Annotated in this window: 33 protein-coding genes, 4 tRNA genes and 1 pseudogene; 3 read left to right on the top strand and 35 right to left on the bottom strand. The window is 28.2% G+C overall.

All coding sequences use genetic code 11. From position 1 onward, the window contains the following. Positions 1–164: 164 nt before the first annotated feature. The 4 genes from RI01_RS00685 to rpsD form a co-directional block, all read right to left on the bottom strand. The gene (locus RI01_RS00685; RefSeq protein WP_017192739.1) at positions 165–1,019 is read right to left on the bottom strand and encodes a DegV family protein; all 855 of its coding nucleotides are present in this window, start codon (positions 1,017–1,019) and stop codon (positions 165–167) included. Between the two features lie 41 nt (positions 1,020–1,060). Beyond that, positions 1,061–1,828, bottom strand: coding sequence for a diadenylate cyclase (locus RI01_RS00680; RefSeq protein ID WP_026052430.1), 768 nt, complete (start codon positions 1,826–1,828; stop codon positions 1,061–1,063). 34 nt (positions 1,829–1,862) lie between these two features. Continuing rightward, on the bottom strand, positions 1,863–4,529 hold the full coding sequence (gene mgtA / locus RI01_RS00675; RefSeq protein ID WP_017192737.1) for a magnesium-translocating P-type ATPase: 2,667 nt from the start codon (positions 4,527–4,529) through the stop codon (positions 1,863–1,865). Positions 4,530–4,703: 174 nt separating this feature from the next. Next, a complete protein-coding gene (gene rpsD, locus RI01_RS00670) occupies positions 4,704–5,309 on the bottom strand; it encodes a 30S ribosomal protein S4 (RefSeq protein WP_017192736.1) in 606 nt (201 codons plus the stop codon). Between the two features lie 1,325 nt (positions 5,310–6,634). Here rpsD and RI01_RS00660 point away from each other — a divergent pair. After that, complete coding sequence (locus tag RI01_RS00660) at positions 6,635–7,003, top strand: Panacea domain-containing protein (RefSeq protein ID WP_017192734.1); 369 nt, start codon at positions 6,635–6,637, stop codon at positions 7,001–7,003. A gap of 688 nt (positions 7,004–7,691) precedes the next feature. After that, positions 7,692–8,348, top strand: coding sequence for an adenylate kinase (locus RI01_RS00655; protein ID WP_017192733.1), 657 nt, complete (start codon positions 7,692–7,694; stop codon positions 8,346–8,348). Positions 8,349–8,562: 214 nt separating this feature from the next. Here RI01_RS00655 and RI01_RS00650 read toward each other — a convergent pair whose 3' ends face one another. The 7 genes from RI01_RS00650 to RI01_RS00620 form a co-directional block, all read right to left on the bottom strand. After that, a complete protein-coding gene (locus tag RI01_RS00650; protein WP_017192732.1) occupies positions 8,563–9,171 on the bottom strand; it encodes a hypothetical protein in 609 nt (202 codons plus the stop codon). Between the two features lie 13 nt (positions 9,172–9,184). Continuing rightward, complete coding sequence (gene obgE / locus RI01_RS00645; protein ID WP_017192731.1) at positions 9,185–10,444, bottom strand: GTPase ObgE; 1,260 nt, start codon at positions 10,442–10,444, stop codon at positions 9,185–9,187. Between the two features lie 31 nt (positions 10,445–10,475). Next, positions 10,476–10,772 carry a 50S ribosomal protein L27 gene (gene rpmA, locus RI01_RS00640; protein WP_222829938.1) on the bottom strand — a complete coding sequence of 99 codons (297 nt, stop codon included), beginning with the start codon at positions 10,770–10,772 and terminating at the stop codon, positions 10,476–10,478. Between the two features lie 13 nt (positions 10,773–10,785). Next, on the bottom strand, positions 10,786–11,097 hold the full coding sequence (locus RI01_RS00635) for a ribosomal-processing cysteine protease Prp (protein WP_017192729.1): 312 nt from the start codon (positions 11,095–11,097) through the stop codon (positions 10,786–10,788). A 4-nt stretch (positions 11,098–11,101) separates the two neighbouring features. Continuing rightward, complete coding sequence (gene rplU / locus RI01_RS00630; protein ID WP_017192108.1) at positions 11,102–11,410, bottom strand: 50S ribosomal protein L21; 309 nt, start codon at positions 11,408–11,410, stop codon at positions 11,102–11,104. Between the two features lie 260 nt (positions 11,411–11,670). Continuing rightward, positions 11,671–12,615 carry a rhodanese-related sulfurtransferase gene (locus RI01_RS00625; protein ID WP_017192728.1) on the bottom strand — a complete coding sequence of 315 codons (945 nt, stop codon included), beginning with the start codon at positions 12,613–12,615 and terminating at the stop codon, positions 11,671–11,673. A 260-nt stretch (positions 12,616–12,875) separates the two neighbouring features. Next, positions 12,876–13,559, bottom strand: coding sequence for a hypothetical protein (locus RI01_RS00620; RefSeq protein ID WP_017192727.1), 684 nt, complete (start codon positions 13,557–13,559; stop codon positions 12,876–12,878). A 368-nt stretch (positions 13,560–13,927) separates the two neighbouring features. On the opposite strand from RI01_RS00620, the pseudogene RI01_RS04035 reads away from it, so the two are divergent. After that, positions 13,928–14,230 (top strand): annotated as a pseudogene (locus RI01_RS04035) (N-6 DNA methylase); the annotation flags it as partial. 519 nt (positions 14,231–14,749) lie between these two features. On the opposite strand, the gene tuf reads toward RI01_RS04035, so the two are convergent. The 24 genes from tuf to RI01_RS04030 all read right to left on the bottom strand — a co-directional run bounded on the left by tuf (position 14,750) and on the right by RI01_RS04030 (position 40,070). Next, entirely contained in the window at positions 14,750–15,934 is a 1,185-nt protein-coding gene (tuf, locus tag RI01_RS00610; RefSeq protein ID WP_017192725.1) for an elongation factor Tu, read from the bottom strand. 53 nt (positions 15,935–15,987) lie between these two features. After that, positions 15,988–18,054 (bottom strand): elongation factor G, encoded by a 2,067-nt coding sequence (gene fusA, locus RI01_RS00605; protein ID WP_017192724.1) that lies wholly within the window; start codon positions 18,052–18,054, stop codon positions 15,988–15,990. Between the two features lie 27 nt (positions 18,055–18,081). Next, on the bottom strand, positions 18,082–18,552 hold the full coding sequence (rpsG, locus tag RI01_RS00600) for a 30S ribosomal protein S7 (protein ID WP_017192723.1): 471 nt from the start codon (positions 18,550–18,552) through the stop codon (positions 18,082–18,084). A gap of 62 nt (positions 18,553–18,614) precedes the next feature. After that, entirely contained in the window at positions 18,615–19,034 is a 420-nt protein-coding gene (gene rpsL, locus RI01_RS00595; RefSeq protein ID WP_017192539.1) for a 30S ribosomal protein S12, read from the bottom strand. Positions 19,035–19,161: 127 nt separating this feature from the next. Beyond that, positions 19,162–23,481: a DNA-directed RNA polymerase subunit beta' gene (rpoC, locus tag RI01_RS00590; protein ID WP_017192722.1), complete on the bottom strand. Its 4,320-nt coding sequence runs from the start codon at positions 23,479–23,481 to the stop codon at positions 19,162–19,164. Continuing rightward, entirely contained in the window at positions 23,462–27,205 is a 3,744-nt protein-coding gene (locus tag RI01_RS00585; RefSeq protein WP_026052429.1) for a DNA-directed RNA polymerase subunit beta, read from the bottom strand. Before RI01_RS00585 ends, rpoC begins: the two co-directional genes overlap by 20 nt. Positions 27,206–27,368: 163 nt before the next feature. Next, positions 27,369–27,746 (bottom strand): 50S ribosomal protein L7/L12, encoded by a 378-nt coding sequence (gene rplL / locus RI01_RS00580; protein ID WP_017192720.1) that lies wholly within the window; start codon positions 27,744–27,746, stop codon positions 27,369–27,371. A gap of 47 nt (positions 27,747–27,793) precedes the next feature. Further along, a complete protein-coding gene (rplJ, locus tag RI01_RS00575; protein ID WP_017192719.1) occupies positions 27,794–28,279 on the bottom strand; it encodes a 50S ribosomal protein L10 in 486 nt (161 codons plus the stop codon). 69 nt (positions 28,280–28,348) lie between these two features. After that, positions 28,349–29,038, bottom strand: a complete 690-nt coding sequence (gene rplA / locus RI01_RS00570) for a 50S ribosomal protein L1 (RefSeq protein ID WP_017192718.1) — start codon at positions 29,036–29,038, stop codon at positions 28,349–28,351. Between the two features lie 95 nt (positions 29,039–29,133). After that, a complete protein-coding gene (gene rplK / locus RI01_RS00565) occupies positions 29,134–29,559 on the bottom strand; it encodes a 50S ribosomal protein L11 (RefSeq protein WP_017192717.1) in 426 nt (141 codons plus the stop codon). Between the two features lie 137 nt (positions 29,560–29,696). Further along, positions 29,697–30,320, bottom strand: coding sequence for a transcription termination/antitermination protein NusG (gene nusG, locus RI01_RS00560; RefSeq protein WP_017192716.1), 624 nt, complete (start codon positions 30,318–30,320; stop codon positions 29,697–29,699). 51 nt (positions 30,321–30,371) lie between these two features. Next, entirely contained in the window at positions 30,372–30,761 is a 390-nt protein-coding gene (locus tag RI01_RS00555; protein WP_017192715.1) for a hypothetical protein, read from the bottom strand. 27 nt (positions 30,762–30,788) lie between these two features. Beyond that, positions 30,789–30,932 carry a 50S ribosomal protein L33 gene (gene rpmG / locus RI01_RS00550; RefSeq protein ID WP_017192256.1) on the bottom strand — a complete coding sequence of 48 codons (144 nt, stop codon included), beginning with the start codon at positions 30,930–30,932 and terminating at the stop codon, positions 30,789–30,791. Positions 30,933–31,039: 107 nt separating this feature from the next. Then, complete coding sequence (gene rlmB / locus RI01_RS00545) at positions 31,040–31,738, bottom strand: 23S rRNA (guanosine(2251)-2'-O)-methyltransferase RlmB (RefSeq protein WP_017192714.1); 699 nt, start codon at positions 31,736–31,738, stop codon at positions 31,040–31,042. A 37-nt stretch (positions 31,739–31,775) separates the two neighbouring features. After that, a complete protein-coding gene (locus tag RI01_RS00540) occupies positions 31,776–34,190 on the bottom strand; it encodes an HAD-IC family P-type ATPase (RefSeq protein ID WP_017192713.1) in 2,415 nt (804 codons plus the stop codon). Between the two features lie 60 nt (positions 34,191–34,250). After that, on the bottom strand, positions 34,251–35,567 hold the full coding sequence (gene cysS, locus RI01_RS00535; RefSeq protein WP_017192712.1) for a cysteine--tRNA ligase: 1,317 nt from the start codon (positions 35,565–35,567) through the stop codon (positions 34,251–34,253). Positions 35,568–35,647: 80 nt separating this feature from the next. Further along, a complete protein-coding gene (gltX, locus tag RI01_RS00530; RefSeq protein ID WP_017192711.1) occupies positions 35,648–36,991 on the bottom strand; it encodes a glutamate--tRNA ligase in 1,344 nt (447 codons plus the stop codon). Between the two features lie 122 nt (positions 36,992–37,113). Continuing rightward, positions 37,114–37,506, bottom strand: a complete 393-nt coding sequence (gene rpsI, locus RI01_RS00525) for a 30S ribosomal protein S9 (protein ID WP_026052428.1) — start codon at positions 37,504–37,506, stop codon at positions 37,114–37,116. 5 nt (positions 37,507–37,511) lie between these two features. Beyond that, a complete protein-coding gene (gene rplM, locus RI01_RS00520; protein WP_017192709.1) occupies positions 37,512–37,985 on the bottom strand; it encodes a 50S ribosomal protein L13 in 474 nt (157 codons plus the stop codon). 244 nt (positions 37,986–38,229) lie between these two features. Beyond that, positions 38,230–38,304: transfer RNA gene (locus RI01_RS00515), tRNA-Gly, on the bottom strand. 11 nt (positions 38,305–38,315) lie between these two features. Then, a tRNA-Pro gene (locus RI01_RS00510) sits at positions 38,316–38,392 on the bottom strand. 28 nt (positions 38,393–38,420) lie between these two features. Next, a tRNA-Arg gene (locus RI01_RS00505) sits at positions 38,421–38,497 on the bottom strand. A gap of 53 nt (positions 38,498–38,550) precedes the next feature. Continuing rightward, a tRNA-Glu gene (locus RI01_RS00500) sits at positions 38,551–38,626 on the bottom strand. Between the two features lie 931 nt (positions 38,627–39,557). After that, positions 39,558–40,070 carry a hypothetical protein gene (locus RI01_RS04030; RefSeq protein WP_017192708.1) on the bottom strand — a complete coding sequence of 171 codons (513 nt, stop codon included), beginning with the start codon at positions 40,068–40,070 and terminating at the stop codon, positions 39,558–39,560. Positions 40,071–40,778: the final 708 nt, after the last annotated feature.

The raw sequence follows: 40,778 nt of genomic DNA, 5'->3' as shown, positions 1-40,778 counted from the left end.
AAAATAATTTATTTTGAATGAAAAAAAATTATTTTTTTTAAAAAGATCCGATAAAAAGTTTTTGGATTGTTAAAAAATAAAAAAAGGTTTAAACTTCAAATAAGTATTAATCTGTCTTATCTGTCTTTTGAAAAAAAGGTCTTTTATATGTAATTTATATGTAATTATCCTTTATTTATGTAAATACCGAAACCTCTTGAACCAAGGTGAATAGAAACGATAGGAGATATTTGACCGTATACTGATAATTTAAAGTTAGGATTGTTCAAATTTTCTATTTCTTTGATTAATTCATTTACAATAACGTGATTTTCAACATAAAAAATTTGAATCTCTACTGCGCCTTCTTCTTGTAATTGAAGAGCATATTTTAATAAATATCTAAAACAACTTTTCCAAGTACGGACATTTTTTTCTAAAGAAATAAAACCTTGTTTCATTTTTAAAATGGTTTTAATCTTAAACAAACTACCTAAAAAAGATTTGAATTTACTAATTTTTTTATTGGCTGCTAGATATTTCAATTCATCTAAAGAAAAAAACATACTGCCTTTTTTTTGTTCTACAACTACTTTTTCAAATATTTCTTCATTAGTTAACTCATTTTCGTTTAAATAATGATGAATTCTGGAAAGAGTGAAATAGGTACCTGGTCCAATACTTTCTGTATCAATAACGGTAATGCGGTCATCGTCTAAAATTTGTTTAGCTTTAAGAGCGCTATTGTAGGTGCCACTGAATTGTTTTGATAAAGTAAGACAAAATATTTTCTCATATCCTAAATCAATTTGTTCTTGATAAGCTTTAACAAAAGCTTGTGGATTAGGTTGGCTGGTAGTTACTTTAATCCCTTGATGCAATAATTTCAATAATTTTTGGTTATCAAAGTCTTTATCACTAAAAACTTTATTATCGTGTATAATAGTCATATGAACGACACTAAGATCAGGGAAAAGACTTCTTCCAAAATCTCCCCCAATAGTGGATTCAACCACAATTCCTAATTTTCTTTTATTCATATTAATGTTTTCCTTATTTCTATTGAAAAATATAAATATGTTTAAAGCATAAACATAGATAAATATTCTTGAATTTTATTTTTATCATTGGTTTTTAACATGATACCTTCTAAAGCAATTGAAATATCGCCTGTTTCTTCAGAAACGACAATCGTCATACTATCGGTATTTTCGCTAATGCCTAAAGCTGCTCGGTGTCTTGAACCAGTAGTTTTTTCAAAATGTTGATTATCAGATAACATAAAATAAGTTCCAGCTGATAAAATTTTATTTCCTCTAATAATAACGGCTCCATCGTGCAAAGGCGTATTAACGTTAAAAATATTTAACAATAGTTCTTTAGTAACGTTTCCGTCGATTAAAATAGATTTTTGCGCAAATTGTTCTAAAGAGTGATGTTTTTCAATAGTAATCAAAGCGCCTGTTTTTCTTTTGGATAATTCTAAAACACTATCTAAAATATTTTTTTGAGTATTTTCACTCCCCATAACAACGTTTTTTCTGCTTTTCCAAGATTTAGAAAGAGCTTGCAGATAGTATCTTAAATAAGGGGCTTTAACGACTATAGGAGCGATAAAAACAAAAGTTAATAAAGGTGTATAAATATCAAATTCTAATTGTTTGTTTAAATCAATACCATTTGAATTAAATAATTTTTTAATAAAATAAACACAAGCGGTTCCTAAAAAAAAAGAATAAATTATTTTGGTTAATTCATATTTGCTGAAAAAAATTTGTAAAGAAAAAACAAAAAAAATGCAAAAAATAATAATATATAATAATATTGTTAAAACATACGCAATTGACATAAGCAAATACCTCTCAAACCAAATATTATTATTTTTATAATAATTCTTGGTTTTTTCTAATAAAAATTTTTTTAACGATTGATAAAGCAAAACCATAAAGCGTTAACGAAACTGCTAATAAAGCAATGTATTTAAGAGTGAAAGGGTTTTCAAAATTTAATGATTTGCTCAAAACAGGGATGAATGGTAATAAAAGGGATAAAGTTCCGCCAATAATAGAAAACCAAAACATCATGCGAGAATTTTTTAAACTTTGACAAAACTTATCATTTCTTAAACAATAAATAGTGAAATATTGAGTCCAAATAGAAAAGATAAACCATCTAGTTTGAAATAAACTAATTTTTTCTGACTCATAATCTTTTAATTTTGAATTTTCTATAAAATATAAACCAAAAGAAAATAAAACATCAAAAGAAAAAGCTAAAGTTCCAAAAAACATCATAAAACAGATAATATTTTTAAAATTCCATTGACGAGGTTTGTTTAAATTTTTCTCTTCTACATGATCAAAAGGCAAAGCTAAACAAGAAAAATCATAAATTAAATTTAAAAATAAAATTTGAATAGGTAATAAAGGGATAAAAGGTAAACAAAAAGAAGCCACTAAAATACTTAAAATATTACCAAAATTAGCCGCTAAAGTTAATTTAATGTATTTTATCATGTTTGCATAAGATCTACGACCTTCTAAAATACCATTTTCTAACACCTTTAAGTCTTTTTCTAAAAGAATAATATCAGCAGACTCTTTCGCTATATCTACGCCTGAATCGACCGATATCGCTAAATTAGCGTATTTCATAGCAGCAGCATCATTAATACCATCTCCCATATAACCCACAACATTGCCTTTTTGTTTAAAAACAGAAACAATTCGGGCTTTTTGTTCTGGATTTAATTTAGCGAAAATGTTAATCTTTTGGGCTTTTTGATACAAAGCCTCATCATCCATTTGATCTACATCAGTTCCTAATAAAAAATCTTGGTTAGCGATATTTATTTTGGAAGCGATTATTTTAGATAAAATTTCGTTATCACCAGTTAAAATTTTAACTTCTACATTATGTTTTTTCAAAGAAGCTATTGCTTCAATAGCACTTTTTTTCAGAGGGTCTAATAAAGTTAAAAAACCAATCATAATCATATCTGTTTCTTTTTTAGAATCAGCTAGGTTATTGTTATCAATTCTTTTGTAAGCTACACCCATCACGCGAAAAACTTGATTATTGTAAAAACTAGTTTTTTCTAAAATTTTTTCTTTATCAATTTGAATAATTTTAGTTTCTTTAGTTTGAGGATCAGTAATTTCCATATAAGAACAAATATTTAACATTTCTTCGATGGCGCCTTTAGTGATAACAGTTGTTTCCTTTTGTTTATCAACCACAATGACGCTCATAATTCTTCTTTTAAAATCAAAAGGAATTTCATCAATTTTAGCAAATTCTTGTTCAATATTTCGAAAAGAAACTTCTTCCTCTTTTTTTTGTTTCATTTTGTCAATAATCGAAGAATCAATCAAATTTTTTAAACCTGTTTGAAAAAAACTATTTAAATAAGCGTATTTTAACACTCTATTATTGATGTTATTGTTGATATCTAAAAAATTATCAATAATGATTTTATCCTCAGTTAAAGTACCTGTTTTGTCAGTAAATAAAACATTCATAGCGCCGAAATCTTGAATAGAATATAAATTTTTGACAATTACTTTTTGTTTTGATAAAGCTACCATACCAATAAAAAAAGAAGTAGTCGCTATTAAAGGTAACATTTCAGGTGTTAAACCTAAAACCGTACTTAAAGCGAAAGGTAAAACTTCCCAAAATTTAAAATCGTTAGGCGCTTTAATGAAATTTAAAAAGACAATAGAAGGTAAAACAATAAAAATAGAAACTGTTATTATTTTAGCAATCGAATTAATACCTTTTTGTAAAGTTGAAAGAGGATTATCTTTAATCGCTATTTGGTTTATTTTGCCCAAATAAGTTTTATTTCCGACAGAGATAACAATCCCTTGAGCATAACCAGAAACAACAGTTGTACCCATGAAAACAAGTTTTTTATCTTCTAAAATATTATTATATTTTTCCGAACAAAAAGCTTTTTTTTCAATAGGATTAGATTCTCCCGTTAAAGTGGTTTCTTTAACGAAAAAATCTTTTGTTTCAAATAATTTCATATCCGCAGGTATAATATCACCGGCTGATAAACAAATGATATCGCCGACCACTACCTCATCTAACGGTATTTCTATAATTTGGTTCTCTCTTTTAACAGATGTTGTAGTTTGAATAATTTTTTTTAATTTTTCAGAAACATTGGAAAATTTAGCTTCTTGCATAAAATTCATTATATTAGAAACTAAAAGAACTAAGGAAATAATAATAAAAGTTGAAAATTCTTTTTCCCCTTCTGAAGCATGGTAAACATCTTTACAAAAAGAAAAAACAACTAAAAACAATAAAATCATATTAAAAGGGTTAAAAAAAAGTTTGAATATTTTTTTTGTCCAAGATTTTTTTTTTTTAGAAAAAATGTTTTGACCGTAATTTTTTCTTCTTTGAATAATTTCCTCCGAAGAAAGACCTTGGGGATTAGTTTTTAAAAGTGCAAAAGTTTGTTCAATATTTTGAACGCTAATGTCTTTCAAACTCGGTAAATTATTGAAAAAATGTTCATCAGATTTTTTTTTCATATTTTGTTGCACTCCTTGGATAAAATGTTTATTAATAATATTAATAAATAAAAAAAATATAAACAGAAATGCAAAAAAATATTTAGATGAAAAAAGCCAAAATAATCATTCTTTAATTTATTAACATCAAAAGATTAATAAATTAAAGATGGTTATTTAATATATTGATAAATTTTATCTGTTGTAAAATTCAACAATTAATTGTTCGTTAATTTCATGTAAAAATTCATTTCTTTGAGGATATCTAACGTATGTTCCTACTAATTCTTTGTTAACTGAAACATATTCGATTCTGTTGTTCTTATTGAATTCTAAAGCTTTTTTAACGATTTCTAATTCTTTAGATTTTTCTTTTAAAGAAACTTGTTGGCCCGGTTTTAAACGATAAGAACTAATATCAACTTTTTTAGCATCAACTAAAACATGACCGTGAGAAATTAATTGTCTTGCTTGTGATCTTGTTCTAGCAAAGCCCATACGATAAACCATGTTATCTAAACGAGATTCTAGTAAAGTTAAAAACGCTTCACCATGAACACCTTTAGATTTGCTAACATTGCGGAAAATCTTTTTAAATTGTTTTTCCGAAACGCCATATGTAAAACGGACTTTTTGTTTTTCTTGCAATTGAATACCGTAATCGCTTAATTTGTTTTTACGTTTTTTTTGCTTACTGCCTGCAAAACTTTCTTTTTTTCTAACTAACTCTTTACCAGTTTCTGACAAAGAATAATTAAGACGACGTGAAATTTTCCATGTTGGGCCTATATAACGCGACATTGAACTTAAATCTCCTTACTTGATTTTATGAAGGTATTAAAGTTATGTTTACTTAAGATTAATAATCTACTATAACTATTTTCCTTCTAAAACAGCAAAGAACTACTAATTCTTTTTATTAAAACATTGTCTAATAAAAAATAGAGATTAAGTTAACCAAAAATAAACACCTGTTTTACCATCTTCTATATTTTAAGTTAAAAAGAACAAATAGTCAAGTATTTTTTAACAAAATGATGTCGATTTTCATAAAAAACTCAATAAAAGAGGTTTTTTTATCAGTCAATATTTTTTTTCCTTTCTTATTGTAAATGGATCTTTCCTATTCATAGTTTGATAAATTTTTTAAAAAGCGCACAATTTTCTCTAAAAATAACTTAAAAAGGTTAATTAATTAACCAAAAGTTTGCGGCGAGGTTTTAATGCCAATAAAAAATCCCTGAAAAAGGGATTTTTTCTTTATTATTTTATTATTGTTGAGGTTTTGACGTCAATAAATTTATCGCGATCTTATAAAAAGTTCGTTTTCAAGGGATATTTATTGGTTTAATGTGGCAAAAAAGAATGTCATAGTTTATTTTCTTCTTTTTTTAGGTCTTTTCAGGAAGAATATTTGCTTGTTATGTTTACGATAAGTATTACAAAGAATGATATAAAAAAACTTTGGAGCTCGTTCTTTTCAAACATTCTTTTTTTCTTGTGTTGTAATTTCGCCTATTATAAGGGCAAAGTTTTTTTACCAACACATAAAGAACAGAAAGGTGAAAAAAAAGGTAAAAAAGAATATTTAAAAACCAAGAAGCATTTTCAAAAAATTCAAAACCGAACAAAAAAGTCGATCAAAGGACTATTAAAACGTCGAAAAAAAATCAATTTTATAAAAAAACTTTTTTTGTTTTGTTATTTGATTAATTATTTCTGTCAATACATTTATCCCTAAAAAGCTTTATTTTTAATAACTGTTAAGTGATGGCCGGTGCAGAAAAAAATCGTACCAACTAAAAAATCAAAAATGGAAGCTGTGATAATACTGTCCAAGCATTATAAAACTTGAGACCACGCAATCCGATATGCCTTCTCAAATTGAATTCTTTTTTATTGTCGTTATATAAAATATAACAAGAATATATCTTATCACGATAATTCTCGTTAAAGATTAAAAATAGAACTAGAGAACGAATAAAAAAATCACGACCGGCAAAATAAAAACCAAACCATAACAACAAAAACCCCAAATTTGTTACAAATTAATAAAAAATCATATATAATGATAAATAAAAAGGAGGAAAAAATGCAAAAAATACCCTGAAAGTAGAACACGCTCTGTGTCTTGCAAAACAAAAACCAATATTTTCGATATAGTGAATTACATTATTGAAAACAAGGTTTTTCCGGTTACAAAAATGAAAATGAATAAAATGATTTATTACGCTCATGCTAAATCATTAGTTGAATACAACGAACCCCTTGTAACAGAAGAAATGCAAGATTGGATTTATGAACCTGTTTTTCCTACCTTAACTAAGGTTTTAAAAAAATTCACTTACCAACCAATACCCATCAATACCATAAAATGTGGAAAAGCCAGCAAATTAACCACTCAACAAAAAGCCATAATTGATGTTATTATACATAAATACGGTAACAAAAAAGAAAGTTTTTTATCTCATCAAACCTACAATGAATTGCCATGATTAAACGCTTATAACTAACACAAACTTTAGTCGGAAAACATTATTAACAATGAAGATGTCAAAAAACCTATTTCCAACAAAATTTAGATAAATTGAGATTAAAAGAGAATACAAATGAAAAAGGTTCAAATTGAAAATATTTTTACAGTTTTTTACAAAAAAATACTTTATTAAGGACTTTTACTTTAAATAATAAAAAAACGAGAAAGGTTAAAACAGCACAAGAAAGGATAACGATTCAAAATATAAAAGAAGAAGTATTATAAAACAATTATTAAGTCATTTTTTTCTTATCCAAATTTTAACTTCCTTGAATCATCTTTATTCCTTTTTCAACCTTTTTACAAAAAAAGATAAATTTGATGTCGATAATGGCTCTTATTGATGTTATAATATTGTTTTAAAAAGATATTTTATTAATGTTTTTTTAATATTATTTTTGAGTTATTATTATAACTGTGAGCTAAAAAAATAAAGTTAATGAAAATATAAATTAATCTTTTTGCGAATATTAACTACTAAAATTATATCAAATAAAATAATTCATATTTAAATTTATATTGATGAGTAAATATCGGACATTATTATACATTACCCATCAAAAGAAATATTTCTTTTCGATTTATTATGGTAAAAAAAAGATATCAATACCGACATGAATATAAAGAAAAAATAAAAGAGGCAAAAAATGAATATAATATTAATAGGGCCGCCCGCTACTGGCAAGGGGACGCAAGCTTCTGCTTTGTCTAAACATTTCAATATTCCTCATATATCTACAGGAGATATATTTAGAAAACATTTTGTGTTAAAAACTAAATTAGGAAAATTAGCTAATTATTATATCAAACAAGGTTCTTTAGTGCCTGATGAAGTGACAAATGCTATGATAAATGAACGCTTATCACAAGATGATATTAAAAATGGTTTTGTTTTAGACGGTTTTCCTCGTAATTTATCTCAAGCTAAATTTTTAACTAAAGAATTTGAAGACAAAAAAATCAATTTAACCAAAGTTATTTACTTCAATTCTAGCGAAGAATGTTTAAAGCAAAGAATTTTAGGGAGAATTATTTGCCCTAAATGTGGAGAAATTTATCACTTGGCTACTAAAGTCCCTCAAAAAGCTAATTTATGCGACAAAGATCAAACGCCTTTAATTCAAAGAAAAGACGACAATTTAGAGACTTTCACTAAACGTTTAAATATTTACAAACAAGAAACTCTTCCTTTAGTGGAATATTATCAAAAAGAAAACAAAATAATAGAAATTATTGTTAACGATCCTAAAACGTCTATTAAAGATGTAACTCAATTATTATTAAAAAAAATATCTCATCTTTAAAAGATAAAAAATCATCAATATAAAAAGAAAAAAACAAATTATTTAATTAAAATTAAATAGTTTGTTTTTTTTATTCATCCTCCTCTTTTTTCTTAACAAGTTTTTTAAGAAAGAAGGTTTATTTCTTATTTTAAAATAAAAAAGAAACTATAAACTTCAAGGATTAAAGACCTAAAAGGAAACAGTTCTTCTTAATGAAAAAAAATGATTTTTTTTAATTAAAAGAAAACACATTTAATAGTTGTTTTTTAATAATACAGTATAAATAAGTAATCAAAAAAGAGACTAAAAAAACGCTGATAAATTTAATGTATAAAAAAGGCATTAAAAACCTTCCCATAAAATTATCTTGTAATAAAGTCGTAAAACTGCCTTCTTTTTTACTGAAAATAGTGTCTATAAAAAAGAAGTTTAAAAGGATAAAAAGAAAAAAATTCATCACCGCAATAAAGGTAATAATTAAATAATGTTTTAAAAAGGACATATCCTTATTTTTTAACATTAATAAAGGCAAAAAACCCCAACAAAAAGCGAAAGAAACACTTAAGAGGGGATTATAAAGATAAAGTGATTTCCTAAGCCAAAAACTCACGAATTCTGATAAAAAAGCCGCTGCAGAAACAACAAAATAATTTTTGTTATACAAAGGAATAATCAAAAAAGGGATGACTTGTACAAAATCTAACCAAAGTAATTTTTTTAACGGTTGGGCAAAACCTAAAATTTTAGGCGTCATCACGTTTAAAACAATGGATAAAGCCGATAAAGAAGAAACGAACACCAATTGCTTTAAATTAATATATCTCAAGTTATTTTTTTTCATACTTATGACTTAATTAAGTGGTTATTTCAAAAATATAATCACAAATTTTCACTTGATCGTTATCTTTCATACCTTTTCTTTTCAATTCTTCTTCTACGCCTATTTTTTTCAAAATATGAGAAAACTTTTTCACTGATTCATAGTTATTAAAATCTGTTCTATAAAAAAACTTTTCTACCATTTTACCTTTCACAACAAAATCTCCAAATTCATCTTTATAAACTTCAAACTGTTTTTCTTCATCCAAAGTAAAAAGCTGATGAGTTGTATCTATTTCCGGCATAATCGGTTGATGATTTTTCAAAGAATCTATAATTTTAAATTTCAACATATCTAAATTAAAAACATTCCAAGTAGAAATGGAAAGAATATTTTCCTCAGGAATTTTTTTTTGAAAATCAGCTAATTTAACTTCAGATTCGGGCAAATCCATTTTATTAACCACAATGATTTGTGGTTTTTTTAAAATAGCTGGATTATACATTTTTAATTCTTGCAGTAAGTTTTGATAATCTTGATAAATATCATCTCTTTCGGGACTTAATAAATGAACCAAAACTTTACATCTTTCGATATGTTTTAAAAAACTAATACCCATTCCACGACCTAAATGAGAATTTTCAATTAAACCAGGAATATCGGCTACTGTAAAACTAAAGTCTTGATGATAAACCATCCCCAAAAAGGGTTGTAAAGTCGTAAAAGGATAAGAATCTACTTTAGGTTTAGCATTAGAAATAACCGAAATTAAAGAAGATTTACCAACATTAGGATAACCAATTAAACCAACATCGGCTAAAACTTTTAACTCTGTTTTAATGGTTAAACTTTCTCCTAAATCACCTTTTTCCGCGAAATTAGGTACTTTATTTTTGGAGTTAGCTAAAGCGAAATTACCACGACCACCACGACCGCCTTTAGCGATAACTAACTGTTGACCATGTTCTAAAATTTCCCCAATAAAACTATTATCTTCATTATTGTAAACTAAAGTCCCTAAAGGTACTTTAACAAATAAATCTTCAGCTTTAGCGCCGTTTTGAGTTTTATTTTTACCGTTAACTCCATTTAAAGCTTTTATTTTCGTTTTGTATCTCAGTTTTAATAAAGTGTTTTCGCCGGCTTCACCAACAAAAATAACGGATCCGCCTTGTCCGCCGTTTCCTCCAGAAGGACCTCCATAAGGAACGAATTTTTCCCTTCTAAAAGAAACAATTCCGTTGCCGCCGTTACCAGCTTGAACGAAATTTATTGCTTCATCTATAAAATTCATTTATAATTGTTCCTTCTCAATTGAAAAAACATTAATTTAATTTGTTTTCCACAAAGTAAACAGAAACTTGTTTTTTCTTATTTCTTTTAGTTTCGTACTTAACGATTCCGTTGACACGAGAAAATAAAGTATCGTCTTTACCAATGCCTACATTGTTACCAGGAAAAATTTTTGTTCCTCTTTGACGGTAAATAATAGAACCCGCATTAGCGTGTTGACCGTCTGATAATTTAGCTCCTAATCTCTTAGAATGAGAATCACGACCATTACGTGTCGAACTAACACCTTTTTTAGAAGCAAATAATTGAATATTTAAGTTTAACATGATTAAAACACCTTTTTTAAATTATTTTTTCTTGTAAATATTTACTATAAGTTTTATTTAAATCTTTTAAGGAATATTCTAAATTAGTTAAGAGATTATTGACAATCTCATCTGTTTCTAATAAATTTAAAGAAAAATATCCTTGTTTCAATTGAAAAGTAACTTTTTTTTGTAAACTGAAAAGTTCAATAGCATTCATAGTGAGAATAATAGCTGTGGAAACAGAAGCGCAAACTATATCTTTATTTTTAACAGCGTATAAAGCGTGACCTTTAATTTCTATTTGTTGAATGATGTTTTTTTCTTTTTGAAAAAAATATTCAATCATTGACTTAAGTGATTATCTTAGTGATTAAAAATTTAGTATAAAGTTGTCTATGACCTTGTTTTAAACGATATTTTTTTCTTCTTTTGTATTTCGCTACAATTATTTTTTTAGCTTTACCTTGTTTCAGCACTTTAGCTTCAATTTTAGCTCCTTCAACGAATGGAGTGCCTAAAATTTTTTTATCGTTTTCAATAGCTAAAACTTCTTCAAAAACGTAATTTTCTTCTTCATTAACAGGTAATTTTTCTACATAAATTTCTTGACCTGGAGACACTCTATATTGTTTGCCTCCTGTTTTTATAATCGCAAACATTTCGCAATCCTCCTTTTTTTATTTTTTATAATTTAATTTGTCCCAATTTATAGCATAACACGTTTTAACAACGTTATTATCATAAATCCATCATTTCTCAGAAAAGCAAAAAAAACAAACTCTTTAAAATATTAAAATTTTTAAAAAATTATAATAAAATAAAAACTCTCATATTATTGTATCTTATTTATTGTCAAAAGTCAAAATATTTTAACAAAAAAGAACAATTTTGATGACTTAATCATTTTTTAAAATAATTATTATAAAAGTAATTTATATTCTTTTTGATTGATATCAATATTATGTTTGATAACATAAAGATTTTTAGGATGTTTTCGACATTCTTTCGAACAACTGCCTAAATATTTATGTTCGTTCTCTTCGCTGCATAAAATTTGTACGTTACAACTTGGATTAGCGCAGTTAATATATCTTTCACATGGTTTTTGATCAAAATAATCTTTACCCACGATAACGTGTTCGTGTTGATTTACTTTAGTCGCTATTCTTTCGTCAAAAACATAAACTTGACCGTCAAATAATTTGCCTTGAATCTCTTCGTCTTGGCCGTATTTAACAATACCGCCTTCCAATTGGTAAACTTCTTCTACCCCTTTTTGCTTTAAAAAAGCGGACATTTTTTCACAACGCACTCCACCAGTACAATAAGTCAAAACTTTTTTATCTTTCAATAAAGAGATGTTTTGTTCAGCCCATTCAGGTAAATCACGGAAATTACGAACATTAGGGTTAATAGAATTTTTAAAATGTCCTATATTATATTCATAATCATTACGAACATCTAACACTACTACATCTTTTTCTTGTAATAATTGATAAAATTCTTTAGGTTTTAAGTAATTATTCGCTTTTTCTTCTAAAGAAATATCGTCTTTTAATTTTAAAGCTACAATTTCTTCTTTATGTTTTACCGAAAGACGAGGGAAAACATGTTTATCAAAAGACTCTATTTTAAATTCTGTTTCTGAAAAGCGCGGATCTTGTACTAAATAATCCATATAAGTGTTAATGTCTTTTTCTAAACCTGATAAAGTACCATTAATGCCTTCATGAGAAACAATAATTCTCCCTAAAAGAGCTAAGTTTTGGCAAAATTTTAAATGACTTTTTTGAAAAGATTCAGGGTCTTCAATATGTGAATAATTATAAAATAAAATAACTAAATAAGGTTTTTTTTCAGCCATAAATTAAAATTCCTATCTTGTGAATAACTTTTTAAAAATATTTTAAGTGAAAAATAAAAATTTTTAAATATCATAACTAAATATATTATAAATCGTTTTAAATCATTTTTACTAAAAAAATATATTAATTTTATTTCTTTTTCTTTTTCTTATCCAAAAAAAGAACTCTTAAAAAGTTTCAAGCACTTTCTTAAAAGGTTTCTAAAACGGAAATGAGTCATTGAATATGACTCATTTCTTCCTCTATGCTCTTCTTTTGCTTAGAAGTTAATTTTTTCTAAAGAATATTTTTCTAAAACATATTCTAATTTAGGAACTAAAAAAATAATTAATATACTACCGATGACATAATAAATTATAAATAAAAAAGAGCTAAAAAATAAACAAAATTCCCAAGCTTGTCCCTTTTCTTTTAAACTATATAAAAAATGCCAGAAAAAAAAATTTTTTTGCGAAGGGTTGATTCTTTGAAAATAAACAAAATAAGTAGAAAGAGAAGTGCTTAAAATTCTTAAAACAACTACTGTAAACAAACTGATTAAAATAGTTTTTTTATTTTTTAACTGGTTAAAATCGTTTTTATAAAAAAGACCTGATAAAATAACTGATAAATCATAAATAAGGTAATCAAAAAGTAAAGTTAAGGCAAAATAAAACCATCCCAATCGATAAATTTCTTTAGTACTGATGATATAATCGTAACTTTTTAATAAATGGAATAAAGCGTAAAAACAATTGACCGTTAAACCGTTTTTAAAACCTAAAACGAAACCTGATAAAAATAAAACAAGAAAAGATAATTTAAAAATTTGTCCTCCAAAAGGTAAAGTTAAAAAAGGTAAAAACCATTTTTGAAAATAATCCAACATTATAGACATTGAAATAAAAAAAGAAATAATAATTATTTTACGTAAAACAAATTTTCCTGTCTGTTTTTTAACCATTGTTACCTCTTTGAATTTGAGCAATATTAAATGAAATTATTTTTTTCAATATCAATTTAATTTTATCATAACAAATATGGGAAAATGATTAAATATATAAAAGCGCTAAATTATTTTTGATAAATGGTTTGTAAAGGAGGAAAAAGGTATTTTTGGGAGTTTAGATTAGATAAAAGGAAAGGCATTGTATTTTTAATTGATTAAAATCTTTTTTTAAGGTTTCTAAATCCTTAATTATTTTTTATTTTGGGACTCTATTTTTTCATCCATTAAAGATAATAAATGAGCTATTTTGTTTTGTTATTGGAGGTAAGGGGGGGTTTTTTTGAAGCTAAATTTATATAAATCATCTCTTGATATAATAAGGGATTCATACTTTAGCAGAAGATGGCGTTTTAGCTGTTGTTTTACCACATGGCGTTTTATTCCACAGGAGTAGTGAAATAGAAATTAGAAAAAATTTAATAGAAAAAATTATTTAGACACTGTAATCGATTTACCAGCTAATTTATTTTTCGGCACTTCTATTTCGACATCTATTTTAGTGTTTAAAAAATACCGTGTAAAAAAGTGTGATATTTTATTTATTGACGCTTCAAAAGAATTCAATAAAGAAGGTAAAAAACGTTTTAACAGAAGAAAATATTGAAAAAATAATCAACACGCACCAAAGGATATCTTCGCCTTTATAAATAAGTAATTTCAAATTATTAATCCAATCTGCTGACAAACTTTGTTTAATTTTAGGGTTAAGATTAGTGTTATGGTGAAATAAGATAGCAGATAAAAGTCCCACAATCATCATCCCAGAGAAAATGAAAGTTATTTTCCATAAGACACTTTTATGCTCTTGTTTTTCTTCTTCTAACCAAACGCTATCCGTACTCCATTCTCTTTCTATCCTAGAATAAGCCAATAATTTCATGAAAAAAAGGCGTTTAAAACATATTTATCTCCTTATTTATTTCTGTTTGTCTAAGTTTTTTTTAGTTGATAAAAAAGTATAATGTAAAGTTTTAATTATACAATTTATTATTATTTTATCATATTTTCTGCTTAATTATCATAAATAAACTTTTTTAGGAAAGAATTAAGCGCTCATCTTTAAACCTCAAAAAAACAAACTAGCAAAAAACCCCGTATAAATAAAAAAAAGACTATCAAAGTCTTTTTTTAAGAAGGGGACATAATTATTCAATAATTTTAATTACTGAACCTGCTCCAACAGTACGTCCACCTTCACGAACAGAAAATTTAGTTCCTTCTTCCATAGCGATCGGATTAATTAAAGCAACTATAACTTCCGCTAAATCACCAGGCATTACAATTTTAACATCATCTTTCAATTCGATAACACCAGTAACATCAGTAGTTCTTAAGTAGAATTGAGGACGGTAATTAGTGCCGAAAGGAGTAGTTCTTCCGTTTTCTTTAGCTGTAAGAACATAAATTTGCGCTAAGAATTTAGAATGTGGTTTAACGCTGCCAGGCTTAACTAAAACTTGTCCACGTTCTACGTCTTCACGAGAAACACCACGTAATAAAACCCCTACATTGTCACCAGCTTGCGCTGTATCTAAAGATTTTCTAAACATTTCTAAACCTGTAACAACAGCTTTTTTAGTTTCTCTAATTCCAACTATTTCTACTTCTTCGCCAACTTTAACCATTCCTCTTTCAACACGTCCAGTAGTAACAGTTCCTCTACCTGTGATAGTGAAAACATCTTCTATTGGCATTAAAAAAGGTTTGTTCGTTTCACGAACTGGGTCTTCCACGTAAGTGTCTAAGAAGTCAAGTAATTCTTGGATTTTCTCTAAATATTTAGGGTCACCTTCAACCGCTTTTAAAGCGGATCCTCTAACGATAGGAACTTCGTCGCCTAAAAAACCATGTTTATTTAATAATTCTCTAATTTCGATTTCTACTAATTCTAAAAGTTCTTCATCAGCAACAACATCACATTTATTAATGAAAACTAATAATTTAGGAACACCTACTTGTTTAGCTAATAAGATATGTTCTTCTGTTTGAGGCATAATTCCGTCAACAGCAGAAATTACTAAAATACCAGCATCCATTTGAGCAGCACCAGTAATCATATTTTTAATGTAATCAGCGTGTCCAGGACAATCTACGTGAGCATAGTGTCTTTTTTCTGTTTCGTATTCTACGTGAGAAGTACTAATAGTGATACCACGTTCTTTTTCTTCAGGCGCTTTATCGATTTGATCATAACTTTGTTTTTCTGCTAATCCTTTTGTAGATAAATAAAAAGTAATTGCAGCTGTTAAAGTAGTTTTACCATGATCAACGTGACCAATAGTTCCTACATTAACGTGTGTTTTATTTCTGTTAAAAATTTTAGTAGCCATTTTATTAAGGCCTCCTTTTTAATTTTTTTATTTTTAATAAATATTTTGAGAAATTAACTACGTTCTTTAATAATATTTTCCGTAATACTTTTTGGTGTTTTTTCATATTTAGCAAATTGCATTACGAAATTGGCTCTACCTTGAGTGTTGGAACGTAAATTAGTCGCGTAGCCAAACATTTCTGATAAAGGCACCAAAGCTTTAATAGCGATTGTGTTGCCACGGTTTTCTTGTGTTTCTAATCTACCTCTTCTGGAAGTCAAATCGCCAATTACATTACCAACATATTCATTCGGTGTTATGATTTCCACATTCATAATAGGTTCTAAAATAACAAGACCACCATTGTTTTTGGTTTCTTTTAAAGCTATAGAAGCGGCGATTTTAAACGCCATCTCTGATGAATCGACATCATGGTAAGAACCATCTGTTAAAGTTGCTTTAACATCAATGAAAGGATAACCGGCTAAAATACCGCCAGATAAAGATTCTTCTAATCCTTTTTTAACTGAAGGAATATATTCGCGCGGAACAGAACCACCCACAATTTTATTAACAAACTCAAACCCTTTACCAGGATTTGGCTCAAAAGTCATACAAACATGTCCGTATTGCCCACGTCCGCCAGATTGACGAATGAATTTACCTTCTGTTTGCGTTTCTTTAGTTAAAGTTTCACGATAAGAAACTTGAGGTTGCGCTACATTAGCTTGGATTTTAAATTCTCTTCTTAAACGATCCATAATGATGTCTAAATGAAGCTCACCCATACCAGCAATAATAGTTTGAGCTGTTTCGTGGTTAATATAAACTTTAAAAGTTGGATCTTCTTCTGCTAATTTTCCTAAAGCAAAAACAATTTTATCTTGATCATTTTTAGTTTTTGGTTCAACTGCGATCTCAATAACTGGCTCAGGGAAATTCATTGATTCTAAGATTACAAAATCATTTTCAGCTGTTAAAGTGTGTCCTGTAATAGTATTTTTCAATCCTACTACAGCCACAATATCACCAGCATTAGCTTCTTGAATCTCTTCTCTATCATTAGCGTGCATTTGCAACAAACGTCCTACACGTTCTTTCACGTTTTTCACAGTATTCTTAATATAAGTTCCTGTTTTAACGGTGCCTGAATAGACTCTTAAAAAAGTTAAACGTCCTACAAAAGGATCAGTCATAATTTTAAAAGCTAAAGCTGTGAAAGGTTCGTCATCAGAAGTTTTACGAACTATTTCGTTACCATCAGCATCTTTACCAGTAATAGAAGGCACATCAGAAGGAGAAGGTAAATAATCAATAACAGCGTCTAAAGTTTTTAAAATACCTTTATTTTTAAAAGCAGAACCGCATAAAACAGGGAAGAATTTAACATCTAAAGTCGCTTTTCTGATGATTCTTTTTAACATGTCTGTTGTAATTTTTTGTTCATCAAAAAACATTGTCATTAATTCATCATCAAAATCTGCTAAAGTTTCAATTAATTCTTCTCTTTTTAATAAAGCGGTTTCTTTCAAATATTCCGGTATTTCTATTTCTTTAGCGTTTTCTGACGGTGAACCGTCATATTCGAAAGCTTTCATCTCGATTAAATCGATTAAACCAGTGAAATTATTTTCTTTACCGATAGGCCATTGGATAGCACAAGCTTTCACGCCTAAGCGTTTTTTCAAAGTGTCAATAGCGTAAGCATAATCAGCTCCCACTTTATCCATTTTATTAACGAAAATAATTCTTGGCACTTTATATTCAGTCGCTTGACGCCAAACTGTTTCTGTTTGCGGTTCCACTCCTGCTTGAGCATCAATTACCACTATTGCACCATCTAAAACTCTTAAAGAACGAGAAACTTCCACTGTAAAATCAACGTGTCCCGGAGTATCAATTATTTGAATTTGATGATCTTTCCAAAAAGTTGTTGTAGCGGCAGATGTAATAGTAATTCCTCTCTCTTGTTCTTGTGCCATCCAGTCCATTTGCGAAGTGCCATCGTGTGTTTCTCCTATTTTATGAATCTTACCTGTATGAAATAATATTCTTTCGGTTGTTGTTGTTTTACCAGCATCAATATGAGCCATAATGCCGATATTACGAATTTTTTCTAGTTTAAATTGACGTCCCATTAGTATAATTTTCCTTACTTATTCCGATTACCAACGATAATGAGCGAAAGCTTTATTTGCTTCAGCCATACGATGTGTGTCTTCTCTTTTTTTCACTGATAAACCAGTTCCAGAAGCGGCTTCAACTATTTCCTTAGCTAGTTTTTCTTCCATAGTTTTTTCACTACGTTTTTGAGCATATTGAATTAACCATCTTAAACCTAAAGATTGACGTCTTTCCGCACGAACCTCTGAAGGAACTTGATAGTTTTGGCTTCCTATTGTACGTGTACGTACTTCTAAAATAGGCATAATATTATTTAAAGCTTCATTGAAAACATCAATCGGTTCTCTCTGAGTCATTTCTTTTACACGATCTAATGCACCGTATAAAATAGATTGAGCTGTTCCTTTTTTACCACTTTTCATAATCGTATTAATAATTTTAGTTACTAATTTAGAATTATAAATTGGATCTGGCGAAACTTCTCTTTTTTGAGCACTTCTTTTACGAGACATATATGCACCTTTATTTCTTTCGTTATTTTTTTATCTGAACATTTTTTTAATAAAAATAATGCTTATTTTTTAGCTACAACTCTTTTAGAGCCATATTTAGAACGGCTTTGTTTTCTATTAGCTACACCAGTAGCATCCAAAGCTCCTCTTACAATGTGATAACGTACGCCAGGCAAATCTTTCACTCTTCCTCCACGTACTAAAACAGTACTATGTTCTTGTAAAGAATGACCTACTCCAGGAATATAAGCTGTTACCTCAGAACCGTTACTTAAACGTACTCTAGCGAACTTTCTTAAAGCGGAGTTAGGTTTTTTTGGTGTCATAGTAGAAACTTTAATACAAACACCTGATTTTTGAGGCGAATTGTAATTTTTAGTTTTTTTCTTTAAATTATTATAACTAAACCCTAAAGCAGGCGATTTAGATTTAGAAACTTTATCGCTTCTTCTTTTTTTAATTAATTGTGAAACAGTAGGCATCGCGAAATGAATCCCCTTTTTTTATTTTTTTTATAAAGTATAAAGATAAGACAACTTATTCTATCTTTTTTTATGATAAAAGTCAATATTTTTTATACTTTATTTTTGAAAAATATATCTTTTTTTATTAAATACTTTCTTCTGGTAATGTTTTTTCCTCTTCAAGAGTTTTTACTTCAAGGTTTTCTTCCAGATTTTCTGACTCAAACTCTAGGTTAATCTCTTGGCGAATTGGGTACTCAAAATAAGATGTTTCCAAAATACCTGTTCCCGCCCGAATCAAACCACCCACGATAACGTTTTCTTTCAACCCGTATAAATTATCTTTTTGACCTCTAATAGCTGCATCGATTAAAATTTTGGTTGTTTCTTGGAAAGAGGCTGCTGAAAGTAAAGAATCACTTTTCAACGAAGCTCTCGTAATCCCTAATAACACCGGTCGTCCTACAGCTAAAGTTTTGTTTTGTTTAATCATCTCGGCGTTAACTCGTTTGAATTCTTTAATGGAGACTTCTAATCCAGGTAAGAAATGAGTATCACCTTCAGAAATAATTAATACTTGTTTAAACATTTGGCGAACGATAATCTCAATGTGTTTATCACTAATATTAACACTTTGTGATTGGTAAACTTTTTGCACTTCTTCTAAAATGTATTTTTGTGTTTTTTTCACACTACTTACTCTTAACATTTCTCTTAAATCAATCGAACCAGAAGTTAACCTTTGTCCTGCTTCAACGTGCATATTTTTCTGCACTATAACATCCACATTACCATCAACAGTGTAAATATATTCTTCGTTCGGATTGTTATCAGGAACAATAATAATTTCGTAAGAATAAGAAGTAATGTTTTTCACGTCTCTAACCATACCGTCGTATTCACTAATAATAGCTTTACCTTTTGGTTTTCTCGCTTCAAATAATTCTTGAATTCTAGGTAAACCTTGCGTAATATCTGCTACCGAAAGAACTCCACCAGTATGGAAGGTCCTCATCGTTAACTGCGTACCCGGTTCACCAATAGATTGAGCCGCTACTACACCAACTGCTTCGCCTATTTCTACACTTTTATTAGTCGCTAAATTTAAACCATAACATTTAGTGCAAATGCCGTATTCGCAATTACACGTTAGAACGCTTCTGATTTTAACTTTAGTGATATTAGCTTCTAAAATAACTTTAATGATTTCTCTTGTGATAATTTCGTTTTTAGCTAAAATAACTTCTTGTATTTCTGGATGAATAATATCTTCTGAAGCAAAACGACCAAAAATTCTTTCTGGTAAAGAAATGATTTCTTTTTCGTCTCTTGTAATAGCTTCTACGCTAACGCCTTTGTCGCTACCACAATCTTCTTTGATAATAATGATATCTTGAGATACATCCACCAATCTTCTAGTTAAATAACCGGATTCAGCTGTTTTTAAAGCTGTATCAGTCGAAACTTTACGAGCTCCGTGAGTAGAAATAAAGAATTCATGCACTGTTAACCCTTCTTTGAAAGAGCTTTTAACAGGAATTTCTAATACTTCTCCTTTTGGACTATTCATTAATCCTCTCATCCCAGATAACTGAGAGAAGTTAGAAGCATTACCACGAGCTCCACTATCGCTAATCATGTATAAATGATTATCTTGGTGGAATTCTTGCATTAACCCTTCTTGGATCACGTCACGAACATTTTTCCATTCTTGAATTACTAAGCCTTTTTTTTCTGAAACAGTCAAAAAACCTTTATCATAAAATTTTTCTATTTCTAAAATTTTATTTTCTACTTGGTCGATTAAAGCTTCTTTTTCAGAATAAACGTTAATATCTGAATGAGAAATAGTAATCCCTCCCATTGTAGAGTATTGAAAACCTAAGTTTTTAATATCATCTAACATTTTGGAAGTTTCGGTAATATTGCTTTTCTTAAATACTTGGTCAATTACCATAGAAAGGAATCTTTTTTTGAAAGGTTCAGGTGGTTTAATATTAGCTAAATAATCGGAAGGATTAACGCCTCTAGGAATGAAATAAACATCTGGTGTTCTTACTTCTAAATTGTATAAAGAAGGTTCTTGAACATAGGGGAAATCGCTAGGTAAAATATTGTTAAAAATCATTTTCCCTAAAGTTGTAACCAAATACTTGTCTTTTTGCGCTTTGGAGAAATAAGAGTCAATATTAGACGTTTTTACTAAAATTCTTGTATGTAAAGAAATTACTTTATTATGGAAAGCTAATTCAGCTTCTTTTAAATCATAAAATAATTTTCCTTCATTACGGTGTTTGAATTGATGTTCTTCATTCAGTTTTTCAGGATTAACACCTTTTACTTTACGATTTTTAACCTCTTCAATAGTTAAATAATAATTGCCTAAAACCATATCTTGAGAAGGAGATAAAACTGGGCTACCGTTTTTAGGGTCTAAAATATTATTAGACACTAACATTAATAAACGTGCTTCAGCTTGAGCTTCTAAAGAAAGAGGAACATAAACTGCCATTTGATCGCCATCGAAATCCGCATTAAAAGCTGGTGTTACTAAAGGATGTAATCTAATTGCTTTACCATCGATTAACTTCGGTTCAAAAGCTTGTATTCCTAAACGGTGTAAAGTAGGAGCTCTGTTTAATAAAACCGGATGTTCTTTAACAACTTCCTCTAAAACGCTCCAAACATACTCATTCATTTTTTCATACAACAAATTAGCGCTTTTTTTATCAACTCCTTTAGCTTCTTGCAATTTGTTTAAAATAAAAGGTTTAAATAAAATGACTGCCATTTGTCTCGGAATACCACATTGGTGGATTTTTAAATCAGGACCAACGATAATAACTGAACGACCTGAATAATCCACTCTTTTTCCTAAAAGATTTTGACGGAAACGCCCTTGTTTTCCTCTCAACATTTCGGATAAAGATTTCAAATGACGGTTTCTCTCCACATTAGAAGTATTTTTTTTACTTACTTTTACATTATCAAACAAAGCATCAACCGCTTCTTGAAGTAGTCTTTTTTCGTTTTTAATAATTAATCTCGGCGCTTTTTGAATAATTTGTTTTTTCAAACGATTATTACGGTTTAAAATTCTTCTGTATAAATCATTAGTATCGGTCGTTGCAAAACGTCCACCATCTAAAGGAACAATAGGTCTTAAATCAGAAGGCAGAACAGGAATAACATCCATTACCATCCATTCTGGTTTATTATCGGATTTACTTAAAGATTCGATAATTTCTAATCTTTTAATAATTACATCTCTTTTTTGTTTAGAGACTTGTTTCAACATTTTTCTTAATTCTGCAACACTTTCCTCTAAATCAAGTTCTTCTAATAATTTTTTAATCGCTTCTGCCCCGGTTAAAGCGGCAAACCCATTACCAAAAAGTTCTAAATATTGGCTATATTGTAATTCTGTAATAATTTGTCTTTTTTCTAAATTAGTTTTACCTGGATCAAGAACGATATAAGAAACATAATAAACGATTTCGGATAATTCTTTAGCTTTAATACCTAATAAAATCGCTAATCTACTTGGCAAACTATTAACATACCAAGTATGAACGATAGGAGCTGCTAATTCAATATGTCCCATTCTTTCACGTCTTACTTTTTGTTCGGTAATTTCAATACCACAACGTGAACAAATTTGACCTTTTTTTAAGGTTTGTTTTTTGGCACAAGCGCATTGTAAATCTTTTACAGGACCAAAGATTTTCGGACAAAATAAGCCACCGAATTCCGGTTTAGCCGTACGATAATTAATAGTTTCATAATTAATAATTTCTCCATAAGACCATTGTCTAATTTCGTGCGGAGAAGCTAAACGAATTTTAAAATATTCGTATTCTCTACTACCGTATTCTTTTTGTGATTTAAAGTCAGTTTGTTCTTCTGCACTAAAAGTAACCGAAGAAGAAGAGCTTTTAGAACCAGAAGGAACCACATCTGTTAAAGCGGTTTCTTCATTTAAAAAAGGATTGAAATTTTCATCTAATTCTTTTTTGATATTTAGTTCGTAATCTTCTTCCTCTTCTAAATAATCTTCACTAAAATCAATGTCTTCTAAATCATCATCTTCATCATCGTTAAAATCATCATTATATAAACTAAAAACTAACTCAATTTCTTCTAAACAAGCCGGTTCGTCTTGAAATAACTGCAATAACATGGATTTATTAGTTTGAATTAAAGAACGACAATCCATAATTTTATTACTATGTAAAACTTCAATAATATCTGGATTTAAATTTAAATTTTCTAAAGATTCAGGCAAATAGTGCTCTTTTAAAATTAATATCGTTTCAAATAAAAATTCTTGCGGCAATAAAGTGTGGAGGTCTTTTAAAGTGTAATTGTTAAAATCAGATAACGAAGTAACACCGATTAATTTTAAAGCTTCAATAGTTTTTTCCGAAAGAGAAAGTTCTTCAATTTTAACATTTAAATTTATCATTGATTTTTTTTTCCTTATTATTATTAACTAAAGAATGATTAACTTTGTTCTCTTTAGTGTCAGATTTAATTAATTCCACATGCAAACCTAAAGATTGTAATTCTTTTGAAAAAACTCTAAAACTTTCAGGAATAGAAGGTTTTGGTAGCGGTAATCCGTTGGTAATAGAATTATAGGTTTTATTACGTCCGATAATATCATCACTTTTCACAGTTAAAATTTCTTGTAAAGTGTGAGCAGCACCATAAGCATATAAACTCCAAACCTCCATCTCGCCAAACCTTTGTCCTCCGTTTTGGGCTTTGCCACCCATCGGTTGTTGAGTTATCAAAGTATAAGGTCCTACGTTTCGAGCATGCAGTTTATCATCGATCATATGAGATAACTTAATCATATATAATGATCCTACAGACACAGGATTATCATAAGGTTCTCCCGTTCTTCCGTCGTATAAATTCATTTTACCATCAGGAGATAAATTAGCTTCTTCCATGATATTTTGTAAATCTTGGTTATTAACGCCATCAAAAATAGGCGTTACTACTTTAATGTTTAATTTTTTAGCTGCCATACCTAAATGCATCTCTAAAATTTGCCCAATATTCATACGACTTGGCACGCCTAAAGGATTTAAAATAATATCAATCGGAGTACCGTCAGCCATATAAGGAAGATCTTCTTTCGGTAAAATCAAGGAAATTACCCCTTTATTTCCGTGTAATCCCGCCATTTTATCACCGACATTGATTTTTCTTTTTTTAGCGATAAAAATACGGACAATTTCGTTCACACCTGGTTTGGCAATAGGATCGCCATTTTTAATAGAAAAATATTGTACACTTTGAACAATACCACCATCTCCACAAGGATATCTTAAAGAAGCATCTTTGTAATCACGTGCTTTTTCCCCAATAACCGTTTGAATTAATTTTTCGTAAGGCGTCGGTTCAAAAATTCCTTGAGGAATGATTTTACCTACTAAAATATCGCCCTCTTTAACTTCAGAACCAGGAATAATAATTCCTCTTTCGTCTAAATTTTTAACCGCTTCAGCGCTAACGTTGGGCACTTCACGAGTGATTTCTTCTTTACCAGAACCTTTTTTCAATTCTCTAGTTTGAATTTCGTATTTGTTAATATGAATAGAAGTATAAATATCGTTTTGCACTAAATTTTCCGACATAATAATCGCATCTTCATAATTATAACCGTGCCACGTCATGAAAGCTACCGTTACATTTCTACCTAAAGCTAATTCACCTTGGTAAGTTGAAGGACCATCTACGATAAGATCGCCTTTTTTAATATATTCGCCTCTAACCACGATAGGTTTATGTAAAATTAAAGTATCTTGGTTGGATTTAACAAAAGTCGTTAATTCATAAGAACGTTCTTGTCCTGATTCTTCTTTAATCACTATTTTTTTAGCATCAACGTATTTCACAATACCGCTTTCTTCAGCCACAATTAAGCAACCTGAATCTTTGGCTATTCTGTATTCAATGCCAGTAGCAACAATCGGAGATCTAGGAATTAATAAAGGTAACGCTTGGCGTTGCATGTTAGCGCCCATCAAAGCTCTAGAAGCATCATCATGTTCTAAAAAAGGAATAGAAGAAGTTGCTACAGAAACGATTTGTTTCGGAGAAACATCCATATAAGTAATCTTATTAGCATCAAATAATCCTGTTTCACCGTTTCTTCTTGCTATCACTTTTAAAGTTTTAAAATTGTTATTTTCATCTAAAGGCGTAGAAGCGGAAGCAATGATTTGCTCTTCCTCTTGAATAGCTGTTAAATAATCGTATTCTTGAGTTACGTGAGAAACACCGTTTTCATGCTTAACTCTAAAGAAAGGAGTTTTAATAAAACCGTATTTATCTACTTGGGCGTAAGTCGATAAAGAAGAAATTAAACCGATAGAAGGTCCCTCAGGAGTTTCAATCGGACATAAACGTCCGTAATAAGAGTTATGAACATCCCTTACTTCAACCCCAGCGCGGTCACGATCTATACCGTCCGTTCCTAAAGCAGAAATTCTTCTTTTTTGGGTTAACTCGGCTAAAGGATTAATTTGATCCATAAAGTGAGATAAACGCGAACTACCAAAAAAAGTTTTTAAAACAATAGAAAGCGAAGAGAAGTTAACTAACCCTCCAGGAGCGATAGATTCGAATTTACTAATTGACATACGGTCTTTAATGTTTTTTTCTGATCTAGTCAAGCCAATACGGAATTGATTTTTTAACAATTCATCTATTAACCTTAATCTTCTGTTTCCTAAATAATCGATATCATCAACATGTCCGATATTCATATACAAGTTTAAGTAATAACTAATGCTAGCGATAATATCAGATAAAACGATGTTTTCTGATCTTTCTTCTTGGTTATTGCCAATTATTTTCACAAAAGTTTTGTTTTCTTTGTCGTCTAAAAAATAAACTTCTAAAACTTCGTTAAAAACTTTTTTAACGTCGTTTTCTTTTTTTTCAACGTTTTGACATTCTAAAAAGAATTTAACTATTTTTTCATCAATCGTTTCTTTATTCTCTTCTATAATAGTGATAACTTCATCATTTAATATAGAATCAGCTTCAATTAATATTTCACCTGTTTGGAAATTAGAAATATTATCTTTAACGTATAAGTTGTCATCTGTTTCGCTTTTTCTATAAGTCATGGCGGATTCGTTAGTCATTTCGTTTTCTAAATGATATTCAGAATTAACCAATTCCTTACGTAAATATTGACGTTTTTCTCTTAATTGTTCGATGATATCACGCGTTAAAAGAGTGCCTTTAGGGAATAAAATCTCATTAGTATCTATATCTTTTAAATCTTTTGCTAAAAAAGTGTTTTCTGCTCTATTTAAAACATCTAATTTTTTATTGATTTTATATCTACCTACAGAAGATAGATCGTATTTTTTACGATCGAATAAACGCGTTCTAACGAACTCTCTCGCTGCATTGGCAGGCACTTTTTCCCCTTGATGTAATTTTGAATAAAGTTCCACAATAGCGTCACTAGAATTAGATTCTTCGTCTTTTTGAAAACTTAAATCCAATAATTCGTTTTTTCCAAAAACATTTTCAATTTCTTCTCTCGAATTAAATCCTAAAGTATGAATGAATTTAGTTAAAGGTATTTTTTTAGAACGATCTAATTTAGCATATAAAAAATCTTTATTACTTTGTTCGAATTCTATCCAAGCTCCCCTAGTAGGGATGATTTGACCTAAAAAAAGCATTTTATTCGTTTTATTGTCAAATTTTTGAGAAAAATAAGCCCCAGAAGAACGAATGATTTGCGCCACAACAACTCTTTCAGTACCATTGATAACAAAAGTTCCTGAAGGAGTGATTAAAGGCAAATCAGTCATTAAGATACTTGATCTTTTCACTTCTTTAGTTAAAACATTTTCTAATTTAACGTGGACGAACAATTCAGATGAATAAGTGAAATCTCTATTTTTAGATTCTTTAATATCTAATTTAGGCTTTTCTAAAAAAAAATCTTCAAAATGTAATTTTAAATCACCATTATAACTTTCAATGGGAAAAATATCTTCTAAAGCCGATCTAATACCTAATTCTAAGAATTTTTTAAACGAATTCTTTTGAATTTCTATTAAATTGGGTAAAGGAAAGTCATATTTCATTTTCGAATAGTTGCGTCGTTCTACTTTATTACCATATTTAATGTTGCGATATCTGCTCATTTTTTACTCCAATACATCATTTATTCATTTTTCGAAAGAAAATAGATAAAATCAAACCCTTAAAATAATCCTTTTATCTGATAAAAAAATATAAGTCAAAAGACAATAAAAAACCTAAGATTTTTTTCTCAGGTTTTTTACTAATAATATTTTTTAACGAATATTATTTTAATTCTACTTTAGCGCCCAATTCTTCTAATTTAGTTTTAATTTCTTCCGCTTCGTCTTTGCTAACATTTTCTTTAACAACAGCATCAGGTGTTTCAGTTAATTTTTTAGCTTCTGCTAATCCTAAGTTTGTAATTTCACGGATAGCTTTAATAACAGCTAATTTGCTAGAACCAAAGTTTTTTAAAATAACTTGGAATTCTGTTTGTTCTTCAACTGCAGCAACTGAGTCAGCACCGTTACCAGCTACAGCTAATGGTGCAGAAGGATCAATTCCGAACTCTTCTTTTAATCCATCTACTAATTCTTTAATTTCTAATAAAGACATCCCTTTTAAAGATTCAATAAAAACCTCTTTAGTTAATTTAGCCATTTGTTTGTTTCCTCTCTTTTATTATCATTTTAACAATTTTATATTTATTATTCTTTTTTAGATAAAATATCTAATCCAACGGATAATTCTTTTAAAGGCATTAACATACCTGAAGCTAACATAGTTAACAATACTTCTCTTGAAGGCAAAGCGGCTAACTCATACATCATTTCAACTGAATATATTTTATTTTCAACAAGTCCAGAAGAAATTTTAACAAATTTATTTGTTTTAGAAAAATCATATAAAGTCTTTAACGGTGAAATTAAGTCATCTTCGCTAAATAATAAAGCTTTTGAGTGTTGAAAATCAGCTAAATTTTGATGATCAACAGAAGTAAAAGCTCTTTTAATGATGTTATTAGAATATAATTTGATATTGCTGCCGAATTCTCTTAACTGCACTCTTAATTGAGTAAAATCACTCACTTTAAGACCTTTATATTCAAATAAAACCACTAATTTAGATTTGTTTATTTTTTCCGTTAAAGCGTTAACGTTTTCTATTTTTTGTTCGATAACAGGTCTTAACATATCTTTTTCATCCCTTTCTATTTATTTGTATATATCGTGCATTACAAATATGTTTTCAAAAAAGTTTTTTTAACTCATTAAAGTATGATCAACTCTAACACCAGGAGCCATCGTAGAAGAAAGAGTCATGGATTTGATAAAATTACCTTTTACTGTTTTAGGTCGTGCAGAAGTTATATGTTCGTATAAAAACTGAGCATTTTCCAATAATTGTTCTTTACTAAAAGAAGTTTTTCCTAAAATAGTGTGTAAATTACCATTTTTATCAACTCTATATTCTATTCTCCCTTTTTGAATATCTTTAATCAAAGGAGCTAAGTTGTCTGTAACTGTCCCTAATTTAGGGTTAGGCATTAAACCTTTAGGACCTAAAACACGTCCTAATTTGGACACACTTGGCATCATTTCAGGAGTAGCAATTAAAACATCAAAATCTAACCAATTTTTAGCGATTTTATTCACTAATTCTTGGTCTCCTACTATATCAGCACCAGCTTCTTCAGCTTCTTTAACTTTCATCCCTTTAGCTAGAACAGCTACTTTTAGCTTTTTACCGCTACCATGAGGCAACACTAAAGCACCACGAATATTTTGTTCTGATTTTTTAGGATCAAGATTTAAAGAAAAAACACATTCAACAGTGGAATCAAATTTAACTAATTGAGTTTGTTGAACTAAATCAACTGCTTGCGAAACTGAATAAGATTTCTTAGAATCTATCATTTGACGCATAGCTAAATATTTCTTACTTCTTTTCATATTTAAAAAACCTGTGTAAAATTTAAAACCTTTCTAGGACGTTATTCAAAATAAAATCATTAAAAATATTTGTTTCCACTAATAGGGGAAACAAATTATTTTTCAACTACAATACCCATATTAAGTGCAGTACCTTCTATTATTTTACAAGCACTGTCAACTGTATAAGCGTTTAAATCAGACATTTTTAATTTAGCGATTTCTTCTATTTGTTCGTATTTAATGGTTGCTACTTTACTTTTGCTAGCGTTAGCAGAACCTTTTTGGATATTAGCAGTTTTTTTCAAAAGATCACTAGCTGGCGGAGTTTTAGTAACAAAAGTAAAACTTCTATCATCGTAAACAGAAATAATAACTGGAATAACAAAACCCGTTTGATCTTTAGTTTCTTCGTTAAACTTGGAACAAAAAGTCGGAATATTTACTTGAGCCTGACCTAAAGCTGGACCTACTGGCGGAGCTGGATTCGCTTTCCCTGCAGGAATTTGAAGTTTTACAGTTTTTACAACTTTTTTAGCCATTTTATTCAAACCTCTTTTTTATTAATTTGTATTATAAAAAAATTTATATATTTAAAAATTTAAGAAAATAAAATAATAACTGAAATATTATAACATATTTACAGCATTAAAAAAGACACTAATTCAAAAAACAGTCATTAAAGGATTTCTTTAAAAGAATCAAAAGAAATTTCGATAGGAGTAGCTCTTCCGAATAAATCAATTTCAACAATAATTTTATCTTGATTATGATCTACAAAAGATACTTTACCAGTTTGACCAGCAAAAGAACCGTTAGTGATTTCTACCTGTTTACTAATTAAATAATCATAATTAGGCTTAGTGATGATCCCCATTTTTAATAAAATAGGTCTTATTTCGTTATCGCTCAAAGGAACGGGTTTAGAACCGCCTCCTCTAATAGAACCTAAAAAACCAGTTACTTTCGGAATGTTTCTTACCACAAACCAAGAATGATCAGTCACAACCATTTTAACAAACACATAACCAGAATAGATTTTTTTCTCTCTTGTTTGTTTAGTGCCGTCGGCTTTAGTTTTATAATAAGTTTCTTTCGGACAAATAGCGTCTAAAATTAAACTGGAAATACCAACTCCGCTATCAGCAATTCTTAATAAATCTTCTTTAACAGAATTTTCATAACCTGAATAAGTTTGAATGATATACCATTTAGCTTCATTATCGTTGTTTTTTTTGCTGTGTTGCTTTTCTTGCGTTTTATTAACAACTTTATCTATTTCTTTTTCTTTTGTATCTATCATATTCAAACACCCTAAATTAATATAATTTATTTTCTATTAAATATTATAATCTTATTTATTTTGAAAATACCCACTACATTTGGAAATATAGTCTTTATAAAGCGTTTCAAAGATTGTATTCATTGTTACTAAAATCAAGATAAAAATTAAAACATGTATAATTTGGAAAAAAATTTGCGTACTTGTCGGTAAGCTAACCGCTTTCATGCCTTTCATAGTTTTTCTCATCAAGAAAAAAACACTTAATAAGAAAACCGCTAGAGCAGCACCAAATAAGACTTTATATAATGATTTTTCTTGATCTTGTTTCATAAAATCGCCAAAAAAGCCCATAAATACCATAGTCACAACGATCAAAAAAACATTGATCAAACTGTATTCTTGTTTGATTATTTTAAACAAAGGATTTGCGTGTTTTTCTTCTTTATTTTTATATGACATAAAAACTCCTCTAATTTAATATTTGATTTATCTAGATTCTTCATGTAAAACGTGTTGTTTACAGTGAGGACAATATTTCTTCAAAGTCAAACGATTACTTCTATTATGAGCATCAGTATGATAATTACGATTTAAACATACAACACATATTAAAATATTTTTTTTAGTCATTTTTCAGAATCCTTCTTTTTTTAAAAGATAAAAAATAAATTTAAGTAAATCAAAATATATCCCCTTTATTTTAACATATTTTTTGAAAATTAACGAAATATATTATTTTATTTCATTTGTAAACCAAACATAATCACAGCCGCAGCTACACTAACGTTTAAAGAATTGATTTTTCCACTCATAGGAATCCGTACTAAGTAGTCACAATTTTTCTTCAATAAGGGTCTAACCCCGATACCTTCATTACCCAAAATAATAGCAAAAGATTCGTTTTGAGGAATTTTTTTAAACACCAATTCTGCTTTCATATCGGTTCCAATTACCTTAATAGCGTATTTTTGCAATTGTAAAATAGTATGGTGTAAATTATTAACTAAAAAAATATTAACGTATTCTAAAGCTCCACTAGAGGTTTTAGCCACTGTTCCGTTTAAAAGAACTTGGTGTTTTTTACCTATAATAACGCCGTCAAAATTAGCAGCTTCCACGCTTCTTAAAATGGCTCCTAAATTGTGAGGATCATGTATTTCGTCTAAAATTAAAAATTTTTGTTTTTTATCGGTCGATAAATAATCCACTAAATTTTTATAAGTATAATCTTGGACTTCAGCAACAACTCCTTGGTGTTGAGTGCTTTGCGCTTTTTCGTTTAATTGGTGTTTATTTAACATCTCATATGTCAGATTATGGTTTTTTAAATGGTTTAAAAACGCCGTATCAGTCATTTTTACATCAATGTATATCTTATAAATGGGTCGTTTAGCATTAATAGCCTCTTTGATGATATTTTTTCCATAAATAATCATGGTTTTAATTCTTTCCTTGAAATTACGTTGATAAGCATTATTTATTAAACAATTTCTGCTTAAAAGCAGTTAATTGTTTAATAAATATCATGCCTAAAACCAAAATAATATTGATAATAGTTAAAAGTATAAAAACCGTTAAATGCTCATATATTTTATCAGTAATATTGCACAATACTTTTTGGAATTCTATTTTTTTGAAGAAAGTCAAATATCCAAAGATTAAAAAACCTACAATCATAACGTGAAATAATAATGTTTTCCATTTATTAAAAGGAAGACAGTTCTTAAAAAACAAGAAACAGAAAATAAAGGAAGTGATTAACATCAACAAGACTGACACATTATCATGCCTATTCGTTTGATCGCTCCATTTCACATGCAATAAGTAAATATAATTAAAAGCAATTAAAGAAGCGAAGAAAAAAGCGTTTTTTAAAATGTTGCTTAAAAAATTTTTATTCAAAGGTTTATCGTTAGGTTCTAAAGATAAAAAGAAAGACGGGGTTCCGATGAAAAAGATATCAATTAAATTCCATTTTAAAGGATCAAAAGGGAAAATTATATCATCCATTAAAGAGTAATAATTGTGGAAAATAGTAATGACTGCTAATAAAAAAGATAAAATAGATTTTACTAAAAATAAAACTGAGTTTTTTTCTAAATTATTAATCACTCTTCTACCTTCAGAAACAACTTGCGGTAAAGAACTAAAGTTAGAATCAATTAAAACTAAATTAGCTACATTTTGAGCTGCTTGACTACCAGAAGCCATAGCGATCGACATATCTGATTCTTTAAAAGCTAAAATATCATTAACACCATCGCCAATCATCGCGACTTTTTTATTATTTTGTTTCAAAGTTTTAATTAGAATTTGTTTTTGTTCTGGCGTTGCTCGCCCAAAAACATCGTATTTATGAGCTATTTTAATTATTTCTTTTTCGCTTAGACCAGCTAAATTGATAGCTTGTTTTTTGCTTTCAATAATGCCTATTCTTTGGGCGATATAAGAAATAGTAGAAGGATTATCACCAGAAATGATTTTCATTTGAATCCCTAAATTTTTAAAATAAGTCACAGTATCAAAAGCATCTGCTTTAATTTTATCTTCTAACATAATTAAGGAAACGGCTTGATATTCAGTATTATGATCAATTTTTTCTATACTTTCATTAGTTTGAGCTAATAATAACACTCTATAACCCATTTTAGCGTGTTTTTCGACATCTTTTTCGATTTTAGCAAACTTTTTTTTGAAAATAATTTCCGGAGCTCCTAAAAGAAAAGTACCTTCTTGCTCAAATTCTACGGCGCTATATTTTCTTAAACTAGAGAAAAACTCAATCTTTTTGATTTTATGATTTCCTTTAGGAGAATCCTCATTCTTTAAAAATTTATAATGTAGAGCTTTTTGTGTTGGGTTATCATCCGGAAAAGAGCTAATAATACTAGTCATTAAATCTTCAGAAACTTTTTTGGCTTCCGGATAAGAATAAACTTCTTTGACTTCCATAGTTCCATCAGTAATAGTACCAGTTTTATCTAAACATAAAATATCTATTTGGGTTAACACCTCAATCCCGAATAAATCTTTCATATAAGCGTTCTTTTTCGCTAAATTAACGAAACCAACCACTAAGGACATGCTAGTCAATAAGAATAAACCTGAAGGCATCATTCCTATCATAAAACCACTTAAACCTAAAAGGAATTCTGATTCAGTGCGAATGCGAGATTCATAAGAGAAATAAAAGATAAAAGTAGTAGGGATTAATAAAATAATTATCACCATGACTAAATTAGCGAAATTTTGCATTAAAGGGGTTTTGATGTTTTTATATTTTTTTGCTTCATGGGTTAATTTAGAAATATACATATCATCACCCACAGCCGTAATTTTCGCACAAGCACGTCCAGAAACAACATAACTACCGGAATATAAAAAATCGCCTTTACTTTTGAAAACCGATTTAGATTCTCCTGTTAAAAAAGATTCATTTACTTCTAAAGCGCCTTCAACGATTTTAGCGTCTGCTACAATCTGAGCCCCTAATTCTAAAAATAAAAGGTCTTTAACTACTACTTCATTCATAGAAGCTGACTTTAAAACGCTATCGCGCACTACATAAGTATCATTAGACATTAACAAAGAAATCTTATCTAAAACTCTTTTAGCCTTAATTTCTTGGACAATGCCTAAAGATAAATTTAAAAAATTAACCAATAAAAACAATAATTGATCGTATCTTTTAATCGACATAATAATAATAAACAGGATTAAAACTAATAAATTCAACAAAGTGAAAACATTAGAAACAATAATATCTTTCACACTTTTAATGTTCTTATCTTTTTTAAGATTTTTTTTTCTTTCTTGTAGTTGTTTTTCTACTTCTACTTGCGGAAGCCCTGTAAGGTTAAAAAATTTGTTATCAGTTTTTTTATTCATAATCATAACCTACCGTTTTTGATATCGACTTTATCATTTTTTTGGGAAAAAGATGTTTTTTCAAATAAAACTTTTTTCTTCTAAAAGTTTTCTTAAAAGGTCTGCTTGTTTAAAATCTTTATTTTGTCTAGCTTGAAGCCATTTTTGATAAAGAGTTACATCTTGGAGAATAATATTTTTTAAAGGTAAAGAAATACCTAAATTTTGAAACAAATATAATAAAGTGTTTTGTAATTCGGACATTTCGGTTAAAACATAAGTTTTATTCAATTCTTTGATAATTTTATCTATGAGAGTGACCACATTAGGAGTATCAAAATCATTTTGCATCAACTGATGAAATTGTTGTAAATAAGCTAATTTTTTACTCGAAGTCTTTTTATGATTCATTTTTAATTGAAAATTGTTTTTATTTAAAGTATGAACTATTTTATGATATTTAGTTTGTATAGGTAAAAGCAATTCATAACTAAAATTAATAGGTTGTAAGTAATGATGCGATAAAAAAAAGAATTTAATCACGTTAGCTTCAAAATCTTTTAACACATCTTTCGCTAAAACAACGTTATTTAAGGATTTACTCATTTTTTGTTTTTGGTAATCCACCCGTCCTATATGAACGAAAAAATTAGTTAAAGGTTTTTTTTGACTAGCTAAAAACTGAGCTTGTTCGTTTTCATGATGAGGAAATTTCAAATCATTGCCACCGCCGTGAATATCAATAGTGGTTTTAAAAATATCTTTAATCATGACAACACATTCAGTATGCCAACCAGGTCGGCCTAAACACCAAGGACTTTCGTATTGAACTCCTGTTTCGGTTTTTTTCCATAAAATAAAATCTTCAACATTTTCTTTTTGAGGATCTAACTCTTTACGAGTATTTTTTTTCAATTTAGTTAAATCTTGTTTACTTAAACTACCGTAATTATCAATTAAATTAACACGAAAATAAACGCCTTTTTTAGTTAGATAAGCATAACCTTTTTGCATTAAATCTTGGATAAAATTAATAATAGACTTGATATAATTGGTTACCAAAGGAAATTTATCAATGGTATCAATATCTAGTTTTTTTAATAAAGTAAAAAAAGCTTGAATATAATGTTGAGAAATTTTGACTTCTGTGGTGTTGTTAGCTAAAGCGGTTTGAATGATTTTATCATCTACATCCGTAATATTAACGACTAATTTAACCTTAAAATCTAATAAAGTGAAATATCTTTTCATCATATCAAAAAAAATTAAAGGTTTAATATTGCCGATATGAAGGTGATCATAAACAGTTGGACCACAAACATAAATATTAACTTCATTTTCAGTTAAAGGGGTAAATTTTTCTTTTTTTTGGGTTAATGAATTATAAATTTTCAACATGATATTCCTTTTACTTTTTAAAACAAGATATTTGTTAATTAATGATTGTTTTTTATCAGATAGTTTTTTAACTTAATAAATTAATTCTTTTCAGATAAGAAGCTTAAAATAGTTTGGATATTTTTTAAAACAGTTTCTTTTCCTAATAATTCTAAATAAATAGGTAAATGTGGGCCATTCATTTGTAAAGTAGATACTATACGAATTAAAATAAATAAATGTTTACCTTTTAAATGTGATTGTTGTTCTAAGTTAGCGATACTTTCTTTGATGTTAACAGAATCAAAATTTTCTAACTTATATAATATATTATATAGAATTTGCACCAAGTTAAAACCTTTATTTTCTTTAATAAAGATTAAAAATTCTTCTTTAACTTCTTTCGGTTCTACAAAAAATCTTTGGTATAAGTGTACTATTTCTGCTAGATAACTAATTCTACTTTGAAATAAAGACACTATTTTGGTTAATTTCTCCTGAGAAATAACAATCTTGGCTTGGTTAAAAAAAACGGCTGTTTGAGAAACTAAATCCACAAGAGGCATTTTTTTCAAATATTGGCTATTAATAAAGGATAATTTGGGCACATCAAAAATAGCGGGCGCTTTAATAAAGCGTGTTTTATCAAATAAAGACACCATTTCTTCTAAAGAAAAAATAGTTTTATTACTTTTAGGGGCGAAACCTAAGAGAAACAAGAAATTAAATAAAGCTTCTGGAACATAACCTAAAGTCATGTATTTTTCAATAAATTGAATTACATTCTTATCTCTTTTACTGAGTTTCTTTTTCTGTTCGTTTAAAATTAAAGAAATATGCGCAAAAGTAGGTATTTCCCACCCAAAAGCTTGATAAATCATTATTTGTTTCGGAGTATTGGTAATATGTTCTTCACCGCGGAAAACATGAGAAATCGCCATCAAATGGTCATCTATCGCTACAGCATAATTATAAGTCGGATAACCATTTTCTTTCATAATGATCCAGTCTTCAATTTCTTTACTATCAAAAGATAAAGAACCTCGAATTAAATCTTTAAACTCATATTTGGTTTCAGCAGGAACTTTAAAACGTACTACATATTTAGAATTATCTTTTTGGTATTCTTTGTAAGCCAATTTTTTATCTAACAATATTTGGGTATATTTTTGATAAAAAGTTAATCTTTCGGATTGTCTATAAGGTCCTAAAGGACCTCCGATATCAGGTCCTTCGTTCCATTTGATACCTAACCAATTTAACTGTTCTAATTGTTTTTTTTCACTGTCAGCGACGTTTCTCGCTAAATCAGTATCTTCAATTCTAATAATTAATTCGCCTTGATAACGCGCAGCGAATAAATAGTTAAATAAAGCGGTTCTGGCGTTACCGATATGTAAAAAACCGGTCGGACTTGGGGCGTAACGCACTCTTATTTTTTGCATCTACTTTCTCCTTCTCATAAACGCATTATATAATAAATTATTTTAATAAAGTCTTTTAAAATTAAAAAAGAGCCTTTTTTAAAAGGCTCTTCATACTGGTAAAAATATTATTAAGAAATAAATTAACGTTTGGAAAATTGAGGTGCACGACGAGCTTTTTTTAAACCGTATTTTTTACACTCAACACAACGTGAATCTCTAGTCAATAAACTAGCTTTTTTTAAAATAACTCTTAAATTCGGTTCGGCTTCTAATAAAGATCTAGCAATGCCTAAACGGATCGCTCCGCTTTGGGCAGTTATTCCGCCGCCATGAACATTCGCAACCACATCATATTTTTCTAAAGTATTAGTTAATTTTAAGGGTTTTAAAGTTTCTAAACGAGTTTCTTGAGAAGGGACATAATTAGTAAAATCTCTTTTATTAATTTTAATTTGTCCTGTGCCAGAAGTTAAAATAACTCTCGCTACAGAACTTTTACGTCTGCCTGTTCCAAAATATTGATTTTTATTCATTTTCATTATACCTCTAACGCTTTAGGTTTTTGTGATTCGTGCCTATGCGATTCGTTAGCATAAACAAATAATTTTTTACGCATTTGGCGTCCAAGTTTAGTATGCGGTAACATGCCGAAAACAGCTTTCTCAATAATCAAAGTAGGAGATTTTTTCAACATATCAGAAACCATTACTTTAGTTAAACCACCTGGATAACCTGAATGTCTGTAATAGGTTTTTTGTTCCCATTTTTTACCTGTTAAATGGATTTTAGAAGCATTAATAACTGCTACATAATCGCCATTATCAATATGAGGAGTATAATGAGTTTTACCTTTGCCTTTTAAAACAGAAGCTACTTTAGTTGCTAAACGTCCTAAAGTTTTTCCTTCAGCGTCTACTATATACCATTTTCTTGTCACCATTTGATCGTTAACGCTAATAGTTTTATTGTTTAATTTTAATTCTTTTTTTTGTTCTACGTTTGTGTTATTCATGAATAATAATATTGCTCCTAGAAAAATTTTATATTTTAAAATTTTTTTATCCAAATTTTAAAATTGCGAAAAATGATTAAATGTACTTATTAATTATAATACATTGCTGCCAAAATGTCAACTTGCTTTGTAAAAAAAATCAAATAAAAACAAAAAAATAATATTAATAAAAAGACAATAATTTCTTAAAAACATCAAAAAATAATTAATTTTATTTTTTTGTTTTTATTGGAATAAATCGATGTGGAGCGAATGATGGGAATCGAACCCACATCTCTAGCTTGGAAGGCTAGGGTAATAGCCATTATACGACATTCGCCTTTGTTTTAATGGTCGGGAAGACAGGATTTGAACCCGCGACCTCCTGGTCCCAAACCAGGCGCTCTACCAAGCTAAGCTACTTCCCGCTTCAAAATTGTATATTTAAAATTAAAATGGCACACTCAAGAGGACTCGAACCCCTAACCTTCTGATCCGTAGTCAGATGCTCTATCCAATTGAGCTATGAGTGCCTATATCAATTATTGAGCTATGAGTTGCTTTTTTAAGTTGTTTTATTTAAAATTGGTGACCCGTACGGGATTCGAACCCGTGAATGCATGCGTGAAAGGCATGTGAGTTAACCGTTTCTCCAACGGGCCATATTTGTATAATTTAAATCTTAAAAAATAGTGCGAAATAAAATAGTAAAAATAAGTTTTATTAACAAGAAATATTAATAGGATATTTTTAAATTAATTTCTTCTCAAAATGAATTAATTAATTTAAAATAACTTTTAATTTTTAACCGTTTAAGATTTTAACAATATTTTTTAATAAAGTCAATCTTTTTTATTAATTTTTGTAAAAAAACAATAGAAAACAAACATTAAATATTTATTCTATAAATAAATATTGGAAAATGTTAATTTTTATATTATTGACTATTTCATTATAATATAAAAAACTTTTGATTAAACAAAAAAAGAAAAAATTTTTACAATAAAAAAAGACTAAGTCAAAATAGTCTTTTTTTATTGTAAAAAATAACAATTATTTCTTAATTAAAACTTAGTGAGATTGATTGTTTGGGCATTGAGATATCCCAAAACTTTAGAAACTTTTTGAAATTTAAAAAAAATATTTCCTTAGTTTGAAAAGATATGAAATTATCTAATTAATTTTTTATCCTTAAATTATTATCGTTTCGCATAGGCCCTAAATCGCTCATACTTAATTTAGTGCACTGCTTAACATTTTTAGACAGTTTTATAACTTGTTAAAGTCGAAAGATTTTGTAAAATTGATATTGATTTGTTTTATTGCATCAACAATTTTATTATATTTGATAACATATTTGTATTTGTTATGAGTTAAACAGTTAACAAATCTCTTTAATATTGGTAAAATTTGTTTATTGCTAGTTTTTTAAAAAATAGGTTTTAAATAAGGATAAAATCTTGCAAGAATTGCAACAAAATCTTTTAAAGTCTTTAATAAAAAATATAAATCATCAATTTAAATAAAAAAATATTTAAAAAACGAGAACAGAATAATATCACGATAAAAAATAATACAAGATTTTATATTTTTTTATTTATTCTTTTTTAAAAAATAATTAACAATGTTTAAAATTATAAATAAAATCTCCATAAAACACATTACAAAAGCTTCAAATAAAAAATAAACTAAAACCCATTCATATTTTTTTGGTATTTTTTGTTCAATAAAACGATCTAATTGATTTAAATAATTTACCCAAATTAAAGTATATAAAATTAAAATAAAAAAAGATTCTAATAAATTAAACATTAAAAACCAAAAAGATTTATTTTCTTCAGGTAATAATAAATCAGGTATCCGATATGATCCACTAAATATACTAACAATAAATAAAATTCTTAAACAGGAATGAAATTTGGAATTTAATTTTATTTTATTTATTTTATATAAAAAACTGATAAAAATAATAATAATAATTAAAGTTAATAATAAAGGAGTAAAAACAAAAAATAATAAAAAATATTTTAAAATTATTTGAGCGAATTCTTTATTTTCGGAAAATGTTAATACTAAATATTCTAATCTATATAAAAAAGCTAACATTATTCCATAAAGAATAGCATTTAAAAAAGAATAAAAACGCAATATCAAACTAGTAAATACATAAATATTACATAAACAATAACAAATAAAATAAATAATGATTATGATAACGAAAAATATAAACAAGTAGTATACTAATTTGTTAAAATCAGTAATACTTTTTAAAAATAAATAAGAAATAATTGTAGATATGATTGTCAATAAGATTAAAAAAGTCAATTTCTGAAAAACACTTTTATATGATGTAAGAATTTGAGAGTCATCAATAATCTTTTGTTTTTGAGAAATTTGATTAATTTTTTTGTAGTTGATTGTATACTTTGTTGACATTCTTTTTTATTATTAATATAAGTTTTAAAATTACTTTTATAAAATCGACTGGAAGGGTCGATAATAAAATCTAAATATTTTGTTTTTAAAATGATATATATAGCAATTAAACAACTAAAAATGTGAAATATTAAAAAATAAATTTTATAAGGAATCATTATTTTAATTTTCCTTTCCGCAATAAATATTTAAATATTTATTAGGATCTAAACCGCGTTTAGGTTGAATTAAGTTGATTAACATATGTGTAGAATCAAAAAAATTAACTTTATTAATTAATTTAGTCGTAAAAGGACTGAACTGTTCCAAAACTTTAGACACTTTTTACTTTTTAAAAATTCTTTAAGGCTAACTATTAAGTTAGTCTTTTTTTCTTTT

The sequence above is a fragment of the Italian clover phyllody phytoplasma str. MA1 genome (genome assembly GCF_000300695.1).
Lineage (GTDB): Bacteria > Bacillota_I > Bacilli_A > Acholeplasmatales > Acholeplasmataceae > Phytoplasma.
The sequence above is the reverse complement of the archived record's forward strand: the minus strand, read 5'-3'. Positions and strand labels throughout refer to the sequence as shown.

Bases quoted from the DNA above. Each gene is read 5' to 3' on its own strand.
- RI01_RS00685 (WP_017192739.1), bottom strand. From the start codon at position 1,019: ATGAATAAAAGAAAATTAGGAATTGTGGTTGAATCCACTATTGGGGGA.
- RI01_RS00680 (WP_026052430.1), bottom strand. From the start codon at position 1,828: ATGTCAATTGCGTATGTTTTAACAATATTATTATATATTATTATTTTT.
- mgtA (WP_017192737.1), bottom strand. From the start codon at position 4,529: ATGAAAAAAAAATCTGATGAACATTTTTTCAATAATTTACCGAGTTTG.
- rpsD (WP_017192736.1), bottom strand. From the start codon at position 5,309: ATGTCGCGTTATATAGGCCCAACATGGAAAATTTCACGTCGTCTTAAT.
- RI01_RS00655 (WP_017192733.1), top strand. From the start codon at position 7,692: ATGAATATAATATTAATAGGGCCGCCCGCTACTGGCAAGGGGACGCAA.
- RI01_RS00650 (WP_017192732.1), bottom strand. From the start codon at position 9,171: ATGAAAAAAAATAACTTGAGATATATTAATTTAAAGCAATTGGTGTTC.
- obgE (WP_017192731.1), bottom strand. From the start codon at position 10,444: ATGAATTTTATAGATGAAGCAATAAATTTCGTTCAAGCTGGTAACGGC.
- RI01_RS00635 (WP_017192729.1), bottom strand. From the start codon at position 11,097: ATGATTGAATATTTTTTTCAAAAAGAAAAAAACATCATTCAACAAATA.
- rplU (WP_017192108.1), bottom strand. From the start codon at position 11,410: ATGTTTGCGATTATAAAAACAGGAGGCAAACAATATAGAGTGTCTCCA.
- RI01_RS00625 (WP_017192728.1), bottom strand. From the start codon at position 12,615: ATGGCTGAAAAAAAACCTTATTTAGTTATTTTATTTTATAATTATTCA.
- RI01_RS00620 (WP_017192727.1), bottom strand. From the start codon at position 13,559: ATGGTTAAAAAACAGACAGGAAAATTTGTTTTACGTAAAATAATTATT.
- tuf (WP_017192725.1), bottom strand. From the start codon at position 15,934: ATGGCTACTAAAATTTTTAACAGAAATAAAACACACGTTAATGTAGGA.
- fusA (WP_017192724.1), bottom strand. From the start codon at position 18,054: ATGGGACGTCAATTTAAACTAGAAAAAATTCGTAATATCGGCATTATG.
- rpsG (WP_017192723.1), bottom strand. From the start codon at position 18,552: ATGTCTCGTAAAAGAAGTGCTCAAAAAAGAGAAGTTTCGCCAGATCCA.
- rpsL (WP_017192539.1), bottom strand. From the start codon at position 19,034: ATGCCTACTGTTTCACAATTAATTAAAAAAAGAAGAAGCGATAAAGTT.
- rpoC (WP_017192722.1), bottom strand. From the start codon at position 23,481: ATGATAAATTTAAATGTTAAAATTGAAGAACTTTCTCTTTCGGAAAAA.
- RI01_RS00585 (WP_026052429.1), bottom strand. From the start codon at position 27,205: ATGAGCAGATATCGCAACATTAAATATGGTAATAAAGTAGAACGACGC.
- rplL (WP_017192720.1), bottom strand. From the start codon at position 27,746: ATGGCTAAATTAACTAAAGAGGTTTTTATTGAATCTTTAAAAGGGATG.
- rplJ (WP_017192719.1), bottom strand. From the start codon at position 28,279: ATGTTAAGACCTGTTATCGAACAAAAAATAGAAAACGTTAACGCTTTA.
- rplA (WP_017192718.1), bottom strand. From the start codon at position 29,038: ATGAAAAGAAGTAAGAAATATTTAGCTATGCGTCAAATGATAGATTCT.
- rplK (WP_017192717.1), bottom strand. From the start codon at position 29,559: ATGGCTAAAAAAGTTGTAAAAACTGTAAAACTTCAAATTCCTGCAGGG.
- nusG (WP_017192716.1), bottom strand. From the start codon at position 30,320: ATGATAGATACAAAAGAAAAAGAAATAGATAAAGTTGTTAATAAAACG.
- RI01_RS00555 (WP_017192715.1), bottom strand. From the start codon at position 30,761: ATGTCATATAAAAATAAAGAAGAAAAACACGCAAATCCTTTGTTTAAA.
- rpmG (WP_017192256.1), bottom strand. From the start codon at position 30,932: ATGACTAAAAAAAATATTTTAATATGTGTTGTATGTTTAAATCGTAAT.
- rlmB (WP_017192714.1), bottom strand. From the start codon at position 31,738: ATGATTATTTATGGAAAAAATATCATCAAAGAGGCTATTAATGCTAAA.
- RI01_RS00540 (WP_017192713.1), bottom strand. From the start codon at position 34,190: ATGAATAAAAAAACTGATAACAAATTTTTTAACCTTACAGGGCTTCCG.
- cysS (WP_017192712.1), bottom strand. From the start codon at position 35,567: ATGTTGAAAATTTATAATTCATTAACCCAAAAAAAAGAAAAATTTACC.
- gltX (WP_017192711.1), bottom strand. From the start codon at position 36,991: ATGCAAAAAATAAGAGTGCGTTACGCCCCAAGTCCGACCGGTTTTTTA.
- rpsI (WP_026052428.1), bottom strand. From the start codon at position 37,506: ATGAATAAAAATCAATATTTTGGAACAGGCAGACGTAAAAGTTCTGTA.
- rplM (WP_017192709.1), bottom strand. From the start codon at position 37,985: ATGAATAACACAAACGTAGAACAAAAAAAAGAATTAAAATTAAACAAT.
- RI01_RS04030 (WP_017192708.1), bottom strand. From the start codon at position 40,070: ATGTTAGCTTTTTTATATAGATTAGAATATTTAGTATTAACATTTTCC.